General features: G+C 67.1%; 72 protein-coding genes, 1 tRNA gene and 3 pseudogenes (1 of these 76 only partly in view). 11 read left to right on the top strand and 65 right to left on the bottom strand.

Going from position 1 to position 53,397, the window contains the following annotated elements:
• A protein-coding gene (locus G4D83_RS36885) for a C40 family peptidase (RefSeq protein WP_163869601.1) crosses the window boundary here: on the bottom strand, window positions 1-303 show its 5' portion. 429 nt of this gene lie to the left of the window's left edge; the window shows 303 of its 732 coding nt (coding positions 1-303); it begins with the start codon at window positions 301-303; its stop codon lies off the left edge, out of view.
• A gap of 208 nt (window positions 304-511) precedes the next feature.
• Between G4D83_RS36885 and G4D83_RS36880 the strand changes: the two genes are divergently transcribed.
• From G4D83_RS36880 to G4D83_RS36865, 4 genes are all read left to right on the top strand, one after another.
• Window positions 512-1,717, top strand: coding sequence for an AAA family ATPase (locus G4D83_RS36880; RefSeq protein ID WP_205522810.1), 1,206 nt, complete (start codon window positions 512-514; stop codon window positions 1,715-1,717).
• Window positions 1,701-4,076, top strand: coding sequence for a S8 family peptidase (locus G4D83_RS36875; protein ID WP_163869600.1), 2,376 nt, complete (start codon window positions 1,701-1,703; stop codon window positions 4,074-4,076). Before G4D83_RS36880 ends, G4D83_RS36875 begins: the two co-directional genes overlap by 17 nt.
• 95 nt (window positions 4,077-4,171) lie before the next feature.
• On the top strand, window positions 4,172-4,345 hold the full coding sequence (locus G4D83_RS36870; protein WP_163869599.1) for a hypothetical protein: 174 nt from the start codon (window positions 4,172-4,174) through the stop codon (window positions 4,343-4,345).
• On the top strand, window positions 4,345-4,926 hold the full coding sequence (locus tag G4D83_RS36865) for a hypothetical protein (protein ID WP_163869598.1): 582 nt from the start codon (window positions 4,345-4,347) through the stop codon (window positions 4,924-4,926). Before G4D83_RS36870 ends, G4D83_RS36865 begins: the two co-directional genes overlap by 1 nt.
• A 94-nt stretch (window positions 4,927-5,020) precedes the next feature.
• Here the strand turns inward: G4D83_RS36865 and G4D83_RS36860 are convergent, their stop codons facing one another.
• On the bottom strand, window positions 5,021-5,716 hold the full coding sequence (locus G4D83_RS36860; protein WP_205522809.1) for a phage minor tail protein L: 696 nt from the start codon (window positions 5,714-5,716) through the stop codon (window positions 5,021-5,023).
• A 384-nt stretch (window positions 5,717-6,100) separates the two neighbouring features.
• Here G4D83_RS36860 and G4D83_RS36855 point away from each other — a divergent pair, with 384 nt between their 5' ends.
• Complete coding sequence (locus tag G4D83_RS36855) at window positions 6,101-7,135, top strand: SMEK domain-containing protein (RefSeq protein WP_163869596.1); 1,035 nt, start codon at window positions 6,101-6,103, stop codon at window positions 7,133-7,135.
• Between the two features lie 119 nt (window positions 7,136-7,254).
• Here G4D83_RS36855 and G4D83_RS36850 read toward each other — a convergent pair whose 3' ends face one another.
• Complete coding sequence (locus tag G4D83_RS36850; protein WP_163869595.1) at window positions 7,255-7,863, bottom strand: phage tail protein; 609 nt, start codon at window positions 7,861-7,863, stop codon at window positions 7,255-7,257.
• 143 nt (window positions 7,864-8,006) lie between these two features.
• Here G4D83_RS36850 and G4D83_RS36845 point away from each other — a divergent pair, with 143 nt between their 5' ends.
• The gene (locus G4D83_RS36845; RefSeq protein ID WP_163869594.1) at window positions 8,007-8,216 is read left to right on the top strand and encodes a hypothetical protein; all 210 of its coding nucleotides are present in this window, start codon (window positions 8,007-8,009) and stop codon (window positions 8,214-8,216) included.
• Here G4D83_RS36845 and G4D83_RS46555 read toward each other — a convergent pair.
• Complete coding sequence (locus tag G4D83_RS46555) at window positions 8,213-8,413, bottom strand: hypothetical protein (protein ID WP_240357038.1); 201 nt, start codon at window positions 8,411-8,413, stop codon at window positions 8,213-8,215. The genes G4D83_RS36845 and G4D83_RS46555 overlap by 4 nt on opposite strands.
• Before the next feature lie 1,312 nt (window positions 8,414-9,725).
• Window positions 9,726-10,004, bottom strand: coding sequence for a hypothetical protein (locus tag G4D83_RS36835; protein ID WP_163869593.1), 279 nt, complete (start codon window positions 10,002-10,004; stop codon window positions 9,726-9,728).
• Window positions 10,005-10,209: 205 nt separating this feature from the next.
• Here G4D83_RS36835 and G4D83_RS36830 point away from each other — a divergent pair, with 205 nt between their 5' ends.
• The gene (locus tag G4D83_RS36830; RefSeq protein WP_163869592.1) at window positions 10,210-11,067 is read left to right on the top strand and encodes a caspase family protein; all 858 of its coding nucleotides are present in this window, start codon (window positions 10,210-10,212) and stop codon (window positions 11,065-11,067) included.
• 933 nt (window positions 11,068-12,000) lie between these two features.
• Here G4D83_RS36830 and G4D83_RS36825 read toward each other — a convergent pair.
• Window positions 12,001-12,174, bottom strand: a complete 174-nt coding sequence (locus G4D83_RS36825) for a hypothetical protein (protein WP_163869591.1) — start codon at window positions 12,172-12,174, stop codon at window positions 12,001-12,003.
• 216 nt (window positions 12,175-12,390) lie between these two features.
• Between G4D83_RS36825 and G4D83_RS36820 the strand changes: the two are divergent.
• From G4D83_RS36820 to G4D83_RS36810, 3 genes and pseudogenes are all read left to right on the top strand, one after another.
• A pseudogene (locus G4D83_RS36820) lies at window positions 12,391-12,768 on the top strand (phage antirepressor KilAC domain-containing protein); the annotation flags it as partial.
• Window positions 12,769-12,809: 41 nt separating this feature from the next.
• Complete coding sequence (locus G4D83_RS36815; protein ID WP_163869589.1) at window positions 12,810-13,478, top strand: hypothetical protein; 669 nt, start codon at window positions 12,810-12,812, stop codon at window positions 13,476-13,478.
• 225 nt (window positions 13,479-13,703) lie between these two features.
• Window positions 13,704-14,276: a hypothetical protein gene (locus tag G4D83_RS36810; RefSeq protein WP_163869588.1), complete on the top strand. Its 573-nt coding sequence runs from the start codon at window positions 13,704-13,706 to the stop codon at window positions 14,274-14,276.
• 31 nt (window positions 14,277-14,307) lie between these two features.
• Here G4D83_RS36810 and G4D83_RS36805 read toward each other — a convergent pair whose 3' ends face one another.
• Window positions 14,308-18,201, bottom strand: coding sequence for a phage tail tape measure protein (locus tag G4D83_RS36805; protein WP_163869587.1), 3,894 nt, complete (start codon window positions 18,199-18,201; stop codon window positions 14,308-14,310).
• 91 nt (window positions 18,202-18,292) lie between these two features.
• Between G4D83_RS36805 and G4D83_RS36800 the strand changes: the two genes are divergently transcribed.
• Window positions 18,293-18,733, top strand: coding sequence for a hypothetical protein (locus tag G4D83_RS36800; RefSeq protein ID WP_163869586.1), 441 nt, complete (start codon window positions 18,293-18,295; stop codon window positions 18,731-18,733).
• 25 nt (window positions 18,734-18,758) lie between these two features.
• Here the strand turns inward: G4D83_RS36800 and G4D83_RS36795 are convergent, their stop codons facing one another.
• The 58 genes and pseudogenes from G4D83_RS36795 to G4D83_RS36535 form a co-directional block, all read right to left on the bottom strand.
• Window positions 18,759-19,013 (bottom strand): phage tail assembly chaperone, encoded by a 255-nt coding sequence (locus G4D83_RS36795; protein WP_163869585.1) that lies wholly within the window; start codon window positions 19,011-19,013, stop codon window positions 18,759-18,761.
• Between the two features lie 50 nt (window positions 19,014-19,063).
• On the bottom strand, window positions 19,064-19,504 hold the full coding sequence (locus G4D83_RS36790) for a hypothetical protein (RefSeq protein WP_163869584.1): 441 nt from the start codon (window positions 19,502-19,504) through the stop codon (window positions 19,064-19,066).
• Window positions 19,505-19,567: 63 nt separating this feature from the next.
• Window positions 19,568-20,719, bottom strand: coding sequence for a phage tail tube protein (locus G4D83_RS36785; protein WP_163869583.1), 1,152 nt, complete (start codon window positions 20,717-20,719; stop codon window positions 19,568-19,570).
• Window positions 20,720-20,747: 28 nt separating this feature from the next.
• Entirely contained in the window at window positions 20,748-21,173 is a 426-nt protein-coding gene (locus G4D83_RS36780; protein WP_163869582.1) for a phage tail terminator-like protein, read from the bottom strand.
• On the bottom strand, window positions 21,170-21,637 hold the full coding sequence (locus G4D83_RS36775) for an HK97 gp10 family phage protein (protein ID WP_163869581.1): 468 nt from the start codon (window positions 21,635-21,637) through the stop codon (window positions 21,170-21,172). Before G4D83_RS36775 ends, G4D83_RS36780 begins: the two co-directional genes overlap by 4 nt.
• A complete protein-coding gene (locus tag G4D83_RS36770; protein ID WP_163869580.1) occupies window positions 21,634-22,023 on the bottom strand; it encodes a hypothetical protein in 390 nt (129 codons plus the stop codon). Before G4D83_RS36770 ends, G4D83_RS36775 begins: the two co-directional genes overlap by 4 nt.
• Window positions 22,020-22,511, bottom strand: coding sequence for a DnaT-like ssDNA-binding protein (locus G4D83_RS36765; protein ID WP_163869579.1), 492 nt, complete (start codon window positions 22,509-22,511; stop codon window positions 22,020-22,022). The genes G4D83_RS36770 and G4D83_RS36765 overlap by 4 nt, the downstream gene beginning before the upstream one ends.
• Window positions 22,512-22,529: 18 nt before the next feature.
• Complete coding sequence (locus G4D83_RS36760; protein WP_163869578.1) at window positions 22,530-22,997, bottom strand: hypothetical protein; 468 nt, start codon at window positions 22,995-22,997, stop codon at window positions 22,530-22,532.
• A gap of 109 nt (window positions 22,998-23,106) precedes the next feature.
• Window positions 23,107-24,027 (bottom strand): major capsid protein, encoded by a 921-nt coding sequence (locus tag G4D83_RS36755; RefSeq protein ID WP_163869577.1) that lies wholly within the window; start codon window positions 24,025-24,027, stop codon window positions 23,107-23,109.
• 168 nt (window positions 24,028-24,195) lie between these two features.
• Window positions 24,196-24,951 (bottom strand): hypothetical protein, encoded by a 756-nt coding sequence (locus G4D83_RS36750; protein ID WP_163869576.1) that lies wholly within the window; start codon window positions 24,949-24,951, stop codon window positions 24,196-24,198.
• Between the two features lie 35 nt (window positions 24,952-24,986).
• Window positions 24,987-26,204, bottom strand: coding sequence for a minor capsid protein (locus G4D83_RS36745; RefSeq protein WP_163869575.1), 1,218 nt, complete (start codon window positions 26,202-26,204; stop codon window positions 24,987-24,989).
• Window positions 26,201-26,542, bottom strand: coding sequence for a hypothetical protein (locus G4D83_RS36740; protein WP_163869574.1), 342 nt, complete (start codon window positions 26,540-26,542; stop codon window positions 26,201-26,203). Before G4D83_RS36740 ends, G4D83_RS36745 begins: the two co-directional genes overlap by 4 nt.
• Window positions 26,539-26,790, bottom strand: coding sequence for a hypothetical protein (locus tag G4D83_RS36735; protein WP_163869573.1), 252 nt, complete (start codon window positions 26,788-26,790; stop codon window positions 26,539-26,541). The genes G4D83_RS36740 and G4D83_RS36735 overlap by 4 nt, the downstream gene beginning before the upstream one ends.
• Window positions 26,787-26,993 carry a hypothetical protein gene (locus G4D83_RS36730; RefSeq protein WP_163869572.1) on the bottom strand — a complete coding sequence of 69 codons (207 nt, stop codon included), beginning with the start codon at window positions 26,991-26,993 and terminating at the stop codon, window positions 26,787-26,789. The genes G4D83_RS36735 and G4D83_RS36730 overlap by 4 nt, the downstream gene beginning before the upstream one ends.
• Window positions 26,994-27,522: 529 nt before the next feature.
• Window positions 27,523-27,651: a hypothetical protein gene (locus G4D83_RS47010; RefSeq protein WP_275902414.1), complete on the bottom strand. Its 129-nt coding sequence runs from the start codon at window positions 27,649-27,651 to the stop codon at window positions 27,523-27,525.
• Between the two features lie 197 nt (window positions 27,652-27,848).
• Window positions 27,849-28,685, bottom strand: coding sequence for a Mom family adenine methylcarbamoylation protein (locus G4D83_RS36725; protein WP_163869571.1), 837 nt, complete (start codon window positions 28,683-28,685; stop codon window positions 27,849-27,851).
• Window positions 28,679-29,020, bottom strand: coding sequence for a hypothetical protein (locus G4D83_RS36720; protein ID WP_163869570.1), 342 nt, complete (start codon window positions 29,018-29,020; stop codon window positions 28,679-28,681). Before G4D83_RS36720 ends, G4D83_RS36725 begins: the two co-directional genes overlap by 7 nt.
• A 368-nt stretch (window positions 29,021-29,388) precedes the next feature.
• Window positions 29,389-29,685: a hypothetical protein gene (locus G4D83_RS36715; protein ID WP_163869569.1), complete on the bottom strand. Its 297-nt coding sequence runs from the start codon at window positions 29,683-29,685 to the stop codon at window positions 29,389-29,391.
• Entirely contained in the window at window positions 29,682-31,238 is a 1,557-nt protein-coding gene (locus G4D83_RS36710; protein WP_163869568.1) for a DUF4055 domain-containing protein, read from the bottom strand. Before G4D83_RS36710 ends, G4D83_RS36715 begins: the two co-directional genes overlap by 4 nt.
• Window positions 31,235-31,471 (bottom strand): hypothetical protein, encoded by a 237-nt coding sequence (locus G4D83_RS45690; RefSeq protein WP_205522808.1) that lies wholly within the window; start codon window positions 31,469-31,471, stop codon window positions 31,235-31,237. Before G4D83_RS45690 ends, G4D83_RS36710 begins: the two co-directional genes overlap by 4 nt.
• A complete protein-coding gene (locus G4D83_RS36705) occupies window positions 31,468-31,983 on the bottom strand; it encodes a hypothetical protein (RefSeq protein ID WP_205522807.1) in 516 nt (171 codons plus the stop codon). Before G4D83_RS36705 ends, G4D83_RS45690 begins: the two co-directional genes overlap by 4 nt.
• Before the next feature lie 17 nt (window positions 31,984-32,000).
• Window positions 32,001-32,504 (bottom strand): Mov34/MPN/PAD-1 family protein, encoded by a 504-nt coding sequence (locus G4D83_RS36700; protein ID WP_163869566.1) that lies wholly within the window; start codon window positions 32,502-32,504, stop codon window positions 32,001-32,003.
• Complete coding sequence (locus G4D83_RS36695; RefSeq protein WP_163869565.1) at window positions 32,501-34,087, bottom strand: phage terminase large subunit family protein; 1,587 nt, start codon at window positions 34,085-34,087, stop codon at window positions 32,501-32,503. Before G4D83_RS36695 ends, G4D83_RS36700 begins: the two co-directional genes overlap by 4 nt.
• Window positions 34,084-34,680 (bottom strand): terminase small subunit, encoded by a 597-nt coding sequence (locus G4D83_RS36690; RefSeq protein WP_163869564.1) that lies wholly within the window; start codon window positions 34,678-34,680, stop codon window positions 34,084-34,086. The genes G4D83_RS36695 and G4D83_RS36690 overlap by 4 nt, the downstream gene beginning before the upstream one ends.
• 42 nt (window positions 34,681-34,722) lie before the next feature.
• The gene (locus G4D83_RS36685; RefSeq protein WP_163869563.1) at window positions 34,723-35,409 is read right to left on the bottom strand and encodes a hypothetical protein; all 687 of its coding nucleotides are present in this window, start codon (window positions 35,407-35,409) and stop codon (window positions 34,723-34,725) included.
• Between the two features lie 44 nt (window positions 35,410-35,453).
• Complete coding sequence (locus tag G4D83_RS36680) at window positions 35,454-35,639, bottom strand: hypothetical protein (RefSeq protein WP_163869562.1); 186 nt, start codon at window positions 35,637-35,639, stop codon at window positions 35,454-35,456.
• Between the two features lie 407 nt (window positions 35,640-36,046).
• Complete coding sequence (locus tag G4D83_RS36675; protein ID WP_163869561.1) at window positions 36,047-36,400, bottom strand: hypothetical protein; 354 nt, start codon at window positions 36,398-36,400, stop codon at window positions 36,047-36,049.
• Between the two features lie 33 nt (window positions 36,401-36,433).
• Window positions 36,434-36,892 (bottom strand): dUTP diphosphatase, encoded by a 459-nt coding sequence (locus tag G4D83_RS36670; protein WP_163869560.1) that lies wholly within the window; start codon window positions 36,890-36,892, stop codon window positions 36,434-36,436.
• A 39-nt stretch (window positions 36,893-36,931) separates the two neighbouring features.
• A complete protein-coding gene (locus G4D83_RS36665; protein ID WP_163869559.1) occupies window positions 36,932-37,078 on the bottom strand; it encodes a hypothetical protein in 147 nt (48 codons plus the stop codon).
• 261 nt (window positions 37,079-37,339) lie between these two features.
• Entirely contained in the window at window positions 37,340-37,546 is a 207-nt protein-coding gene (locus G4D83_RS36660) for a hypothetical protein (RefSeq protein ID WP_163869558.1), read from the bottom strand.
• Window positions 37,547-37,667: 121 nt separating this feature from the next.
• A complete protein-coding gene (locus tag G4D83_RS36655; protein WP_163869557.1) occupies window positions 37,668-38,129 on the bottom strand; it encodes a hypothetical protein in 462 nt (153 codons plus the stop codon).
• A 2-nt stretch (window positions 38,130-38,131) separates the two neighbouring features.
• A complete protein-coding gene (locus tag G4D83_RS45685) occupies window positions 38,132-38,317 on the bottom strand; it encodes a hypothetical protein (protein WP_205522806.1) in 186 nt (61 codons plus the stop codon).
• Between the two features lie 209 nt (window positions 38,318-38,526).
• Window positions 38,527-38,745 (bottom strand): hypothetical protein, encoded by a 219-nt coding sequence (locus tag G4D83_RS36650; protein WP_163869556.1) that lies wholly within the window; start codon window positions 38,743-38,745, stop codon window positions 38,527-38,529.
• Window positions 38,742-39,023, bottom strand: coding sequence for a hypothetical protein (locus G4D83_RS36645; protein ID WP_163869555.1), 282 nt, complete (start codon window positions 39,021-39,023; stop codon window positions 38,742-38,744). The genes G4D83_RS36650 and G4D83_RS36645 overlap by 4 nt, the downstream gene beginning before the upstream one ends.
• Window positions 39,024-39,106: 83 nt before the next feature.
• Window positions 39,107-39,487: a hypothetical protein gene (locus G4D83_RS36640; protein ID WP_163869554.1), complete on the bottom strand. Its 381-nt coding sequence runs from the start codon at window positions 39,485-39,487 to the stop codon at window positions 39,107-39,109.
• Entirely contained in the window at window positions 39,484-39,675 is a 192-nt protein-coding gene (locus tag G4D83_RS36635) for a hypothetical protein (RefSeq protein ID WP_163869553.1), read from the bottom strand. Before G4D83_RS36635 ends, G4D83_RS36640 begins: the two co-directional genes overlap by 4 nt.
• Window positions 39,672-40,196, bottom strand: coding sequence for a RusA family crossover junction endodeoxyribonuclease (locus tag G4D83_RS36630; RefSeq protein ID WP_275902413.1), 525 nt, complete (start codon window positions 40,194-40,196; stop codon window positions 39,672-39,674). Before G4D83_RS36630 ends, G4D83_RS36635 begins: the two co-directional genes overlap by 4 nt.
• 17 nt (window positions 40,197-40,213) lie before the next feature.
• Window positions 40,214-40,561 carry a helix-turn-helix transcriptional regulator gene (locus G4D83_RS46550; protein WP_240357036.1) on the bottom strand — a complete coding sequence of 116 codons (348 nt, stop codon included), beginning with the start codon at window positions 40,559-40,561 and terminating at the stop codon, window positions 40,214-40,216.
• A 459-nt stretch (window positions 40,562-41,020) separates the two neighbouring features.
• Window positions 41,021-41,209 (bottom strand): annotated as a pseudogene (locus tag G4D83_RS47340) (helix-turn-helix domain-containing protein); the annotation flags it as partial.
• 205 nt (window positions 41,210-41,414) lie between these two features.
• Window positions 41,415-41,939, bottom strand: coding sequence for a helix-turn-helix domain-containing protein (locus G4D83_RS36620; protein ID WP_163869550.1), 525 nt, complete (start codon window positions 41,937-41,939; stop codon window positions 41,415-41,417).
• The gene (locus G4D83_RS36615; RefSeq protein ID WP_163869549.1) at window positions 41,936-42,421 is read right to left on the bottom strand and encodes a hypothetical protein; all 486 of its coding nucleotides are present in this window, start codon (window positions 42,419-42,421) and stop codon (window positions 41,936-41,938) included. The genes G4D83_RS36620 and G4D83_RS36615 overlap by 4 nt, the downstream gene beginning before the upstream one ends.
• Window positions 42,418-42,705 carry a hypothetical protein gene (locus tag G4D83_RS36610; RefSeq protein ID WP_163869548.1) on the bottom strand — a complete coding sequence of 96 codons (288 nt, stop codon included), beginning with the start codon at window positions 42,703-42,705 and terminating at the stop codon, window positions 42,418-42,420. The genes G4D83_RS36615 and G4D83_RS36610 overlap by 4 nt, the downstream gene beginning before the upstream one ends.
• Entirely contained in the window at window positions 42,702-43,883 is a 1,182-nt protein-coding gene (locus G4D83_RS36605) for a FliH/SctL family protein (RefSeq protein ID WP_163869547.1), read from the bottom strand. The genes G4D83_RS36610 and G4D83_RS36605 overlap by 4 nt, the downstream gene beginning before the upstream one ends.
• A 3-nt stretch (window positions 43,884-43,886) precedes the next feature.
• Window positions 43,887-44,156 (bottom strand): hypothetical protein, encoded by a 270-nt coding sequence (locus G4D83_RS36600; protein WP_163869546.1) that lies wholly within the window; start codon window positions 44,154-44,156, stop codon window positions 43,887-43,889.
• On the bottom strand, window positions 44,153-44,341 hold the full coding sequence (locus G4D83_RS36595; protein WP_163869545.1) for a hypothetical protein: 189 nt from the start codon (window positions 44,339-44,341) through the stop codon (window positions 44,153-44,155). The genes G4D83_RS36600 and G4D83_RS36595 overlap by 4 nt, the downstream gene beginning before the upstream one ends.
• Window positions 44,338-45,018, bottom strand: coding sequence for a hypothetical protein (locus tag G4D83_RS36590; RefSeq protein WP_163869544.1), 681 nt, complete (start codon window positions 45,016-45,018; stop codon window positions 44,338-44,340). Before G4D83_RS36590 ends, G4D83_RS36595 begins: the two co-directional genes overlap by 4 nt.
• The gene (locus G4D83_RS36585) at window positions 45,015-46,256 is read right to left on the bottom strand and encodes a DNA adenine methylase (protein WP_163869543.1); all 1,242 of its coding nucleotides are present in this window, start codon (window positions 46,254-46,256) and stop codon (window positions 45,015-45,017) included. Before G4D83_RS36585 ends, G4D83_RS36590 begins: the two co-directional genes overlap by 4 nt.
• Window positions 46,253-47,881 (bottom strand): DNA cytosine methyltransferase, encoded by a 1,629-nt coding sequence (locus G4D83_RS36580; RefSeq protein ID WP_163869542.1) that lies wholly within the window; start codon window positions 47,879-47,881, stop codon window positions 46,253-46,255. Before G4D83_RS36580 ends, G4D83_RS36585 begins: the two co-directional genes overlap by 4 nt.
• Before the next feature lie 178 nt (window positions 47,882-48,059).
• The gene (locus G4D83_RS36575) at window positions 48,060-48,701 is read right to left on the bottom strand and encodes an ASCH domain-containing protein (protein ID WP_163869541.1); all 642 of its coding nucleotides are present in this window, start codon (window positions 48,699-48,701) and stop codon (window positions 48,060-48,062) included.
• On the bottom strand, window positions 48,694-49,692 hold the full coding sequence (locus G4D83_RS36570) for a phage Gp37/Gp68 family protein (RefSeq protein ID WP_163869540.1): 999 nt from the start codon (window positions 49,690-49,692) through the stop codon (window positions 48,694-48,696). The genes G4D83_RS36575 and G4D83_RS36570 overlap by 8 nt, the downstream gene beginning before the upstream one ends.
• Complete coding sequence (locus G4D83_RS36565) at window positions 49,685-50,269, bottom strand: HNH endonuclease signature motif containing protein (protein ID WP_205522805.1); 585 nt, start codon at window positions 50,267-50,269, stop codon at window positions 49,685-49,687. The genes G4D83_RS36570 and G4D83_RS36565 overlap by 8 nt, the downstream gene beginning before the upstream one ends.
• A complete protein-coding gene (locus G4D83_RS45680) occupies window positions 50,262-50,480 on the bottom strand; it encodes a hypothetical protein (RefSeq protein ID WP_205522804.1) in 219 nt (72 codons plus the stop codon). The genes G4D83_RS36565 and G4D83_RS45680 overlap by 8 nt, the downstream gene beginning before the upstream one ends.
• The gene (locus tag G4D83_RS36560) at window positions 50,477-50,779 is read right to left on the bottom strand and encodes a hypothetical protein (protein ID WP_163869538.1); all 303 of its coding nucleotides are present in this window, start codon (window positions 50,777-50,779) and stop codon (window positions 50,477-50,479) included. The genes G4D83_RS45680 and G4D83_RS36560 overlap by 4 nt, the downstream gene beginning before the upstream one ends.
• A 62-nt stretch (window positions 50,780-50,841) precedes the next feature.
• A pseudogene (locus G4D83_RS46545) lies at window positions 50,842-51,045 on the bottom strand (LexA family protein); the annotation flags it as partial.
• An 80-nt stretch (window positions 51,046-51,125) separates the two neighbouring features.
• The gene (locus tag G4D83_RS36550; RefSeq protein ID WP_163869536.1) at window positions 51,126-51,374 is read right to left on the bottom strand and encodes a hypothetical protein; all 249 of its coding nucleotides are present in this window, start codon (window positions 51,372-51,374) and stop codon (window positions 51,126-51,128) included.
• Window positions 51,371-51,919 carry a DUF1643 domain-containing protein gene (locus tag G4D83_RS36545; protein ID WP_163869535.1) on the bottom strand — a complete coding sequence of 183 codons (549 nt, stop codon included), beginning with the start codon at window positions 51,917-51,919 and terminating at the stop codon, window positions 51,371-51,373. Before G4D83_RS36545 ends, G4D83_RS36550 begins: the two co-directional genes overlap by 4 nt.
• The gene (locus G4D83_RS36540; RefSeq protein WP_163869534.1) at window positions 51,916-52,581 is read right to left on the bottom strand and encodes a hypothetical protein; all 666 of its coding nucleotides are present in this window, start codon (window positions 52,579-52,581) and stop codon (window positions 51,916-51,918) included. The genes G4D83_RS36545 and G4D83_RS36540 overlap by 4 nt, the downstream gene beginning before the upstream one ends.
• A 691-nt stretch (window positions 52,582-53,272) precedes the next feature.
• Window positions 53,273-53,346 (bottom strand) — tRNA-Arg (locus tag G4D83_RS36535).
• Window positions 53,347-53,397: the final 51 nt, after the last annotated feature.

Here is a 53,397-nt window from a genome sequence, read left to right as displayed (position 1 = left end):
GAGCCAGGGTAGGCCCCAGCGCTCGCACATCACGCGGTCCGCCTCGCTCGGCTCCGGGGAGGCGTTAGGGTGGGAGTGCACCACCGCCACCACCTCGCCTGCTGATTCGGCGCTCGCGAAGTCCTCTGGCGCAAGGTGGAAGTGGGCTTGGCCCGCAGCGAGGTTCCGGCAGGGCCGATAGACCAGCTCTCCCGCGACGCGCACCACCAACCCGCAGGACTCGCGAGGAAAATCCGCGCGGGCATGCGCAACAGCGGAGGCGACAGCGGCCGAGGAGAACTCGGGCGTGACTACGGGGGACATTCACACGCTCCGGAATCGATGCGCACCTAGCCACTCCAATAGTCGAGCACCCGGTAGACCGTGTCCGCGCGCCACTAGAGTGCCCGCTTAGAGCGGCAGGAGAACCATCATCCCTGGTAAGTAGGAAGACCGACGGTTACCACCGCCGTCATTGCGTCTTCATGCTCACGATGTGAACATTGGTAATAGGACTTACCAAGGGTTACCAATGACGGACTTCATTCAGATGATCGCCGACCTCGTTCGGCTCGGACTCCTAGGCGACCAAGCATCCATCCGCCGCCTCGCCTCCCGGCTCACCAAGGCTTCCGACAAACAGTCCCCAGATGAGGTCAGGCTCCGTGAACTTCTAGTCCCTCTGCTGAGCGAGTCGGAGCCGTCCAGGAGTCTTCGACGCTCAAATGATGGCCGCACACATCACATCAGTCGGGAATCGCCCCCCGTCGATGACTCCTCCTTCTTCCCCCTAGTCCATGTCGACGAAGCAGATGAGGCTCCGTCACCGTTCCTTCCGAACGACGTCGAGCGAGTGGTCCAGCAGGTGGTAGCCGAGAGAAAGCGCCCACAAGTCCTCCAAGCCGCCGGGCTAGAGCCAACTCGAACACTTCTACTCACGGGCGCCCCCGGGGTCGGAAAGACGATGACGGCGAGATACCTTGCTGCCCAGATCGGATGGCCACTTTTCACCGTAGACTTGGCGGCCCTAGTCTCTTCCCTGTTAGGGAAAACTGGGCAGAACTTGCGGCAAGCCCTGAACTTCGGCCAGCGAAACAGGTCAGTCCTCTTTCTCGACGAGTTCGACGCCCTCGCCAAGCGCCGAGACGATGACAGCGATGTTGGCGAGCTAAAGAGGATCGTCAACGTCCTGCTGCAGGAAATCGACCGGTGGCCTCCAACGGGGCTACTCGTTGCCGCGACAAACCATCCTGAACTTCTCGACCGAGCAGTGTGGCGACGTTTCGAACGGACTCTCAGCTTGCCCCTCCCAGACCTCGCTCTTCGCCACGCAATTCTCATACGGACGCTAGCAACTCACAACCAGTCGCTAGCTGACGGAGACGTCACCACACTTGCAATTGCGACCACCGGAATGTCAGGCTCCGACATAGGAAGACTAACCTCTGAAGCCATTCGAGATTTCGTAGTCGGAAATGACCCACACCTGACACCGATTCTCACAGCACGCGCGCTGAACTATTTGAAGCGCGGGTCGGAGGCACAACGCATTTCCTATGCTGGCTTGGCCAACGCCATGCTCGGCATGACGCAGCGCGAGATCGCGCAGCATCTAGACGTATCCCACGTCACTGTAGGAAAATACATACGGCACTGGGCAACCACCAACTCAACCAGCGGGCAAGACCTCAGGCCAAAGAGAAAAGCGGGGGCACAGTCGAATGGAAAAAAGCAATGATGGAAAGGGAAGTGGTGGTCGCGGCGGCCCAGAAGTTCGGCGCCCACTATTGGGTGGAGGGGAACATCTAAGGGAGGTTGTCACGATCGCGCAGGGCGGTCGCCCCAAGTTCCATCCACACACTTTAGCCGAAGCTCATGCACTGCTGGCACCACAGGCAGGGTCACTAGCAAAAGCAGTAACGAAAATGCCACAAGCATTAAGAGCGCGCCATATTGTCTTCGAAGCAACCCTGCTTCCAAACTACTTGGCGCCCTCATATTTTCCAACTGCATTGCTTGAGGCACATAGCCTCTATCCGGTCGGAACTCGCCAAGCAACGGGCGTCCTCAAAACAAAGAAGAAACAAAAAGACGACGCTCCAACCAAGACAATCCTAATTGCAGGCGACCCCGCTCACGTCCTCAGCTTCGCGAACGCAGCAATGCGCAGGCCCGTTGGAGAGAAGGACCCCGAATGGAGCAAGCTACGCGAACTCTCGGAAATCCGCTTGGCCACTCCAGACGACATCGTCAAAGCCCCTAAGGTGGCTCTTGGAGATGGCGAAGTCATCACGTGGGAGACCGTCCTCAATCCGATCGGGCGCAACAAGAATGAGCGGTCAGACCTGGAACCAGAGGCATTCCTACGCTGGGTCAAGCACATACGGGACCTCGATGGAGATGTTGACATCGAATTCCGTAGAGAACTAGGCGGCGTCATATTTGTCCCCATCGCACTTCACGCGGAAGCAATACATGAGGCCGCGCGATTCAACCTCGTGCGAGCCATTCGACCGATGCCGTCGATTCGACCGTATCGGCCGACGTTCCGACGAACTGCAAGCTCCTCTAAGAGACCAACTCCTCCAGCCGCAGATGCACGGCCTCTTACAAATGAGCGAGTGGCGATCTTCGACGGAGGCATTAATCAGCTGAGTCCTTACCTCCAACCATTCGTGACGGCCGAAGACCTAACTACGGCCGCTCCGACAAGTGAGGATATGAGACATGGCTCGATGGTAACAAGTGCTTTCCTCTTTGGCCACATTGCGCCTACCGACACAGTCCTCCAAACGCCTGTAGCCTATGTTGATCATTTTCGCGTCCTTCCCCTTGCCCCGTCGACCAAATTCGACCACGGCCTGTATCAATGCCTCGACTCCATCAAGAACACAGTCCGCGAGCGCAAATACAAGTTTGTAAACCTAAGTCTCGGTCCCGATGAAGTTGTTGACGACGGCGACCCTCATTACTGGACTTCGCAGCTCGACACTCTAGCCGAAGAATTGGGCGTTACGTTTTTCCTTGCTGCGGGAAACAATGGCAACGAAGACGGCAAGCTCGGCTTCAATAGAGTCCAAGTCCCTGGCGACATGGTAAACGGACTGGCCATTGGTGCGACAAGCACGCACGCAGGCAAAAAAGCCGTTCGAGCCAGCTACAGCGCCATTGGTCCAGGGCGTGCTGGCCAGCGTGTTCAACCTATTTGCGTTGCCTTTGGCGGATGTGACGAACTGCCTTTTGGTGGACTTGATCAGCGCGGCCGCTACGTCGAATCCGCAGGGACAAGCCTTGCGTCGCCACTAGCGATGCGCGGAGCGGTTCAACTTGGCACAATTCTAGGGAAGAAACGAACAACCCCTTCAGCCATTCGTTCCTTCAGTGCCCACTTTTCCGAGCGCGCACAGCGCGGGCACAATTCCATCGAACTAGGCTTCGGCCGCATACCTAGCTCATACAACGAAATCTTCGCATGCGCACCACATGAGGTGAGCGTCATCTACCAAGACACGCTCGCACGGGACGAAGTCGTTGCAATGCGGCTGCCCGTACCACGCACCGGCATTGACGAGTTCACAACCATCGAAATCGATTGGACGATAGCATTCACATCCAAAATCGACCCGTCGGATGCGACGGACTACACACTGAGCAGTATCGAAGAAATCTTTCGACCTCACGACCTGATTCGCTCTGCAACACGAAAAGACGAATCCATGGACGTGAGGCTCGACAAGATCGACACCGAACAACTAGTCCTCGATGGATGGACAATCAGCTACGCTCCGAAAGCCCATTCAAATCGGCTGAAATCTGGCCATGAGAGCTCCCGCCGAGCAGCAGGCAAATGGGAAACAATCCTCCGGGGTCGCGTTCGCTTCAGCGCCTCTGACCTCTACCTGCCGCGGCTAGACCTCATACATACAAGCCGTGACGACGGAGGACTCACCAGGAAAGTACCTCCCCTAAATATGACCATGGTGGCAACCATACGCGCGGACGCGAACGTTCCACTTTACGACCTAGTCCGACAGCAGTTCCGGATTCTATCCCCAATTGCGACCCACCTGCCTGTTCGTATCATAACAAGCGCATAGTCGGCGCGGCATCAACAGGCCAGCCCCGCATGACTTCCCTGCAATAAAGCAACGCTGCATCCTTCCAGCCAAACAGCACCCAAAGGAGAAATTGCGTGGCGACCAAGAAGAAGTCAGCACCTACGAAGACAGTCAAAAAAAGAGGAACCTCGAAGAAACCTGCGCTGAAGAAAAGAGCTCTCGGCAAGAGAACCACCGGTAAGTCGGCCGAAAAAGTCAAGGTTCGAACTGGTGGGCCCAAGAAGAAACTGCCGCGAAGGAGCACCTGATGAGCACGCCCTCATCTGGGCAACCATCTACTCCCAGCACTAGCGCAACCCCACACGCTAGCGAAGAAATGGATGTCGACCTACTTGCCAAGGAGTACGACGCATATACAGGTCGGGCTAGCGAGAACGTTCGGACGCTAGCTCTTGGAGCGGTCGCAATCATTTGGGTCGTGGCAGACCAGAGCCTCGGAGGACTACGGGGCGGGTTGCTCTTTTCTTGTTTTCTCGTCGTCGTCGCCCTGGCGCTGGATTTTCTTCAGTACGTAGTTGCTGCCAAGATTTATGGCTATCACCTAAACCAAGCAGAAAAGAAGGACTTGCAGGTCATCCCAATTGGAAATGCACGCCTGCTGATCAAAATTCCCTACCACGGGAAGATCTACTTCTTGTTCGCTGCCTACCTCTTGCTTGGAATCGTTGTGCTCGGGCGTGTAGGCAAGCCACCAATTCCACCTCTAAACACACCAGTAGAAGCATCTCCAAAGACACCAGCGAACCTTCTTCCCTCCACACCTATAGAGTCCCGTCCTCCGCCCACTCCTGAGTCGCTCGCTCAGCATGGCGGCCCGTGTCAACATTGAAGTCCGCGTACAGCGGCCGCTTTCGATCCGACGCATTGCGAAACAACCAAGCGTACATCTGCTCGGCGTTAGTTTGGAACGACATGGGCAGTCGTCACCGGAGCAATCCCACGCCCGGAAAGCCCCCGTACGGAAGAACGGCCGTAGCCCCGAAGCGCGCCTTGCAGCTTGAGAGGCGCTTCCCGCACCTGTCCTCGATGTGGCTGGACGTCGGCGAGTCATCGGCCCGAGCCACTGGAGGCCCAGCATAGCCACACCCCTCCCCTCGGTACTGCCACCCGCACATCTGGGTGATGACGCGGAGGGGGATGCGGACACCCTCCAGGTCACACCGCGCCGCGAGGGTGAACTCGATGAGGTGCTTGTTCTCCGTCGTCTTCGCATCCACGACGAACTCGTCGTCCGGGAAGCCCTCGGACGGGCTCGCGGTGGGGTTGACGCCACCGGGGAAGTTCACCGCGTCCAGGTAGCGGACGAAGGTGCGCTTGCGGATGACGCGAGCACCGAGCAGGTCGTTGCAGTCCCGAGCGAGGGCCCCCAGCGTGCCCTGGAGGTTGGCCATGGTGAGCGTGGGCCGGGGAAAGCGCCCGGTGCCCGACTTCTCGAAGCCGCGGGCCTGCACGGGCCAGGGCTGGTACGAGGCGCCCTGCCACACCACGGGCCCGCCCAGACCGTTAGTGCCCGCGTGGAAGTGGCTGATGCCGCCTCCGGGGATGGACGACGCGTCAAGGACGAAGAGCTCCACCAGGGCGCCTGGCTCCAACTTCTGGATGTCCTCGGCGATGCTCACAAGGCGCCCCTTGCCCGCGCGGTAGCGGCGCCGAAGGCAGAAGCAGCGAAAAGCGCGGCGACAAGAGCGTGGTGGTCCATCCTTCCCTCTTCGCCCGGGCGGTGGACGCCGTCCGTTGGAGCGCGGTTCGCTACCAACTCGCATCACCCGAAAGATTCGCGCGGCCTCGACTTAGGAATAACCGTCGCTATCTCCAGCGAACGGCGCCCAATGAATGATCACCTCGATCAACATGGACCAACCCATTCGGATGACGGTAGCGCAAGAGCGGTGGACACCTTGTCATCCCGAGACCAAGAGAACATATACTGTCCCATCGCAACGATCATAGAGTAGGCGATTCCATGCAGGCCTGGAGGACCAATGTCAAGCAGGGGTTTCTTTGTGGGCCAAGTCATCGACGACCTAGACGCCATTGCCAGCCAAGTCAGAGCGCGGTGTGCGCTGGGTCAAACTGACTTAAACGGAGTACTTGAGAACTTCTTCCGAGATGTCCTGAACCTTGTTCGTGGGATCAATCTCACGAACCTAAATGCAGATCGGAGCAACGAGCCAGGGCTCGATCTTGGCGACGAAACAGAAAAGATAGCATTTCAAATCACCTCACGCTCGGACGCCACAAAGATCAACTCCACACTAAAGAAGATAACAGACGAGCAGCGCACCAAGTTCAAGACGGTTTTCGTGCTCATCATTGGGGAAAAGAAAGCAAAGTACGATCTTGACCCGGACGCCGCCTCAGCTCTGAACTTCACAAGCAAAAATGTGGTCGACATGACCGACCTGGGCCGCGAGATCCTGGGCCTAGACATTACAACGCTTCAGTCCGTTCATAGAAAGGTAGCAAACGAGCAGGCTCGAATTCGCATTGAACTCGAACCACGACTGCCAGGAGGCGGATACGCGACCACAATCGCTGATTTCGTCGAACCCATGCCAACAGTAATCCGATCGGATGCAACCATCTTCTTCAGTGATGAAACGACCGAAAGTCTCTTCACAAGCGTGGATGACGCCCGCGACAGACTGGACGAATTCATTACAAAGCTAAGTTTCCTGCCTCGTCTAACCAGAGAACTCTATGGCTGGCTTATAGACCAGACATCAGCCACACTCGAGCCTGGCCGTTCGGCTCGCGTGAACTACGACCTCGTAAACCGCAAGGTCCAACTGGCAGACACAGAAGGAGACTTGCGACTCCTTTCCGAAATGGATTTCATCGAGCGCGATGAGCCTACCGAATACGGCCGTTCCGCCCACTGGCGCATCTTGTTTCCTGTCACCCGTCGCTCAAATTTCAGCGATGCCTTCATGCCCTTCCTGTTCGCCAAACGCCTCAAAGCAGCAACACTGATGTCGACAATGAACTTTGAACCCTTTGGCCCAACCCCCACCAAAGCACTCAAATCTGGACTCTGAGCTACGCGCGTGGCCGTGATGCCCTTAGTGGCTACGCGCCCCGGCGAGGGCAAATGCTATATATTTACATTACCCATTGAAATAGTGAGGCGGCTAGCGATCCCAGGTAAGAACACGCCTTACCCCACCGCCTCCTGGAACTCGGCGCTGACGTCGTGCGAGTTGAAGCCCTTCGCCGTGGACGACCAGCTCTCGCAGACGACGCGCGCTACACGCTCGCCCTTGGCCGTGAAGGTGAGCGCCGCACCAAGCACTGGGGCAGCGGCGAAGGTGACAAGTCCGGAGCTGGAGAGCACGTAGTCCACGCCCGCGGATAGGAGCACCCCGTTCCGGTACACCTGCGGAGGTGCCGTCCAGCCAGTCGCCGGCACCCGCTCGTCGGGCACCTCCGGAGACACGGGCCGCTCGAGGAGGTACTGCGTGCGCACCCCGTCCCCGGTGCCCACCGGGAAGCCGGTGACGTCCCAGGCGCTGGACGGCACGACGAACTCGAAGGGCTCCACGCCCCTCCGGGCCTGGAGAAAGGCCTCGATGGCGTCGGCATCCACCTTCCGGCGGGCGTTGAACTGGAGAGCCCAGCGCGGGAGGACAGTACGCATGCCGTCCTCCGAGCGCTGGGCATAGCCGTCACCGAACTGAGCCTTCAGGACACGCGGCTGAGTCTGCTGCTGGGCGCCGTAGTCCGGCACGTGGGGGAAGCGCTCCATGCCCAACAGCGTCGCCGGCATGGTGGACGGGGTCCGGCAGCACTTCGAAGCGAGGCCTCGTTGCAGCCCATCTGACCAAGCCAAAAACAAGAGACAGAGGCGCTTAGGTCCCTCGGAACGACTCCTAACAAGATCTAGGTGAGCCCCAGTGGAGGGGCTCGTGCATGACCAATAAAACAGGAATTACAAATCACTATATCCTTCTTGAAACAGCAACCGCCGACACAGGCGATGGCTTTCTCCGTGGAGTCGAGCGCTGGAGCAATCCAATAACGTTCGACTGGATCGAGTTCGACCTGAGCAAGCCCCGCTTCAGACGAATCGTCGCGGATGCCAGTTCACCTGGGCCATGGGAGGGCATTTCCCATGACTAGTTGAACGGCACATCGAAGCCCTGAACCTGATGCCCCGCATGCTCCTCGTTCGGGACTCCGGGCAGCCACGCAGCGCAGGTGGCGCACCAGTGGACGGTGCATCCACCCGCGAGGACCTGGGCGGCCAGCTCCGGGTGGACGAGGAGCAGGTCCAGCGCACCGGAGCGGTGAGCCCGGGGAATACCGGCCCGGTTCATCTGCTCGACGAGAGCCTCCACGCGCGCCCACGCGGCGCGGGAGACGTGGAGGCCGTCAATCCGGACAGTAGAGCCAGCAGGGGCCTTCCGCCGCTCAGGGCGCGTCTTGCTTCTATCGTGTGGCACGGCGGCCTTCTACCCCACCCCGCCTTCAGCGCCATGGGGCGAGTCCGTCAGCACGGTAGCGCGGAGGACGGCAACGGCTTCCCGTGTCGTCCACTCGTGCGCCGCACGGGCCCGCGCGTACCGCATCCTCGCAGCCGGACTCCCGTCCCGCTCCGCCACCGCCCGCTGCAGCTCCCTCTCCACTTCCCCGAGACGCTGAACGAGCGCCTCCCGCCGAGCCCTGTCGTCCATGGCCCAGGGGAAAAGCAGGAGGTGTGCCGACCTCCGAAAGGAGCATTCTGAGCGCAGCGTCTTGGCCTCCTACTTCTTCGGAGGAGGGGGCTTTGGCCGTCGCCAAACGACCGTCTTCTCCGGTTCCTCTTCTGCGTATGCCTGGAGCTGCGCCGGACTGGGGCCCAGACCAGCAGGGCGGGCTGGAGGCGCCGGCTCGGGCGCAACACGGGAAGGCTGTTGCTGACGCGCGCGGCGTCTCTCGTGCCGTTGGCGTAGGGCCTGTAGACTCTCAGGATGCGCACGGCCTTGTGCAATCCCGGACATCATGCTGATGCCCCCATGAACAGCACCGGCTGCAGCCCCTCCGAGAACGGCTCCAATCAGCAGCCCCATCACGGTCCCAGCAAGCCCGGCAGAACTCCCGAGGAATCCTACGAACAGGGTTATGCCGAAGAACGTCACCGAGCGAGGGTGGACCAAGAACAGCAGAAGGCCCCCGCCAAGAGCGGCAAGGATGAACAGGTGTCCCACGAAGGCCATCTCGGCACATCCCCCGTTGTTCAACGTAGGTAGCCTAGCGCATCAGGTGTTTCCGCGCTTCGGCACCGACGCGATCCCTTGCGTCTTCAGGCCGCCATCGCTGCGCGACACGACCTCCGTTCTGGTGTCGGCATAGCCCCCAACCGAGCAACTTGGTCCAACGGACGCCGTCCTCTCGGTGCAGGAGGCTTCCTCCCAGGCCCCACCACAAGACGCCCACGACGTTCCCCCCAGTCGTGTGGCGCCGCCCCCTTCCCGGTGTGTACGGCTCCGGGGAGGGGATGCCTTTCCTGGAGGTGCCATGCCCGTCTGCAACCCACCCTCCCCCGTCGAGCCGCTCTCATTCCTCTTCGAGCAGCACCCGGTGCGCGTCGTCGTCGAGTCCGGCGAGCCGTGGTTCGTCGCGGGCGACATCGCCGTGGCCCTCGGCTCGTTACCGCATTGCCAGCGACATGACGCGCTCGCTGGCCGCAGACGAGAAGGGATACGCGGAAGTGCGTACCCCTGGCGGCACCCTGCGAATGGCCGTGGTGAACGAGTCCGGCATGTACCGGGCCACCTTCGGCTCACGAGTGTAGCGCGCGGAGAAGTTCAAGCGCCGGCTGGCCCACGACGTCGTCCCCTCCATCCGGAAGACGGGGAAATACTCCGTCGTCCCGGAGCCCCAGCCGCCCGACCCGGTGGCCGCCTTGCTCGCCCAGCCGAAGTCCACCCTCCTCCAAACATTGCACATTTGGAGCCCGAGAGAGAGGGAATGCCCCACGCAGCCAAGACTCCCTACAACCAGTGCTTTGCACATCAACAATCAGGACACAATGGGATCACCTCGAACCAGGGCAAAATCTACCCATGATGCCATCAGTTCAACGCTATGATATAAGTGACCACGACACGCAAGGACGCCGGGGGGCCTGACCATGCGAATCGCGCTCATTGCAGCATTGCTCTTTTGGATGCACCCAACCGTAGCGAGTGCCCAGACAGACAAGAATATATTCCCATCGGGATGTAAGCCTTCTAAAACTAGCTCGCCCCGGAAGGCGCTTTTGATCGGGAACACCAACTACGCGGCGCTGCCCGCCTTGAGCAACCCTGCTCGCGATGTCGACTCAATGGCCGAAGCACTTGAGCGCCGAGGCTTTGCAGTCACCATCTGCAAAGACCTTCGCGGCGGCAACATCGGCGTCGCCGTCGAAACCTTCGTCGACATACTCTCCAACGACGACACAGCACTATTCCATTACGCGGGGCATGGAGCCGAGTCAAACGGCATAAACTATTTACTTGGCATTGATCACACCCCGAACAGGCCCCGCCGAACAAGCCTGCAGTCACTCTTGTCTCAGTTCAGCCAAAGAAACTACTCCGGCCTCAACATCATGATATTCGATGCTTGCCGCACGGACCCGAGCCGCCAAGGCGAAGGAGTCGGCTTTGTTCCTGAAGCCGGAGTGGACGGGGCATACATCGTCTTCTCCACCCAACCAGGCAACGCCGCCTCCGACGGATTGCCAAACACCAATAGTCCTTTCGCCTCAGCGATACTGGCAACTCTCGACAAATTCGACGGCGACGACATTGACATGATGTTCAGGCGAGTCACGACATTGGTCCTCACAGCCAGCCAAAAGACGCAACGCCCCTGGGTGCAACACTCACTCACGGAAGGCTCATTCTCCTTCCGTAAGTCTGAACCTCAACCTCAGCCACAGCCTCAAACACGACCCCAACCTCAACCACTCAGCACCAACACCCAACGCGCGCCCGGGACCTAGTCAACATGCCAAGTCCATTTCGAATCAATGTGACTCACCGACTCCTAATGACTGGCTTACTCTCGATCGGATTTTCCTCCTACGCGCAGCAGGCAATCTCGCTTCGAAGGCCTCAGGAGATCAATCCTGCCAATGGACCACTGCGCGGCGAGGTTCGAAAACTAAAGCCGCTTGTCCTCGCTCCCAACATTACATTCAACTTTGACGGAGACGGAGCAAGCCCACTTCCCCGGGTTCAAGCACAGTCCGAGCGCTATCTTATGGGCGATACCAATTCGCCAAGATCGCTACTCCTTCAGCTTCGCCTGGACATAAACCCAAAACCAAATACCGGCTCTCCTGAAACAGTAGCCAAGCGCATTCGGTCGGTCGCAGGAGTTGGGAATGCAAACGCTGGACTACGCTTTTCATGGTTCCCAGAGGCCGTCAACTCGGACCCGAACGACGGATCGATTGGACTCGACTTTCGAGTGGCAGGACAAGGAGGCTACCAGGCCGCCGACACTGTGCAGCCAGAGCAGTCATCTACCCAAGGCAAGCTGGAAAAATCGAGCTTCGCAATCGGAACAGTCGAGGCCACTCTTGCAGTATGGCTAGCCTCCTTTTATCTAGGAGTGCAGTACAATCACTACTGGGTCTCTAAGGGCGCAGACAGCGCACTTCATCAAGAGCTAAACAAAAGCAGTGGCTTATCGGCCACTCTCACTGTCCCAGTAAGACTCGGCTCACAAAACAGCCAGCCGAACGCAACAACCCCCCGAGAGCTGTATTTCCAGCTCGGGGCGACTGGCAAAGCGGACTTGTCCGACATCGTCTTCTCGACTTCGCTGGCAGCGACATTTGAGCCCCTGTAGGCATTTGCCTCACCCCATTCAACTGATTGCACAAGTTCCTTCCTAGTCTTTACGACTTCCCGCAACTCCAGGCACAGCTCTACCCTCTGCGCCCTCTGAAATTGTAGAGATATCCCCCGGGCTGCATCTCCCGGACGATGACGCGCGTGACGATGGCCTCCATCCCGCGCGCGAGATTCTCCGCGTCCCCCTTCCCGCCTGACGACTGCACCTCCGACGTCACCGAGCCGTCCTGCCCGAAGTGGTTGACCACCGAGACGGTGACGTCGCCCCCACCCTCCCCGCCGGCGGGAGGATGTCAGCCTTGCTCGGCACTGACAGCCTCAGCGCCCATGGTTGCTCGGCCCCCAGGCCAGATTATTGACGCCTCCGCCCAGCCGAAGTCCGCCCTCGACCAACTCACTGCGGACATGGCGGAGGAGAACGAGCGCCGGCCGCCCAGTTCGGCGAGCAGCAGCGCCAGCTCGAGGCCCAGGCGCCCGCGGTGAAGCTGGCCGACGACTTCCTCTCTACCACGCGGCTGATGAGTCTCATGGATACGGCCAGGCACCTGCGCCTGCCCATCCGCGACTTCTTCCAGTGGCTGGAGCGGGACGCGGTGTGCTTCAAGAAGGACAAGGACAGTCCGTGGGTGCCCTTCGCGTCCTTCATCCGGGACGGCCGTCTCGTGTACCAGGTGCGTGTGCTGCGCCGGCAGAAGCCCGGCCAGGACGAGCCCCACACCCGCCCCCAGACGCTGGTGACGCCCGCTGGGGTGGCGTGGTTCGCGAAGAAGTACGGGCACCTCTCCGTGCCGAAGGAGCCCGAGCAGGTGCCGCTGCTGCTCGCGTCCACCGGGCAAGCCTGACGGAGCGCTTCGGGCACGTGGTATGCAGCCACGCGGACTCCATGAATCAGACCTCCGTGCCGTCGAGCCGCGTCCCCTCCTCCTACCTCGCGTTGCTCCACTCCCTCGCACTCCTGTCGCTCACGGGCTGCGGCCCAGACAACGCGCCCTTCGGAGTGCTGGGCACGATTGATGGGGAGTACGGCGGCGAGTGGCGGCACTTCAGCGACAACCAGGGTGGCTCCGCTGTTTCACCTGTACGCGACGCCCGACCCAATGCCAGCAGAATCCAAGTCTGCGGAGCCGACGATGACGGCTCTCGCAAGAACATGTACGACGATACCGGGCTCTGCTTCCTCATCGACGTCGACACGGCGCTGCTCGGAACAGGACCCACAACCCTCGTGATTGATGGACTGGCAAAAGCGCCTGAGGGGTGGGCCGCACACGAGACCGCCTTCGCGCCTCGCCAGGGACACAGCCCAGCCGTCCAGTCCGCATTCGCCAGCTCCTTCTGTTACGAGGGCCCGTATCAATCAGGCGACATGCACCTTGAGGTGACTGGGACCATGGATCTGTGGGTGAACGACGCCACGCGCGTCGCGGGCCATCTCGTCCTGGAGACTGTGGGCGAGACCAATGGACGGTGCCCGACCCGCAAGGCACGAGCGAACGTCGAGTTCGACCTCGAGCCTCGCCCTGCTCGGACGGGTCTCCCAGTCATTGAATGACCCACGCGTCCGCCTCGGGCGAGCGGAGCCGGGCCTCCCAGGCCCGGACGGCACGCCCCGAACGCCTTCGCTTCCAGTTGCAGGCACCGCCACCGCCTGACCATCCCGCGGTCACGGAACCGGACGTCAAGCCACTGTGCGCACAGATTGACCGGCTCTCTCTCGTAGCGGAAGCTCATGGCCCCGTGCGACGCGCCTACCGGGGCGGACGAGAGAGGTTGAGCGATGAGCATCGAGTGGGGCGTCATCGCAGCAGTCATCGGCTGGATGTTCTGGAAAATGAACCAGGGGCTCCGTGCCGAAACTTCCTTGGCCCTTCGCCGAGTCGAACACTGGAGGCGCCACGACGTCTTCGTGGACACCTGGATGTTCGACTTCGTCGAAATGACGATGCTCTACAGCTACCACGTCAACGATTGGCCCCCTACGGAGTCACACAGCCTCCACCATCTCCGGAGGAGCGGCGTCGGGCGCTGGGAGACTCGCATCACCCCAGAGAGCGCCAAGTACGAGCTTGCCGAAATCGAAAACGAGCTGTCGTCGCAATCACAAGAGCCTGCTCAGAATGCGATGTCTATTCGCCAAGCGGAAGAGCGGCGCGACGGGCTACGCCGAGCCCAACAGGAGTGGCGAATTCTAGAGGAGCCGCTCGCTGCGCAACTTGAGTCGGAGTTCCACGTCTTCTCCTCGGGATACGCGCCAGTCGACCCCGCCGTATCGCTCCAAGAAATGTGGCGCAACCTCACCCGGCAGCAGCACGAGAAAGCTTTGCGGCGCGCATCACGCGCCTCTGAGTGAGCGTCGTCGCACCTCCTGGAGTCCCCTCTGCTCACCGCCGCCGCGCCGTGAAATTGTAGATGGAGCCGCCGGGCTGCATTTCCTCGAGGAGCGCCTTGCGGATGGCCACGCTCAGTCCGCGGGCCATGCGCTCGGCGTCGGCCCTCCCGCCCGACGACTGCACCTCCGACGTCACCGAGCCGTCCTGGCCGAAGTGGTTGACCACCGAGACGGTGACCTGCTCCCCACCCTCCCCAGCCGGCGGAAGGATGTCCGCCTTGCTGGGCACGTAGAGCTTCGGAGCCTGGGGTGCCCCACTTCCCAGGCTCAGCTTCCCAGCCCCACCCAGCGCGGCCCCGCCCGAGGTGCCGGCCGGTGACGCCGTCGCGCCGACGAGCGCCGTGGTGGCCGTGTCCACCAGCGCGACGAAGGCCTTGTGGGCCAGCAGGCGCGCCAGGTCCTTCAGCATGCCGTCGACCATGGACCGGAAGCTGAACTGCCCGGTGGTGGCGAAGGTGACGAAGGCGTCCTCCATGTGCTGGGCCGCGATGGAGACGGACTCCTGGGCCGTCGCGAACCCCGCGGAGAGCTGCTCCTGGAGCTTCGCCACCTCCTTCCGGTACGCCGCCGCGCTGATGCGCTGGCTGTCGAAGAGCTTCTGCACGGCCTCCATCCGCTTCTGCGCGTCGGCCAGCGGGTTGAGCTGCTTCTCCAACTGCTCCAGCTCCTTCGCAAGCTGGGCCTCCGCGCGCCCCTCCGGCGTCCACAGTGCCCGCGCCTTGGAGAGCAACTCGGCATACTGCTCCAACGGGAGGCGGTGGGCTTCCACCTCCGCGCGCAGGGCCTGCTGAGCTTCGATGTACTTCGAGCTCGCCGGGTCCCCGAGCTCTCGGTTCAGCTCCTGGAGCACCTGGACGCGCTTCTCCTCGGCCTTGGCGAGTTCCTTCGCGACCTCCGCCTCGCGCAGCTTCGCGATGGCCACGTCCGCCTGCTTCTTCTGCGCGGCGGAGAGCGCCTTGTACTCGTCGGTGAGATTGAGCGCCTCCGCCTTCGCCTTTCCGACGGCACGCGCCTCTTCCTCGATGCGCTGCAGCCAGTTCACGGACTTCTTCGCCAGCTCGTCCCGCGCCTGGGCCTGCTTCTTCGTGGCCTCAGCGTCCTGGAGCTTCGCAATGGCCGCGTCGGCGAGCTTCTTCTGCTCCTCCGTGAGCGCCTTGTACTCGTCCGACTGGTTGAGGGCGCCCGCCTTCGTCTTCCCGATACCCCGGACGTCCTCCTCCAGCTTCTCCAGCCACGCCGTGGCCTTCTTCGCCTCCGCATCCTTAGCCTTGGCCGCGTCAATCATCTCGGTAGCCGACTTCGTGGCTGCGGCTCCCACGCGGCCATGGGCGCCGGCAACCTTGTCGGCCAGCTTGGCCTCCTCCCTCGCCGCCTCCTCTATCGAAAGGAGGGCCTTCTGGACTTCAGCGGCGCGCTGCTGGTGAACAGCGAGTTCCTTCTCCAAGGGAACGAGCTTTTCTTCGATCTGCTCGGCGAACCGCGAGTCTTTCCGAACCTCGGAGAACGGCTTCCCTCGACCAGCCCACCTCCAATTCACAGAGACGATGAGGTTCTGCTTCTCCTTCACTGCGGCAGACAGTCGCGCAACCTCTGACTGGGCGACCCTCAAGTCCTCATCTGCGACCGCCCGAACGACGGATCTAAGTTCTCCAACTGTGTCGACCTCGCTCGTCAGAAGGTCTTGGTACTTCCCGCCAAGAGCGCCGACCTCTTCCTTTGCAATGACGAGCAGTTCCAATGCCTTTCGCTGGTCGTCAACTGCCTTCGTCTGGCCCTCCATAGCCTTTGTCTGCTTCATGAGGTCCACTACGATTTGTGCGCCACGCCCAACCGCAGCGGCTGACTCCTGGGCGTGCTGCATTGCCTTTTCCCGGGCCTCCTCCGCGGCCCGCCCGAACTCGGCGAAAGCGGTGACCGCCGCGCCAAGCGCGATGACGACCACTCCGATGGGGCCGCCCATGGCTGCCAGCGCGGCAGACCCCGCCCGGGTGGCGAACGTCGCCCCCTCGATGGCAATCGCCTCGCGCACCTTCGCCTGCGCCAACAGATTGGACTCAATGGCCGCCTTGCGGGAGGCAGTCATTGAGAGTTCGAGCGCCGCCGCCGTCTGTAGCGTGGCCTGCCGCTTTTCAAGCTGGGCCATCGCGTTCTTCAACGACTCGGCCCGGCTCTCCCCCTGGACGCGTTTGTAGAGCGACTCAGTCAGTGCGGCCTCGACGACCGCCTCCCTCGCCTTCTTCGCCGCAGCGGCCTTTTCATACAGCGCCTTCGTCCACTCCTGGCCCCAGGAGACCACGCGCGCCGCGGCGATCACCGCCACCGCTTGGCCGAGATAGCGCGCGGCCGTCGTCACCTCGTCGAAGTTGCGCAGCAGTCCGTCCATGGCGGGCGAGATGGTTCCGAGCAGGTCCTCGCCCACCTCGATGCGCAGCGCGGCGAAGCGCGCTCGGAGTTGGTCCACCTTCATCTGCGGCGTCTCCGCCATCTTCCGGAAGGCGGTCTCCGTCTTTCCCGCCGACGTCTCCATGTGCCGGAGCGACGCGGCGAAGTCCGCCGAGGCCGTCCCCGAGAGGGTCATCGCGGGGAGTAGCGCCTCGACGCCGCCGACGAGAGCGGCGAGCAACTCGGTGCTACCACCCGTCTTGTCTTTCATGTCCTGGAGGAAGCCCGAAAGCCCCTTGGACTTCAGCCCCGCGGTGTCGAACTGGATGCCCAGCTCCTTCGCGAGGATGGCCGCCTCGCCGGAGGGCTTGGCAACCTGGGCGAGGATGCTCCGGACGCCCTCCATGGCCGTTTCCGTCTTGATACCGGCCTTCGTGAGCGCCGCATTCGCCGCGAGCAACTCCTGAAGGGACACGCCCGTCTGCGACGCGATGGGCGCCACCTTGCCGATGTGCCGGGCGATGGTCTCGATGGACGTCTTCCCGTCAGCAGCGGAGATGAACATGGCGTCGGCGGCCTGGGTGGCGTTACGGAGCTGATTTCCGTAGCTCGCCATGATGCTGGTGAGTCCGTCCGCCGCGACGCTCACATCCGTCACGCCGCCGATGGCGAGCTTGTTGGCGACAGCGAGCATCTCCGTGGCCTTCGCCGCGTCCGCCGCACCAGCGCTCATGATTTCGTACAACGCCTTGGCCTGGTCGGTGGGCCCTCGACCGAACTCCGCCCCCAGGCGCTTCGCGCTGTCCGCGAGCTGCCCCATCATTCCGAGCTGGTCGTCCTCCAGCAGAGTGCTCACCTGCGCCATGGCCGTGGAGAACCCCATGGCCTCCGTGGTGACGCTGCGGAACGTCGCCCCCACTGCCACCATGCCCATGACGTTGCCGGCGAGTCCCCCGAGCCCCTTCGTAAGCTGTTCCACGGGCGACTTCGCCAGGTCCGCTGCCTTCGCCACCTCCTGGATGGACTTCGCGGCGCGCATGTCGTCCTGCATCTTCGACATGGCAGACGAGGCCTTGTTCAGCTCGTTCATGAACCGGTGGATGGTGCCCGTGTCCCCGAACGCGGACGTGAGGCGGCCCGCCGAGCCCTCCAACTGCTTCAGCTTCTCGTTGAAGGCGTCCAACACCTTCGTGTCTTCCATCGACTTCTGAAACCGCTTCGCGGCCTCCGCCGCGGCGTCGAAGGTCTTCGCGAGCGCAGTCACTCGTTCCAAATCTTTCAACTTGTTGCGCATCTCCTCGAAGGCCCTGACGTTGGCCTCCACTTCCTTGTGCATCCGCGCCATCTCGCGCTGGAACTGCTCACTGGCCGTCTCCACCTTTTTGGTGGCCGTCTCCGTCTTCTCGGATGCCTTCGTCAGGTCGTTGAGTCCCTGCACTCCGGCGGCGGACTCCGAGGTGTCGATGCGAATCGACAACTCCGCCAGGTCGACCCCCTCAGACATGGGCGCCTCCCGTCAGCGAGGGGCTGTAGCCGCCCGACTGAACGCGCGACCAGTGGACCACCTGGCCCGGGCTGTGTTCGCCTCCTGCCCCATGCGTGCGCCCTACGCCCTCCTGGCCGTGTCTCTTCTCGTCGCTGCTTGTGACCTCCGCACGGAGGAAGCAAAACGGCTCGAAGCAAAACGGATCCAGATGATCCAGCAGAGCAACGACACTGCGGGTACCCCACAGCTTCGCTGGGCCACCGCGGGGAAGCACCACACAACAATCCTCCGCATCCAGCCATTCGGCTCGACGAACCCGAACGAGATTCGAGCCGCGATGATGAAGGAGATGCCGAACTACGACGGTGGCAAGGAGGAAATGGAGAAAGAGGGATGGACACACGTCGGGTTCCGGGACCGAGACACGGGCATCGAGATGACGAAGCCCGTGTCCGAGCTCCGCGGCATCGACGCCGTCATGGCGGACCTCGCAGCCAAGGAGCGAGCCGAGGAGGAGAAGAAGAAGGCCGAGCAACCACTTCAGAACTAGGAGTTGCAGCAGCACCGCCACCTCGTCACTTCGGGTTCAGCTCCTCGCGGAAGACGTCATCGAGCTGACGAAGCAGCCCCACCTCCGCGGGTGAGGGTCGGTGCCCGGTGAGCCGGGCCCATGCCGCGATGTCCTGGAAGGTGATGGGGGCGAGCGAGTACATGCCCGCCCCACGCGCGCCACTCAGCTCGCAGAACCACTCCCAGACGTGGGCGAGCGCCGCCGGAAGCTCGTACTCGTTCACCAGCTCCGCCGGCACCTGCCCCGTCGCCTTCGCCACCTGCTCCAGGTGGGCCCGGAGGGAGACGTCACTGCCCTCCGGGGCCCGGCTCAGTCCGAATTCGTGGCGAGCGAAGCCGAGGAGCTGCTCACCGAGTCCACGAAAAAACGGGCGCGGTCCGCGCACGCCTCGTCCACCTGGCGGCGCAGCCACGGGAGGGAGGTGTACAGGCGCCGGGCGTTGTCCGGGGTGTAGGCCAGAGGCTTGCCACCCTCCAGCACGCCGCTCCAGGAGACGGTGCGGCGCACCAGCAACTCCAGCGCGTCGGACTCCATCTCCTTCGCCGTCAGCGCGGCACCGCGGTTGAGCTGGTAGCGCGCCAGGGACTGCTCCCGCAGCTCCCGCTCCGCCTCGCGGACGAGGGAGGAGTCGGCGCTGGCCACCTCCACCTGGACGCCGACGGGCTTGGCGGTGACGGGGTGGCGGATTTCCACCACCGAGGTGTCACGGTGCTGGATGGAGGAAAGGTCGAAACCGGTGGGTCCGTTCATGGAGGTGCTCCTTCGGGAACAACGAGGGTGTGTGCCCGCGGCGAGCGCCACGAGCGGGAGGGGCTACGCGTTGCTGCGCTGGTAGACGAGGGTGGCGCCGGACACGGAGTCGAGGAGCGCGGTGAAGGGCAGCGAGACGACGACGGGGCCCTCCTTCGGGTTGTCCAAGTCACCGCCCGTGTACTTGAGGCGGGGGATGTACAGCCGGTGGAAGTCCACGCCGTTGACGTCCCGCAGCAGTACCTCGAGGGAGGACTCCTCCTCGTCGATGAAGCGGTTGAGGAGGGTGCCGTCCTGGAAGTAGGCGCTGAGGGTGCCGGACACCCCGAAGCCGCCCTCATGCACCTCGGTGGGCGACGCCTGGCCGACGACGCCTTTGGTGGTGCGGCCGTTGCTGATGTCCAGCTCCACGCCGGTGACGTTGGCCACCACCACCCCACCCTCCAGCAACGCGCCGGTGAAGGCGTCGAAGGGGCTGCCGGTGCCGGGCGGGGTGAGGGTGGTGGCATGCGAGGCCGTGGCCTGCACCATGTCCTTGCCCAACCACGTGACGCTGCCGGTGACGATTTCCCCGGGCTGGATGGAGAGCTTCAGCCCGTTGACCGCGCAGCCCCGGTACAGGAGGTACTGGCCGATGTCGGTGAAGGCGCGCTCGATGCTGTACGTCTTCAGCAGCGTCCCATTCTTCAACCGCCGCCCCACCAGGGCCACGGTGCGCGCCGCCGCTGCGGCGTCCGCGGCGAGCGCCTTGTCCACGGTGAGGGACAGCGGGGTGACGGACACCACCTTGGCCCGGCCGTTGTTGCCCGCCGTCGCGAAGCCGGTTGCGGACACCTCGTCGCCCGGGAGGAAGCCTTCGGCGAGGAAGCTGCCGGTGGTGCGGACGAAGGACTCGTCATCCGCGTCCGCCTCCAGCGACACCGCGCCCGTCGTCACCGCCTCCCAGGTGCCGCCCAACGCCCCCGCGAGCAGCTCGTCGAAGGTGAGGCGGGAGAGTTCGAAGGAGACGTCCCCGGCCACGCTCCGCATGCCGTGGCGGAGGTCCGCCACCTGCCTGTCCGCCCGAATCTCGTTGGACTGGAACGTCTCCTTGCCGAGGTTGAGGCTGGTGCCGGTGAAGCGGAGCGCCTGGTACGTGGTGCTGGCGGGGACGCCGTAGTCGCCCTCCGCGACGAAGCGCACGGCGGTGCGCTGCCCTGAAGCCGAAGAAGCCATGTGAGTACCTCCTGCCGCTCGTGGCGGCTCAGTCGATTGAGTGCACCAACCACCAGACGGAGACAGGCACCGCCCACCACGGCTCGTCGCGGAAACCCGGGGCGACGGAGGCGGACTGGACGCGGACGGTGGTGTCCCCGCGCGCCAGCGTGGTGCCCCGCTTGAAGCCGTCACACACCGCCTGGGCGGCAATGAGGGAAGGAGCTGTCCCCGCGCCCAGGGGGAAGAAGAGGGACACCTGGAGGACGCCGGGGCGGCGCGTGTACGCGTCCACGCCCGCGCTGCCCGCCGCGGTGCGCGCCGGCAGGTGGTCCACCTTCGCCCAAGGGGTGCCCGCCACCGGGGTGAAGGGCACGTTGGGGAAGGCCAGGTGGCCGGGGCCCAGCACGGGCTCCAGCACCTCCACCACTCGCGCCTCCAGCGCCTGGGTGATGTCCAGCAGGACGGTGCTCACGTGCCACCGCCCCCTCCACCCCCACCCTGTTTCGCGTCCTCCACCGCCCCCTCGAGGATTTCTCGCAGGCGGGCGACGGTGATGCGCACCATGCCGCGTGGAGCCTGGGCCGAGTGGCCGAACTCCAGCCGGCGGGCGTACGGCAGGTTGTTGGTGACGTACACCGTGTTGCCCAGCGTCGCGGCCTCGAGCTGGGACGCCGCGGCGGTGACGACGCCGCTGCCGTCCTTGTCTGAGTCCTCCGTGGTGCCCGAGGGCCGCGCGCCGATGCCCACCTGCCAGTTGCCCCGGAAGCGCCCGGTGTCCACCGGCGACGCCTCCACGACGTTGGCGAGCAAGCCGAGGGCTGTCTTCCGCACCACGACGTTGGCGCGCTCCTTCGCCATGCCGACGAAGGCCTCCACCTGCCGGGAGAAGCTGGCACCCTTGCGGACCTTGGCGTCCGTGCGCTTGACGGTGCTCATGTCGAGGCCACCCGCAGCGTGAAGAGGATGGGCGTCCCGCCGAGTTGGACGGGCGGGTCCGTCGCGAGGACTGTCCAGGTGCGGACCTCCAGCGGGCCCACCTCGTCACCTGGCACCGGCACTACGGCCAGGCCGCCGGCCGCCACCAGCAGTTTGCGGCGAGCGGCCTTCACCGTGCTGCCCTTCGCCAGCGAGTCGCCCTCCTTGTCCTGCCCGCTGTCGGCCAGCACCAGCACCTTCACTTCATGGCTGGCCACCGTCACTGCCGGCGCCGAGGTGGCGACGTCGTACTCCCCCGTCGTGCGTCGGGTGAGGAAGGCCTCCTCCCCGTACTTCTCCAGCAGCGCGAGAGCCTTGCGCGCCAGCCTGTCCGCCTGGGCACTCACCCTCGCACCACCTGCAGGGAGCCAATGCCCGCCGGCCGCGGGCGCACCAGCGGCGCCAGCATCTGCGCCACCTGGGCCGGAATGGGCACGTGCGTCTCCGCCGTCGTCTTCAGCGGTCCCACCTGGACGCCCTGGTCCACCACGGGCCCCAGCCCCGCCGTCCAGTCCTCGGGCATGAGGCGGAAGGCGAACTCCGCCACCGCGCCGCGCAAGCGCAGCGGCACGGTGAGGGGCGACACGTCCACGCCGTCCAGACGCACGCCACGCCGGGGCCACGCCAGCGCTTGGGCGTCGCTGACGCGCGCGCCCAGGTACTGGAAGTGGGTGTCCAAGAGGCTCGTGGCCCACTTCAGGTGGCGCTCCTTCTGCTCAACGGTGGCGGACTCCCACGCCGCGTTGTGCGCGCGCGCGGAGTGGTAGGCGTCCGCCTCCACCAGGGTGCAGTACGAGTCGGCGGCAGGGCCGCCCGGCGTCGCGTCAATGGGCATGGGCGGTTGCTCCTCGGCCTATTCGCCCTTCGGCGCCTTGGGGGCCTTCGGCGCCTTGGGGCCCTTCGCGTCGGCCGGGGCGGGCTCTTCCGGGGCCTTCGTCAGCTCCGTCGTCGCCTGGGCCTTCGCGGCGCTCGGCACCAGCCCCTGCGTTTCACGCAGCAGCGCTCGCAGCCGCTCCATCTCCGCGTTCTGCGCATCGATGTGCGACTGGGCGTCCTCCAGCGCGGACACCAGCTTCGGGTCCGCAGCGCCGGCGGACTCCGCGCTCGCCTTCTCCTTCGCCCACTTCGCCTGGGCCTCCTCATACTCGCGCGAGTCCACCTGGAAGGCGTTGTGGTACTTGCCGAGAATGTGAAGGGCCGTCGCCGCGTGTCTCGGCACCTCGGCCACTCCGTCCTTGAAGTCGAAGCCCGCGAGGCTGCACGTATCCCCCTCGCGCGGCCCCACCAACGCCACGTCCACCGTCAGTCGGTTTCCAGCCATGTCCTGCTCCACAGGGAATGCGCCCAGCACACGCCGGGCGCGAGGTTGAGGGCCGGGCCCACCCAGGCAGGAAGTCCCCGCGGGCAGGCCCGGCCGAGAAGCGCGTCGCTCAGTCCGTCACGCCCTGGAGCACCGCCAGCCCCAGGTCGCTGAACACGGCCAGGCCGCAGTAGAACTTCACGCGGGTGATGGACTCGTCCTTCAGCTCCGCCTCGCCGATGTCAGCGACGTGGATGCCCATCTGCTTCTTCGCGTGCAGGCCAGCGATGCCCACCTTGCGGGTGCCGTCGTCCAGGCACCCGGCGATGATGGAGGTGCAGGTGGTGCTGGTGCCCTGCGTCTGGTTGGTGGGAATCCAGTCGTTCCTGAAGATGGGGACGCCCTCGTACACGAGGACCTCCTCCACGCCGTCCGCCAGCTCCACCGTCTCGATGATGCCGGCACCGCCCTGCGCACGCAGCAGCTTCTTGAAGGAGCGAATGGTGCGGCCCGACATCATGTAGAAGTCGAGCTTCCCGTCCTTCGCGGTGACCTTCTGCCGGAGCTGGTCCAGCAAGTCGAACGAGAGGACGGCGCCGTTCGGCCCGGCCACCAGCGTCTGGCCCGCGCTCACCAGCCCCAGCAGGCCCTCGAACTCGTCATTGGCACCGGTGCCGTTGACGAGCAGGTTGGCGTACTTGCGGCCCACCGCCTTGGCCTTCCCGGCCACCTGGAGCGCCTTCTGGTCGGTGGTGTCCGAGTGCGTCGCCTCGATGAAGTTGTCCACCTCGGCGTCGCCGATAATGCGCTTCAGGGCGCTCGTCACCTGGACGAAGGTGGTGGGCGACTTGGCGGTGATGGTGCCGCCGACGCCCAGCATCTGCACGTCGCCCAGCGAGGACTCGCGGTTGTAGACGATGGCCGGCCCTTCCACGGACTCCCAGCGGAGGCGCTGGTAGAAGGCGTCGACGGTGACGATGTTGTCGATGATTCCACCGACCAGGTCGTCCTGGCTGAGCTTGGCGGCTTCGACAAGGGTGATTGAAGGCATAGGAAGGCGCTCCTCCTCGGAGCGAGGGAAAGAAAGACAGGCGGTGGGTGCGCCAAGGGCGGGGCTGTCAGAAGCCCTCGGTCATGTCTGGCTTTGAGGAAGAGTGACTGCCGCCGGGAATCCCTCCCGGTTTGTCGCGGGCCGCATCACGCGCACCTGCGACGGGTGCTACTTCTTCAACCCCTTGGAGATGCGATCCAGCGGGGTCATCTTCGTACTCCCGGGAATCCCTCCCGAGTTCGCCCCCGGGGGCGTCCCACCGCCCGAGGAACCCGTGCCCTTGAAGGCACGAGCGAAGCGCGGATCCTTCTTGAGCTCCAGGACGTACTCTTCGACCGTCATGGGGCTGCCCGACTTGCTGTCGCGAGGGTTGCCCTTCTCGTCAGTAATCCGGACCAAAAAATCACCGTCTTCCTCCACCAAAGTCACGTTGGGCGCGACGATTGGTAAGAGAAGATCGACAGCCCCTTCATTTTTCACGAGCGCGTCTCGGACAGCGGACTCGGCGATGCGCTTGTGGATGACGGACGTCAGCCGCTTCACCTCGGCATCCTTCTCGCCCAGGGTCTTGGTGTGGTTCGCCTCCAGCGTGGCGCGCTGCTTGTCCCACGCGTCCGCGCCCTCCTTCCCCTTCCGCGCCTCGGCCAGCTCCGCGCGCAAGTCGGCCACCAGTCTCTCGACTTCCTCTGGCGCCTTCCCCAGCTTCGTGAATCCGGCGAGCTGGCTCTTCAGCTCCTTGCCGATGTCGCGCTCCTTCTTCAGTGTGTTGGCGAGGGCGGAGGTGTCCATCCGCTTCGCCAGGTCGGCGTCGAGGGTGAACTTCGGGGCCTCGCCCTCCGCGCCGTCCTTCTTCGCGTACAACCCGCGGTACGTCTCGGGCACCTCATCCAGCTTCTCCAGCTCCGGCTGCCACTCGAACGGCATGTGCGTCCTCTCCTCTCGTCCTGCGCGCGGGCCCGTTACAACTTCGCCCGCTTGAAAGACGCGGCCTCCGCCGCGTGCAGTTGCTCCAGCGTCAGCGTCTTCCCGCTGGCGTCGGTGAAGCGCCCCAACGGCAAGCGGCCGTCGCGCCACAACCGGGCGCGCGTGGGCCCGAGCACCTCGTCCTGGAATGGCGTGGGCTGCTTCCGGAGCCACTCCTCGTAGGACAGGCCCTTCGGCACCTGGCCGACGTTCTCCCGCGTCCACTTCTGGCGCTGACGGGAGATGGCGGCCGCGCGCTCCTTCTCGGACATGGCCGTCCAGCGCGCCTCGCCCGCCTTGGCCTTGGCCTCGGCGCGGAAGTCGATGTCCCGCTGACGCCTTGTGCGTGTGTCCGTGACAGAGGGCCGGTCTCCCACCATTTTCACGCCGTCAATGACGGGCGACGTGGTTGTGCGACAGCCTCGGTGGAAGGGAGGACGGCGTCCGTCGCGCACGGGGAACACCTTCCCGTCCAGCGCCATGCACCCCAGCGTGGTGCGGCCATCGAGGGTGGCCACCATGCGGACGGACTGGACGATGTCCGCGTTCGCCTTGAACACCTCCTCCCGGGCCTGGGTGGCGACGTGGCTGGTGGCGGTGCGAATCACCGACTCCGCGTTGCGCCGGCTCGTCTCCAGAATCCCGTTGGAGTAGCCCTCCGCGCGGGTGCCCATGACTTCGCGCACCATCTGCTGCGTCGTCTTGCCCTCCACCACGCCCTGGCGCACTACGCGCCCCAGCCTGTCCACGTCGGCGGGGGCGAGCGAGTCCGCCCAGTCCTTCAGCACGTGCCCCTCGAAGGGCCGAGAGAAGGCGGCCGCGCGCAGCACCTCCGCGGAGGGCGTGGCCACGGACAGCTCGACGATGAGCGTCTCCTGCAGCACCGCCGCCTGCCACCTGGCTTCGTGCAGCGCGAAGGCGCCCAGCTCCTCCGTCATGAGCCCCATCGCCGTGCCGTACGCCTCGGCGCGCACGCCGCCCACCCGGGCCAGCATCTCCTCCAGGCGCTTCGTCACCTGGGGCCCGGCGTCGTACCCGCCCGCCGCCTCGATGCGGGACAGGCGCTTCGTCAGCTCGGCTTCCAGGTCCTCCTCGGATTCGTTGAGCACCTCCACCACGCGCCGAACGAGGCCCGCCTTGTAGCGCTCAACCTGCACCCCGTGGGCGATGGAGCGCTCCAGCAGCTCCTCGTTCATCGTCGGGCCGGTGCTCACCGTCCGGCGCCGTCCTCTGTCTCTGGCGACGGCCCCTGACGCGGCGCGAACTCCAGGCTCGCGCTCCACATGTCGTGAGGGTCGGCCATGTACCGAATGCGCCGGACGAGGTAGCGCGTGGATCCAGCCCCGTTCCGGAGAAGCAGGAAGTGGCCTTCCTCGATGCCGCAGCCCCACCCCATGGCAGTGAGGCTCCGGCCATCGTCGCGGACCTCCTGAATGGAGTAGTCGTGCCCCCAGTACCGCTCCGTGTAGTCGTGCGTCTTCGGGGAGTTGAAGAGTGCGCGAAGAGCGGCCCCCGGCGCCTTCAGCAACACATCCAGGACGAGAGGCCTCACGCCTCGCCCCCTCGCATGCACTGGCACTCCGCAGCGTCCGTCCAGGTCGGGCACCCTTCCGGCTCCGCGTGCCAGCTCGCATCCAGCGACGACGCCAGCGGCGTGCGGCACATCATGAGCGGCTCCGGCGGCAGCGCGGCGAAGGGGAACGCCGTCAGAATCGGGCTCTGCTGCTCCAGCCACTCAATCATCGCGAACTGCCGCTGGACCTCCGCCGCGGCGTGCTCCTCCCCGGTTCCGGGACTCACGCGGCACCAGCCTTCCCAGCAACGGCAAGGACGTGCTTCAGCGACAGGTACGCCGCCGCGCCGTACTCGTCCGCGCGCAGTTCCTCCCTCCACGCGTTGCGCCGGGAGCGCAGCTGCTTGCCCGAGACGTGCCCCACCTCGTGCCCGAGGATGTAGGCGAGGTGGAGCGGGGAGACGCTGGGTGCCGCCCAGTAGTGAACCACGGACCCCTTCGGCCGCCGTCCAGCGAAGGCCCATGCACCCATGGCAAGGATGCCCCGACGCATGGCGGGCCACTCAGCAACGTCACGAGGCCGCAGCCCCATGGGGCGGAAGTAGACGCGCGCCAGGGCGTGGGGGCTGCGGTGGCGAACGAAGCGGACGCGAGGAAGCGCCCGGGGCAGCCCACCGATGGTGACGGCGGGCGGCCTACTCTGGCGCGATAGGACACGGCTTGCGTCTGCACGGGAACGCATGGGCCCGAGCGTCATCGCAGGTGAGGACGCGGTCCGCGCCACCTGTGCGATGGGCATCGGAGCCCCGGGCGCTACCGACCCATGCGGCGGCGCGAATTGCGGCTGTCGCATGAATTGCCGAAGATGCCACCAGCCCGGTCGTCCTCTCGCTCGCACACCCTCACGACAGGGGATTCACCATGAAGAGCTTGAAGCTGTTGGTGTTGGCGTGCGCCGCCGCGTTCGCTGTGGGGTGCGGAGGAGTGACCACCGAGAGCGAGGAGATGAACGCCTCGTCTCAGGAGTTGACGGCCTGCACCGCCACCTGTGCACAGGGCTCGGTGAGTTGCCCGGCGACGACGGTCAACTGCACCGCGACGAACGGAGTGGGAGTGACGTGCGATGGCACCTCAATCGCGTGCCCCACGCCGTCCCCCACGTGCGACGCTGAACCGTGTTCCAATTTTCAGGACAGGACCTGCAGACGCCAGGGAGTTAGCCTGATCTGCTGCGACTCTGGCGGGTATGAGTGGCGTTGCGAGTGCACAGAAGTACGGACGTGGTCTTGCGGTCCTTGATGCTTCGCGAAGCAGGCACTACCCCACGTCACCAGCGCATTTCTAATCACACGTTTCCCGGGCTGCGGCCGCTCAGCGCAGCTCGTTCCGACACCAACCGCACTTCCCACTTCGGGTACGGCAGCGACGGTGGCAGGTGCCGGCGGACTGCTGGACGCAGCCCCCACAGGTAGCGGTGATTGCCCCGGTGGCGCTGTCGGCGCGTCACCCGGGGCAGCCACTCCCGGAGCCACCCGCGCAGGTCCTCGCCGGGCGCGGGCTGCTGGGCGCCGGACTCCACCAGCTGCGCCACGGCGTACCGCCAGCCCTGCTCCCGCGCCCTCACCTTCTGCGCCGCGCGGGCGCTGAACACCGTCCCGTCGGGCAGCAGGTGTAGCGTACGCGGCGTCGCCCGTCCCCGGTACACCGCGTTGTGCGCTTGGTAGATGGTGCCCACGTGCCCGGGGAACACCACCTCGCCGCTCGCGGTGGTGCGCGGCTCCGGGTCCGCGAACGACTGGACGCCCACCACCCCGTCGCGCGCCAGCACCTCGAAGGCCCGCGCGAGGAACCACGTCTCCCCGTTGGCGGGCACGTCGTCCAGCAGCACGAAGCGCCCGAGCTCCACCGCGGAGGCCGCCCCACCAGGGAAGACGGCCAGGGACTTGTCGTTGACGGGCTGGGAGAACACCGCGACGCCCACGAGCTGACCCCGGCGATGGAGTCCGAAGCGCCACCGGGCAGCCGGGTAGGAGCCGCTGTAGTGATGCTCCTCGACGAAGGCCCGCGCCTCGGTGTCGCGCGCCAGGGGTGCCACCTCGTAGTCGCTGGCGCGGATCGGCTCGCCGGCAGGCCGGTAGCTGGCCCGCCGCCCGCTCCACCGCTGCACGCACGACGTCAGCACCCGCCACCCCTCCCCTCACGCAGGCGGCGCATCTCGGCGAGCAGGGCCAGGGCCACGCGGGGCTGGAAGGCGAGGATGTGGCGCGCCCGGTCCGGCACGGCGGTGACGTTGCCCACCACCTCCAGCAGGACGCTCCATGGTGCTCGGGTGACGATGGTGGCCGTCCACCTCACGTCGAGCGGCAGGTGGACGGAGGATGCCGGATCCTCGGCCAGGTGGGGCGACGTCTCCGCGGTCTCCAGAGTCCAGCCGTCGTCGTGCCGTGCGGCCGCGCGGGCCACGCGCTCGAGCTCTTCCAGGTCCAGTTCGGCGGCGGGCTGTTCAGCGGTGCGCACCGACTGCCCGGGTTCCGAGGAGTTTCCGCCCGGGTCCCCTGTCGTTTCGGGCGCCTCACCGTGCGCACCAACCAGGCGCGCCAACGCCTCCCGCACCGCGCGCTGCTCAAGCGCGGCCGCACAATGGACGCAGGCCGTGAGGCGGCTGGCGTCCATCGGCTCCGAGCAGCAGGAGCAGCGAGGCCAGCGGCGCGCCCTCACCCCGGCGTCCTCCCATCGAGGTGGCGAGGCTCCGCACCGAGTGCAGGTGGCGCAGGCCTCCCTGAGCCACTCCCCGCACTCGCACCGGGCTGCCGACGCCCCCTCCACGTCGGCGAGCACGGACGCCACCTTCAACGCCAGCTCGGCCCCCATGACACGGAGCCGCTTCACGCGGCACCTCCGCCCTTCGTGAGCACCTGCCGCGCCGCGAGCGCCGTGACGAACGCCTCCCGCGTCAGCACCAGGTCGCCCTCCAGCACCAGCGCCTTGCAGCCCCCGTGGATGAGCCGGAGCAGCAGCGTCCGGTGCCAGTCGCGCAGGACACGGCGCACCTTCCGCGTGCCCTTCCGGTTGCACTGGAAGTTGAAACCCCACGTACCAGGAAGAGGGACAAGGCACGGCAGTGCCTCGACGCGGTTCATTCCGCCGAGTACCTCCCGGATGAAGCAGGCGTCGAGGGTCACGCTGCACCTCCAGCAGCGACAGGGGGACCGCCACCAGCGGCGGGCGGCTGCGGGGGCACCGTCTGGCCGGGAAGCTGGGGCTTGTCCTTCGGCTCGGAGCGAAGCGTGCCCAACGCAGGCCCCTCCGCATCCAGTTCCTCCTGGTTCACCGCCACGTCGAAGTCCGCGGAGAGAGTGCCCCGCCGCTTGAGTTCCTTCAGGTAGGCCGGGCGGGAGAGGTCCCGCGCCTGGCGCGTCTTGAGGAGTACCTCCAGCCCCTGCGAGTCGCCCTCCTCCACGCCGAAGTCCGTGTGGACGGACACCTTCAGCTGGTCGTCCGGCACTTCCAGGGACACCCACCGGGCCGCGAAGTGGAAGGCCAGCGCAAGCGCATCTCCGAAGCGGCGGGCCATGGACTGGAGCTTCGAGTAGCTCTGCCCGGTGTTGATGTCCTTCTCCGTCGCCGTGGTGTTGCCCTTCCTCCGGACGACCAGTTCGATGCTGAGCGCCGCCATCTGGTCCTCCAGGCGCTCCAGGTCCTTCGCACCGGCGTCGATGGCCGCCCCGGTGTGCTCGACGTAGTAGAACTTCCCCTGGGGGTTGGTGGTGGTGAGCAGCGAGTGGGGGCCGATGGTGATTCCCGCCCGCGCACCGGGACGCCCGAGGAACTCCACATCCTCGGCGCTCATCCCTTCCGTGCTGGTGCGCTCTTCCCGCGGCGACGCCTCCGTCACGCCCGAGGCCGCCAAGATGGGGAACCGCGCCACCGTGAGGATGTTTCGCTGGTCACTGGCGGACTGCCAGTGCTCCAGGTTCTTCTCCGCCAGGGACAGCAACGGCGGGCGGATGAGCATGAAGCCCTTCGGCTTGCCCGCGTACCAGGTGACGAGAGAGATGAAGCCCAGCGTGTTCTCCCCGCTGTCTACCTGCGCCCAGGCGCCGTTCCCGTCCTTTTCGTACACCGCCCAGGCCTTCCGCTCGAGGACACGGACGCGCTCCACGGCCACCTCCTCGAAGCCGGACGCCCGCGTCACCGTCTCGCGGAAGCGAATGTGCGTCAGCACCTGGGCGCCGCCCTCCACGGTGGCGTAGGCAGCCAGGAGCGAGTCGGCAGGCACGTGGACGAAGTAGGGGCGGACGTCCGCCTCCACCTCATCCGCCCGTGTCTGCACCCGGGCCCTGTCCACCTTGGGGAAGTCGACGAGGATGTGCGTCAGCCCGTTGGCCAGCCCGTCCGTGAAGACGTTGCGGGCCCAGGACGTCAAGTCGTTGCCCTGCCTGTCGACGTCGCCCACGAGGTTGTGCAGCTCCTCGGGCGCGGAGTCCGCCAGCACCACCGGCTTGGTGAAGGGCATCTCCGCCAGCGTGGAGAGGGACGTCTCGAAGTAGTTGAAGAGGAAGCTGCGCTGGAGGCGCTCGCTGTAGGCCTCGTCGGACTCTCGCGCGTGCCGAGGCAGGTACGTCGTCGCAGCGGCGCGCATGGCCTCCGTGCCACCCTGGAGGGCCTTCACCATGGCCCAGTGCGGCTCCATCGCCTTGTAGGCGCTGCTCTTGTTGCTCACGTCGGACGTCATGGGCGGGCCCTCTCTGCATGGCCGGGGCGGCGGAGGTGGACGTACTGCCATGCCCGGAGGGACAGCCGGGACAAGCGCGTGGACGTCCGGTGTTCGAGGTAGGCGAAGAAGCGCAGCACCAGCACGGTGGAGTCGCGCCGGGCGGCACGGGGCAGCCCGCGCCCGCGCAGGCGCCAGGTGGAGGCGGCACGGCGGCGTCCGGCCACCGGCGGCGTGGGTGCGCGGCAGCTCACCCCGACACCACCCGGAAGGGGCCGCGCACGCCCGCGCTGAGGCGCTCCGCGGCACGCAACGCCATGCGCACTCGGGACTCGGGCTTGAGGTGCCAGGACGCGAAGAGCGCCCCACGCGCGGCCTCGCTGCCACACCCCACGGCGTCGAAGCCGTCTCGGGCCTCGCCCACCTGGTAGTCGGCCTCGAGGCGGAAGAGGTGTCCCGCCACGCCGACGAGGAAGGTGCCTCCCAGCTCCTGCTCGCTCTGCTTCGTCGCCCAGCCCTTGTCCTTCAGCGCCGCGCGCACGGCGTCGACGAAGTCCACCACCATGTACCGGCCCAGCGCCCCGGGCTTCCTCGGCGGCGGTGGCGGGCTGAAGGCATGCTGGAGCAACTGCCCCATGCGGTAGGACGAGGTGAAGCCAATGAGGAAGGGGCCGTTGGAGAACACCTTCACGTCCGAGCGGACGGTGAGCTCGTACCCACCGACGCCCGCGCTATCCCCTCCCAGGTACACACGGCCCTTCGCCACCACTCCAGCTATGCACGTCACGCTGCCACCTCGGGCGTCATGCGGCGGGCGGCGGACTCGCCGCACACCAGGGTGAAGAGAGAGGCCACGGCGTCACCCATGTCGGCCGGGCCCGCCAGCAGCAGGTGCAGCACCTCGGGCCGGGAGGGCGACAGCGCCCCCCGAATGGAGGCCACGTCCGTCGCGGACAGCACCGCGGGGCCGCCCGGGTGGGTGTGCCAGTCGCCCAGGTAGTGCAGCTGCGGGTAGACGCGCGCCACCAGCCGGGTGTCCCGCGCCCCGTCCGACTCGTAGCCCAGGCGGCTGCGACGCGCGCGCCGCCCCGGGCCCGTCAGCGCCAGCACGTGGGCCTCGCCGTCCACCACCTGCCCCAGCAGCAGCCCGCCCGTCTCCAGCGGGGCACGCACGCGGGCCAGGCGCTGGGCCTTCGCCAGCACGGTGCGCCGCACCCAGACGCGGTACGGGCCGGACACGTACAGGACGGCACCCGGTGCCGGCGCGGTGGCGCACGCGACGCTCACCGGTAGCTCCCCACCTTGAAGGTGTCGGCGCCCTTGCCCAGCATCAGCTCCGTCAGTGCCCACACTGCGGCGTCCATGCGGTTGGGGCTCCACTTCGTCTCGCCCGGCACCCACGTCGTCTGCTCGTCTTCCAGGGCAATGAGGCGGCCCACGTGGTGCACGAGGCCACGCTCGTAGAGGGCCGCCACGGGGGCCGCGCGCTTCGCCTTGCCACGCGAGGCCGTCACCACCTTCACGTTGACGTGCTTGCGCGACTCACGGGCCTTGCTGCGGATGGTGGTCTCCACCATGTCGCCGCCGTAGTTCTTCTCGCCCACGAGGACGTCGGCCATCTCCTTCTCGTAGACGGCCAGGGCCTTGGAGGCCCAGCCCTCCGCCGTGTACTTCGCCGAGTCGTCCCGCCACACGTAGGCGTGCCCGTTGGAGGCGACGCCCGCGCAGACAATGCCCACCTCGTCGTTGTCCGGCCCATCGCCGCCGGCAGGGTCCACCGCCACGGCCACGCGCACCATCGGCAGCGGCTTGCCCTCGGCATCCCTGGGGCGCTCCGCCACGCGGTGCAGGTCCAGAAGCTCCTGCGTCCACAGCGCGCCCACCGCAGCGGCCTTGAAGGCCTCCTCCACCGTCGCCGGGTACTCGCGCCGGAAGTGGTGCACGCCGCCCAGCTCCACCACCTTGGCCCGGCGCCAGGCCATCTGCCCGTCATCGAGGCCGTGCGCCTCCTTGTAGCGCTCCTCCTCCGAGGTGAGGGCGAGGCCCGCCGGCACCTTCTTCCGGTACTCGGAGCTCCAAAACCAGGGGATGAAGATGAGCTGGTAGTCGCCCTCCCCCCGCTGCGCCGCCATGCACAGGTCGTAGAAGAGTCCCTCGGGCCCGTTGCTGGTGGACTCGAGGATGACTTCGGTCCCGTCCTCGTCTGGCACCGCCTGGAGGACACCGGCCACGTGGGTGTCGGCGTTGGGCCAGTACGCCACCTCGCTGCCGTGGAAGTACTGCACCGTGGAGGAGCGCCCCGTCCCCTTGCTGCCCGCGGTGCCCACCTTGTACCCGGACGAGAGCTTGTCGAAGACGAGCTCCTTCGCGTTCGCGGCGCCCTTGCTGGGCCTGACGAGAGCGGGGCAGTTCTCGTAGTACCGCTTCGTCATCTCGAAGACGTTGTTGGTGGCCGCGTCCTCGTGCGTGAGGATGTAGGCCCGGACGCCCTCGCGGTGAGACAGGGCCTGGAAGAAACGCCCCTGCACGTAGGTGGTGCAGCCCTGCTGGCGCCCCTTCACGATGAGGGCACGCACCCGTCCCGTCACCCGGAGCTGCTCCGCCAGGCGCTTGTGCAGGTACGTCTGGGCCGCGTTGAGGACGAAGGGCTCGACGCCCCCCTTCTTCGTCCGGATGAAGAGGCACCGCGACGAGTAGTGTGGGAAGTCGTCCTTCAACCGCTGGCGAATGGCCTTTTCGCGCGGCGACAGCAGGGCCTTCTTCTCGGGCCGCTGCCGCCCGAGCCGCTTCCGGAGGATGCGAGGCTCCCGCCCCCGGGCCACCTGCGTCCGGACGGACGGGCTCCGCCGGGCCTGGCGCGCCACGCTCACTCCAGCTCTCCCAGCGCGTCCTCGTGGCTCTTCTTGAGAGTGGCTTCGAGGTCCACCTTGTCGGTGAACATCTTCAGGAACCTGCCGAGCAGCTCCAGCGCCTTGTCCTTCGGCCAGAGCTTCACCTTCGTGACGATGCCGACCTGCTCCCGCTCCTCGCCCTTCCCTTCGAACAGCTCCTCCACCTCGATGCTGGAGATCGCCCGGCGGAAGCCCTCGGGCATGTCCTTCAGGTTGCGCACCCCGCCCAGCTCGCCGACGCCCTGGCCGATGTCGGAGAAGGCCAGGTACCGCAGCTCGCGGATGACCTCCGCCACCTCGACGGTGACTTCGTCCCCCACCGCCTCGGCGAGCGCCGCCTCCATCTCCTCCAGCGCAGCCTGAACCTTGACATTCCTCAACAACCGCGAGCCCGCCGAGTCCGCCGTCTTCGCGGAGTAGCCGGCGCGAATGGCGGCCTGAGCCGCGCAGGAGTCCTTCAGGTACTCCCGGACGAAGGCGCGCTGCTTGGGCGTCAGCTCGCGCGAGGCATCGCCCGTGCCGTCATCCGGCTCCGGGGCGTCAGGCTGGGTGCTGGGGGGCTTTCGTGCCACGGCGACAAGTCTTGGCGCGGGCGTGGACGGCTTCCGGGGCAACTACACGCCGGGCCGGAGCGGTGCCGTCCTCTGCCTCCGTGGCGCCTCCCCTCGCACCACCCGTCCCCACGCCTCAACGACGCGCTGGACGCGGGCCAGCCGCATCGCCACGGCCTGCGGGGAGACTCCGCGCTCGCGGGCCACCTCGGCGCCGGAGCGGCCCTCCATCGCGCACCCCCACCAAATCTCGAAGGCCTCGTGTGCCTGACGGCGGGCCACATCCCCGTCCCGCCCTTGGACCAGCCGGGCGACAATCTCCGCCTCCGCCCGCTGCGCCAGCTCCCGGGCATCACTGGCGGCACCCTCCTCCTCGCGCCCAGCCGCGAGCCGGCTGGCGAAGGTGTCCAGGTCGCTGCCAGGGAGCAATTCGTCCAGGCTCGTCGTCTCGGGGTGTCGGTGGATGAAACGCGACATCACCGCCTGGACACGCATCCGGAGGTACCAGGGGAATCGACTCTCGGAGGGCACCCACCGCTGGGCGGCACTCACCAGCGCATCGGCAGCCAGCCCCGCGGCCTCGTCCTCGTGGTGCCCGAGCCCAGCCCCGTGCAGGCGCTTCAGCGTCAGCCCCACGGCCAGCGGGCGCCACATCTCACAGAGACGCTGCTGGTCCACCGTCAGGGGGCGGGCAGCCCCTTCTTCACCATCCGCCGACTCGCCCCGGGCACGGGCATCAACACCTGCCATGCAGACCAGCGTCGGGGCGCTCGTGGACGGCGTCCGTCAGCGGACTAGAGGTTGAGCTCTCTCATGAGCCTCGTCACGCGCATCTCGGCCTCATCAACCAGCTTATCTGCGGCAATCCATGCCGGGCTTCCGTCCGCCGTAGCAAGCCGCAGATCCTTCCGTCGCTCCAGTTCCTCGCGCCAATAGACGTACTGCATTCGGCGCACCCAATCCTTGAGCTCGTTCAACACGCGCACCCCGGCCCCTGGTGGCACGTGTTCGCCTTCGGGATGCAGGAGTCACCACAGGGCTTGCTCGTGGTCCCGCAGCGCTTGCAGCACGTGCCTCCACCGCCGCCCGAGGTGGACTCGCAGGCGAAGGAGTCGAGGTCGCAGTCGGAGCCCCTGGGACAGTTCTCGAGGAGTTCCCACGAACCACCGGCCGACGAGGGAACACAGTGAAGAACATCCCCGTCGCCGCACGTTCTGGACCCCACGCCTTCGGCCTTGCAGGAGTCTCCGGCCTTCGTCTCCATGTCGCACCCCTGCAGTGTCAGCGCAGCCACGAGCAACACCATCAACCTGGTCATGGTCCCCCCGTCAGATGAATGAGCAGGGGTGTATGCTTTCAGCGTCGGGGGATACCTCGCAAGCCAGCGCTAGCCCTTGGACTCGGGCCACAGCTCGAGCTGCCCGGCCCCGCTCTCCTTCCGCGCCCGAGGGGCCAGGGGTGCCGGAGGCTGAAGGAGCAGGCTACGGGCATAGGACTGGGCAGCCTTCCGGAGCCGGTCCTTCGCCCTCGCGAACTCCTCCTCGTCGTCGCCAGCGTCCGCGTAGGCCAGGGCGGCCGCGACGAGCCTCTCCCACGGCGTGGCGTACGTCTCCGCCACGGGCGTGGACAGGGACTGGCCCCGCGTCGCCCTCTTCTGATGCGCGTGGCACTGCCTCCGACCTGGCGCGGCGGTGCGGGTGCAGTCGCCGATTGTGCACCTCTCCTGGGCACACGCCGTCACTTTCCCCTCCTCTCCTGGATTCGCATGGCTACCTCACCGGGGACCAGCGGGCATGCAGCCGGACCCAGGCGCCGAATCCGGAAAGTCATCCGTCTCGACAAGCTCTGCACGCACAACGGGAGCAATGACGAATAGGGCAATGCGCTCCCCGTGCCGGAACTGCACGTCGGAGTTGCCCGCCGTCACCACCATAAAAACTTCGCCGCCATACCCGCTGTTGATGGTTTCGAGGTGAACGTTCAGCCCTCGCAAATTGGAGCTTCCTCGCGGCCGGACTTGTCCCTCGTGGCCTGAAGGGATGGAGAAGGCGAAGCCGCTATGTAGCCGGACGGTAGCTCCCGCCTTGACGTGGATGCCGTCCCACCCCTCGCCGCCTGCCGGGTTCCGACTCTGGACGCAGACCCGCAGGTCCATGCCGGCGGCACCGTCATTCTCGTATGCCGGCAGCGGCAGGTCATGCGTCCCGATTCGCTTCACGTGAACCTTCACCATGCGTCCTCCTTTCGATGGTCCCGCAGACAAGTGGGATGACTACCCGCCGTCCTGTCCCGGCTTCTCCCGCCGCAAGTACTGCGCGACGGCTTCCCGGTACAGCACCGCCTCATCGAGGTCCCTCGCCTTCGCCAGCGCCGCGATGGCTTCGGCGTCGGACTTCGGGTACCGCACCGCCTTGTGCACCGACTCCTCAGCTGGGGCGCCGTGCTCCCCCTTGAGTGGTGCCAGCGGCTTCTTCCGGAAAACCTGTTGGTAGTGGCCCGAGCAAAACCCCTTGGTCTTGGCCTCCCTCTCGCACACCCACCCATCCCCACGCGCTATGCAAACCGTCATCCTTCCTCCTCCCGCCCTCAAACATAGCCCAGGGCGTCCTGGGGGCCTGTGCCTGGCCCGGCGGCCCCCAGAGGGGCGGGGCCACCCCGTGCTGGCGGCGGCCCCGGTACTTCAGACTCCGGCGGGCTTCCAGGCCTCGGACAGCTCCCCCTGGGTCACCGTGGCGTAGCTGTCATCCGAGGTGCTGGGGCGGGGGAAGTTCACCGATGCCTTCCCCTCGCTCAAAACCGTGGCCAGCGAGAACGGGCGGTACTTCACTCCGTTGTGCTTGATGTGCTTCCCCTGCCCGTCCACTTCAATCTGCTTCGTCGTCTGCATGGCGTGCTCCCCGTGTGTCGACCGCCGTCAGTGGCGCGTCGATGGGAGATATATACAGATAGAACACGTCTGTCAAATCAATAGGGCCGGACTCGCCATTCTCGCAATTTTCCACATATGGTCATAGATATCCGACAGGCGGAACACATTCGTCGGCATACCAGTCACCCCGCGCGCGCTCGAACATCTCCCACAGGCGCCGCGTGGACTCTTCCACCCTGCGCCGGGCCTCCCGGAGCTCCGCCACGGCATCGGCCACCCACTCAGGGACGGGCGGTGGCACGTAGCCCTGGCTCGCCGCGAACACGCTGAGGGCCTCACGCAGGACGTCGTTGCGTGAGCCTCCCCGGGCGTCGGCGAGGCCATTGAAGAAGGTGAGCATCTCTGGCGAGGCGAGCCGGGCGGTGATGACGGGCCAGCCTTCCGTCTCCGCGTCCGCATCCTTCGAGCGGTGGCGTCGCGCGTCGAGTGGGCGCCCGCGTGCCTTTCGCTTCCGGTGGGTGTCACACAGCCCCTTCACACGGACAGGCCGAACGCACCCGTCGACGATGCACCCCTTCTTCGGCTGCGCGCAGTCGGCCATGACTACCTCACCGGGGGCCCAGCGGGCAGGTGGCCACCAGAGCCGGGCGGGGCGGCTGGGATTCCGAAGCGCCGGCGGATGTCGGAGATGGTCGGCTCGAAGCCAGCGAACCGCTCGAGGACCGCCTCGGCTGGCCAGCCCTCCCTCAGCATGTCGGCGGCGATGGCGTCCCGTCGCTCCCGTGCCATGGCCAGCGTCCACCCGTTGAGCGGCGCGTCGGGGCCCTCGTCCTGCCCGTTGCGCGGGGCCGTTGCGAGGCTCCTCCGCAATGCCTGCTTCCGGGCACGGGCGTACAGCCGCCCGCACTTCTCGCTGCACCAGTCGCTGGGGGCGCCCCTGCTCTTCCTGCCTGCCGGGTTCTCGCACCCGGGCCGGGAGCACTTCCTCTCCGGGCACGTCATGACAGCGTCCCTTCGGCACGCACCGCGGCCCTGTCCCCGGCCACCACCAGCACGAGGCCTGCGACGTCGAGCACCAGCGCGCGGCCCAGTTCGCCCTCCATCCAGAAGCTGGCGCTCGCGCACCACAGCGCGCCACCTGCCAGCCCCAGGGCCGCACCCCGAGCACGGAGCCACCTGCGGCGCCTCTTCTCTTCCAGCGGCGTCAGGAGCGTCATGGGGCGACCCCTCCGCGCACCTGTTCAAGCTCGAGCGTGAGACGCGCCACCTCGGCTTTGAGGTCCACGTTCTCTTTCGCGAGGAGGACCCACGCGTCCGTTGCCTCGCGCCACTCAGGGCACTGAGCGTCCATCTCACCCCAGTAAAATCCACCGCGCTCGGCCATCCGCTCGACGCTCTGCTGGGTACCGTACTGCTGCGCATAGGCCGCCCAGGAGCGCTCGGCGACGGCCCACGGGACGCTCAGCGGGCCCGGCTTCGAGCGGCGGTCCATCATGAGGGGGAACTGCGGGAAGCGAGCTCGGACGGCCGCCACGCACCCGTCGCACTTGTACTGCGCATCCCGGTGTCCGCACGCTTTCATGGGGCATCCCCTCCGAAGAAGTACGAGGGCGGCTTGCCCTCCAGGGGGTCAGAACCGTTCTGACCCTTCGCCTCAGGGGACTGGACGGAACAGACCCCCTCCGGAACGGACGGGCCCGAAACGGTGTGAATCGGATTCACACCCTTGCCGTCCCACTCCGTGCCATGCAGGTGCCCGGGCGTCAGCGCCAGGAGGCTCTCGCGAAGCTCGCGGATGTGCCGCACCAGCTTCCGGTCCGCGCTGCGCACGAACGACGGCAGGTCCGCGTCATCTCCCCCGGGGGCCTGCTGGGGCTCTATGGCCGCCACCCACGGCCCCGGAGTCGCCGCCTTCGCCTTGGCCTCCAGGTCGTCCAGCACGGTCGTGGTCAGCTTCACGGCACACCACCCTCCGGCTGCGTCTGCTCCGACGCCAGCGTCCTGCACCCCCTCATCCCGTGGGCGAGTCCGCCCAGAACGAGCAGCACAGCCATCGTCCAAACGAATAGCTCCCGCGTCAGGCGCAGCTTCGTCAGCTTCGTCTTCAGCTTCGCCAGCTTCAGTTTCAGCGTCGTCAGCTTCTTCATCGCGTCTTCTCCTTGCGGTAGGTGGCAGGCGTGGCCAGCGCCCTGACGTCGGCCAACTTCTTGGGTGGGGCTGCGGCAGCGCGCTTCTTCTCCAGCCGGTTCCGGTTGCGCGTCTCACGGGCCTTCCGCGCGCGTTCGGCGCGGGCGGCGGCGTGGGCTGCTGCCTCCGCAGGGGTGGCGTGCCGCTGGCCGGTCGCCACCAACTCGACGCGCGGCGCCTTGGCGTCGTCCTCGCGCGAGGCCTCGATGCGGATGACCTGGTCATCGTCCAGCCACGCGACGCCGTTGAGGCTGTCCCCCAGCACCTTGAGGGTGTTGTCGAGGTCACCCGTTCGGCGCGGGCGGAACACCGTGAGGACGAGGTGCACAGGCCCAGCGAGCGGTTGCGTACGGGCGAGCGCTGCAGCGTGGGCGACCTGGGCCTTGTACGCCTTGGCCTCGTCCGACGGCACCATGCCGCGCCCCTTGCTGGCCCTCCAATACGTGTTGGCACTGGGCGGGTACGGCAGAACCAGACGCACTTCAGCTTGCGCGCACGTCACAGCCCCACCGCCTTCGCGATGTTCTCCACCGCCTCTTGAGTCAGCGAGTCCCACACCGCAGAGAGCGCCGCGGCGACGTAGTCCCGGCGCTCCTCACCCGTCCGGTACAGCGGCACGTCCTCCCGCCGCCGAGCCCACAGGCTGAGCATGAGGGCCGGGCTCACGTCGAGGAGCGCCGCCGCCCGGAGGGATTGGGCATGGGTGAGACGCGCCCGGTGGCCGCGTTCGACGTCGCTGACGCGTTGGACAGACGCGCCGATGTGGCGCGCCACCTCCGGTTGGGACAACCCAGCCCGCATGCGCGCGTCGCGGAGCGTATCCCCGAGTGACCGGTCGTACTTCACACCGCGACTCCGCAGGGGCGCAAAGGCGGCAGGCGCATCTGTCGGGCACCGGGGGAGCGTCGGCGACTGCCCATGGACTGGGGGCACATGTTGCTTTGGTTCTGGGGCCACGACGCCCACAGTTAGGCTGCGCTCCCTCGCCACTCGGAGGATGGTGCCCCTCTCGCAGCCGAACCGCTCGCACAGCGCGCCGATGCTGACACCTTGGCGAATCGCCTTTGCAATACGGCCGTCGCGAGCGATTTCGCCAGCCCCTCCGTCCAGCGGCAAGCTGTATTCGAACCCTGGGTCATCGCTCACGGCGTCTGCGCGTGGGCGCATGCCGGTCCGCCTCCGGTTCGCGGCCTCGTCCCCACATCGGGGACTGCACCACTTTTGAGTATGCCGGCGCGGAATGAACGCCTTGCCGCATTGGCATTTCGGCGTCTTCGGCGCCGGGAGAACAGACTCTGGCGACATCCCGAGCGCACGCACCCATGCGACCATCCTCTCCCGCGACGAGAACGGCGGCCTCTTGCCCAGTTCAATTTGCCCCATGTACGTGGGTTCAATCCCCACGAGATTTCCAAGCTTGCTCATGGTGAGCCCCTTCTTGAGCCGAGCCTCCCGCAGGAGCCTCCCAACTCGATTCACGTCCTCGCACGTCATGGTTTGAGACCTCCCTCTGCGATTCGCTGATGTAGGAGGCACGTGCAGGCCTCCCGGGCGTTGCTGCGCGAGAAGCGGCACCCGCGCTCGTGCCTGCCGTAGCGGTCCAGCGCGTGGGCCAACTTCCGTTTCGATTCCTCCAGCTCTGCAATGCGCGCAGTCGCCAGGCGCAGCGCCTTGTCCTGGTCGGGGTGCTTGCGGCACGTCATGGCGCGGCCTCGGCCTGTGGCATCTGCGGGCACTTGCCCCTGTGTCGCCTGCGCGGCCTGCCCCAGCCGCTGTACTCCGGGAGCGGTCCACCGCAGAGGTCACAGTCCTCCCGCGCGCCACTGGGGCGGGTACGTGGCGGAACGAGGGCTGGCAGGACAAGGGGAACCGGTAGCGCCCCAACCACGTCCGCGAGGCGGTCCATGACATCCGTCGGCAACGCCGCCCACCGGGCCGACAGGATGGCCGCGACCTCATCGTGGCGCCCATGCCCAGTCACCGGCAGCACGAACTCGCCGCGGCGCTGGGCGACCGCTCCGAGGATGGACTCGGGGGCCAATCCAAGGGCCCGCGCCCACTCAATCAACCGCTCGCGCGGCGGCGACGTCCGCCCCGTCTCGACGAGCGAGACGTAGGAGCCAGAGACGGAGAGGAGTTTCCCCAACTGGCGGACGCTGAACCGTGCCTTCTTCCTCGCAGCCAATAACGTCTTCCCGACTGCGTTCATCTCGTTGCAATTCACGGCGATGCCTCCTCGGGGCGCAGCGCCCCGGTGTACGGGTCCATCAGCAGCACGCGCCCCTTCCAGCCCTCGTCCCGGCACAGGGCGGTCATCCCCTTCGTCCCCTTGCCCAGGCCCGGGTCCGTGTGGGCGGCAGCCCAGCGCACCACCCAGCCCCGGCGCGCGTATCCGCGGAGGGCGCGGTGCATCTGCTCGTTGCGCACGCGGCTGGCGCGCTTTCCGAGGTCCCAGTCCGCGGGGAACCTGTCGACGTCCTCGACCCGGAACCACGGCCACTCCAGGTGGCACGCCGTCTCCCAGAGCTTGTCCGCGCCGTGGGCCCCGGGCGGGTCGCCCCTCCGCGGGCTGCCGGCGCCGTGCATGAGGCGCGCGCCAGGGCACCGCGCGAACTGGGCCACGTAGCGGCGCAGCTCCGGCAGGTGCGCCAGCGTCAGTCCCGAGGCGCCGGTGCCCAAGAGGATGAGCTTCGTTGCGCAGGTCATGCCTCACCTGCCACGCCCAGGAGGATGAGCGACGTCGGTTGGAGGTCCCGGAGGAGTGCTCGCGGTACCAGCGCCAGGGCCCTCACCAGCGCCTCCCGGCTCGGCGCCGCCCTCTTGCGGTTGGCCCAGTCCACATCCGGGTGGCCGTCCATGAATTGCTCGGCGTGTTCGATGAGCGCTGAGACGTCGTCGCTCGGTCCGCGCTGGGAGGACTGCACGGCACCGATGACGGCGAGCACGGCCTGGAGGTGCACGCGCGGCGAGTCGAGCTTCCGGTGCGTCACGGTGCCACCCCCTGGGCCTGCGCGCGACGGGATTCCACCCAGGCAGCGACGCCGGGCGCGGAGAGCTCGTGCACGCCCGCGTCGGCGGCATGCCAGCACGGCGTGCACAGCCGGTGGCCCCACATCTCCGACACAGCCTCCCGTCCGCACCCGGTGGCGCACGGGCCGCCGACTGCCTCCTGGCGCCCCACGTTGAGGTCGGCACGGCGACGGGCGTCGGCAGGGGCCACCGGGGTGGTGAGCACCGCGCCGTCGTGCTGGCCGGGCACGTGCTTCGGCCAGACCCTGTCCGAGATGAGCACCGATGCCGGGCACGGCCGCTCGAGCCTCTGGGCCCACGCGTCGTCCAGGTAGCTCCGGCACGTCGTGCGGAGCTTCTCCTCGTCGCCGCCACACGCAGCGAGAGCCGTCGCATGCCACTCTGGCCACCGGGCCGGGGCCCTGCGTTCGACAACGGCGCCCGGGAAGCGCCGGTGCCGTTCGTCGGTGAACCACGCGAAGAAGGCCTTGTCCGGACTCGGGGTGGCGTCCTCCATCCACTTCGGCTTCCGGCGGATGGCGGGTGCCACCGGGGCGGCGACAGGCCCCATCGTGTCCACCGGGTGGACATGTCCGAGGTGGACATCCGAGGTGGACAAGGTGGACGTGTCCGAGGTGGACATCTCGCGCGCGCCTTCAGCAGCAGCCTTCTTCTCAGCTCTCTGTCGCTTCTTGTCGTCTCGCCACTTAGCTCTCTGCAGCTCAGCCTTCGGCTTCGCTGTTGCTTCCCCCCTACCCCCCTTCATGTCCACCGAGGGCTGGTGGACTTCGGTGGACATGTCCACCTCCGTGGCGCGGACATCGCGGTGGACAGGCTGGTGGACATCCACACGCGGCGAAGCGGGGACAGTCACCGGGGACAGCGTGGCGCGGGACTCCAGCACCTGGGCCATGGCCTGCCGGTAGCCCTCGGCGATGCCCTCAGCGTGGGCCGCCCGGGTCGCCAGTTCCAGCGCCGCCTCGCGCTCGGACTCCAGCTCCGCGCGTAGCGCCTCCATCTCTTCGTAGGCGCGGGCCAGGTCGGCCGCGATGGCCTCCACCTGGGCCGTGGCGGGCCCGGCGACGGCGCGCGCGCGGGTGCCACTCCCCGGCTGGGGGAGGACGCTGTCCTGGGCGCTGGGCGTGGGGCAGTCGGGCATGGGCTACGGCTCCGGAGTGGCGACAGGTGCGGAAGGAAGAAGGGGCGTCGGCGCGCAGCAGCAGGCCGGGAGGACGGGCTGGCTGCGGCACCCCGCGCGGTAGGCGGTGCCGTGCTGGCAGGTGGGCCACTCGCCCTGGTGGGCGGCCCGGACGCGCTCCGTCGCAGGGAGAGGCGCGTGCGGCGTCAGCACACCCTCGTCGGTGTATTCGCCGCCCAGCATCATCGCGCCGCAGACGGAGCACTGGGTGGCGCGGAGGAGGCACTTGCTCATCGCCCACCTCCGACGAGGGGCCAGCAGGAGCGCCACCAGCCGATGTGCTCGACCTGGGCCGCGGCGCGTACGGCGTGGTTCCCCAGGGGGATGCCCAGCTGCTGCCGGTTGGCCATCATCCGGCAGACGTGGGCCAGCTCCTGGTGCCAGCGGTGCTCCACGAGTGCGAAGAGCAGAGGACTCATGGGCGTGCCTCCGTGGAGCAGACGTGCGGCGTGCAACTGCACTTCCACGCCTTGCAGGTGGAGCACCTCACCGTCGCGAGGGTGCAGCCGGGCTGCTTGCACTTGACGATGCACTTCTCACGGAGCCCCTCGCGGGCGATGGGCACGGAGCACCCCGTGGCCTTCGACTGGTACTGCGCCCACCGCTCCTCGTCCTCGCGCACCACCTGGCCGTACCCGGCGCGGACCTGGGCCTGGACGTCGGGCGGCAGTTCCCATAGCTCTCCCTCACCGCGCAGCTCGCACGGCACGGACGCGGGCAGCGTGACGACGTCCTCCAGCCACAGCGTCACCGGGCCCCCGTACCAGGGGCTGCTGGCGAAGTGCCGCCAGCGGTGGTGCTGCGCAGCGGCCGGGTACTCGGACACCGCCGCGAGGCGCCCCACGGCCACCACCACGCGCGTCGGGAGCTCGTCCTCGGGCGGGGTGCAGATGGCCACCTCGCGGCGGAACCACTCCACGAGGGCATCGTCCCGGCCCTCGCCGGCGCAGACGGCCACGTATGCGCCCGGGCCGACACCCGCGGGCAGGCCAGGCACGTTGAGGACGCTGTTGCAGCGCCTGGCCACGGCGCGGGCCCATGCGGGTGCCACGGTGACGGCAACGAGAGGTGCGCGCTCGGTGGCGCAGGCGCTCACGGGGCACCTCCAAGCAGACCCGCCATGGGCAGGCCTCGCATGGGCTCATCCGCGGGCGAGAGGCAGAAGGGGCTGAACCAGATGCGCTCGCGCAGGGCGTTCTCGTGGTTGCCGCGCGCGGCCGCATAGCCGCCGGGCGCCTTCCACGCGACGCAGCGCCAGCTCGAGGGCATCTCGTGTTCCCCCTCGTAGCCGCACAGGGCGATGCGCAACCGGGGGTTGTCGCCATTCTCCAGGGCCCACTCGCGGACTAGGTGGGCCACCTGCAGGTCCTCTTCCGCGTAGATGCTCGGGTCCCGGTCCGCCGCGTCGGAGTACGGCGGGTCCAGCATCACGCCCGTCACACCGATGCGCTCGGTGACGTTGGGCGAGAGGATGCGGCTCCAGTCGCCGCAGCAGACGCGGACGTGCCGCAGCCGCTCCGCCAGGGCCTGCATCCAGTCGTAGACGCCCCCCCGCTTCCCGCTCGCGAGGACTCCGCGCCCGGTGGCTCCGCTGTCCCCCGCCAGCATGGGAATCTGGTTCGACAGGCGGAGCACGCCCTTCCCTCCACGGGCGAGGCTTGGGCGTTTCTCCCAGCCGGCCGAGCCGGAGAGGTCCTGCACCCGGCGGGCGTGGATGCCATTCCCGTGGCTCAGGTGCGGACGCCGCGCCCATTCGGTGTTGCTCCAAAGGTCTCGCAGGCGTGCGTCCTGGGTCTCGCGCACCGAGAGCTGGTGGACGCCACGCCCCGGCTTGTCGAGCATCGGCCGCTTCGAGTACTCGCTGGTGGCGATGCCGCACGTCTTCTCGGCGCCGGCCGCTTCCTGGGCCTCCCATGAAGGCTGGGCGCACCAGCCGCTGCCAATCCACTGGCAAAGTCCCCACACCCACCAGCCGGCCACCCGCGCGTCGAAGTACTCGGGGTCCGCGCGCATCCGCTGCCGGAAGTCCCCCTGGGCCACGAGCCACCGGTGGCGTGCATGGAGGTCCGCCTCGTTGACGGGCCAGTCCGTGTGGCTCGCCACCTCGTCCGGCGCGGCGCGGAGCGCCCGCCAGAAGTTGGCCAGGTACGTGTCGCGGTCGTTCACCGTCTCCACGCCCGGGGGCGTGGGGCGGGCCAGCAACACCGCGAGGCTGCCGGCGAAGGGCTCCACGTAGTTGGCGACGTCGCCGAACGCCTCCCACACCAGGTGGGCGGCCCGTGACTTCCCGCCGAACCACGGGAACGGAGCTCGGAGGCGAGTGCCGGTGCTCATGCCGCCCTCCGGCCCGCGAAGGCGTCGCCCAGGTTGGCGCGCACGACTGCTTCGGCAGCCTCGGGGCAGACGCTGTTTCCGATGAGCCTGACCTTCCCCGCCTTGCTGGGGACGGCGCTCAGGTCGTAGCCCTCGGCGTACTTCCCGAACTGGGCGCGGAGGAGCTCGTGGGGCTCCAGCATCCGGAGGCCGATGTCGACAATCTGGTGTTCGACGCCCTCCACGAGCACCAAACCCATGCGCCTGACGGCGGTGATGGTCCGCATGGGGTCGTCGAGCCGCTGCCCCTCGCTCCCGGACCCGTAGTAGGCGGTGAGGAAGGCGCGGACCTCGGCCACGTGGATGCCGCCCGCGGTGATGGTGCCGAGTGGCTCCTCCACGGAGGCGGCGCCCGGCTGGTTCGCCGCGGTGCCGCGGAACGTCGCCAGCGTCACCGCAGCCAGCGCGTGGTGGTCCTGGGTGGTGATGGTGTCCAACGGCCCATCCGCCCGGATGCCGGGCGTCACGTGACCGCCGTAGCCCTTGGCGATGAACGGGGCCACCAGGTGGTGCTCCTGGAGGAACGTCTGGACGAGGGCGTGCTTGCGCCCCTGCGCGACGACGGTGCCCAGCGGCGCGTGCAGGTTGAGCGTCCGAGCCTCCTGCCCAAGCCGCTCGCCATACCCCGCCTGGATGAGCGTGGGCGCTACCAGGGCATGGCCTCTGCGCGTCGCCGTCACCGTGGACAGCGGTGCGTCGATGGATTCACTCCTGTCCACCAGCCCGCCGTGATTCACCTTGATGATGAAGGGGCGCGGATTCTCGAACACGTACTTCCGGATGCCCTGCGCGACCCGCCACAGCGTCTTCTTCACGAGCGGCTTCTTGCGCCCGAAGATGGAGCGAACCGGCAGGCTCCAGTCGATGCACTCCGCCGCGGTGTGCATGGGCAGGAGGCCGGGGCCGTGCGTGGGCTCAGGCCAGACGATGGGCTGGCCGTCACGGCGTGCGACGAGGAAGAGGCGCTTGCGGTTCGTCGGTGCGCCGTACTTGCTCGCGGTGAGCAGGCGCCACTCGACGCGGTAGCCCAGCAGCTCGAGCTGGCCGCGCCACATGTCGAAGTACTCGCCCTTCCGCTCCGGGATGGGCATGTCGATGAGCTTGTCCCCCTCCTGCAGGACGCGCCCATCCGGCATGACGTGGCCCACCTCGTAGAGGGGGCCCCAGCCGACGAATTCCTCCACGTTCTCCAGGAAGATGATTTCCGGCGAGACGTCGCGCGCCCAGCGCACGACGACGTGCGCCAGGGAGCGGATGTTCTTCTGTCGGGGCTTCGAGCCGCGCGCCTTCGCGAAGTGGGTGCAGTCGGGCGAGGCCCAGAGAGCCCACACCTTCCAGGACTTCAACGGGCGTCCAGACCTGGCACGGTGCTTTCTCAGAAGCTTCACCACCTCGCGAGGCGGCGTCTTCCAGATGTCCTCGGCAAGGCACAGCGTGTTGGGGTGGTTGGCCTTGTAGACGCGAATGGCCGGTGGGTCGTGGTTGAGGGCCACGTCAGGGTCCCGCCCGACAGCAGCGGCAACGCCGGTGGACGCGCCGCCACCGCCCGCGAACAGGTCCACGATGATGCCCTGACTGCAGCTCATGAACGGCTCCGACGGCAGGCGGCGCCGGCCAGGACAGCGGCACCGAGAAGGAGGACGACAGACACGCCGGCCTTGAGCGCGGCGTGCCACTGGTGGATGTCCGCGCGCGCGGAGTGGGCGCCAGCGCAGGAAAACGCGAGGGCGAGCCCGGCGAGGACGACCGTGCGGGCGCGAGGGCTCACGTCGAGGCCCCCACGCGCGCGAACTCGACGCGCCACACCCAGGGGTTGACGGCCCACGACTCCTCGCCGTTGATGGAGCGCCAGAGCGACGCGAACGACTCACGCGCCGTCGGGTGGTAGGTGACGTGCTCGAAGGCCGGCTCGGGCTCGTAGTTGCGCCAGCCGCACGCCTCCGGGTGCCGCTCGACGCCCTCCGCCACCGCGTCGTCCTCGGTGATGTCGTGCAGGCGGTCGACGCGGACCGCCGTCACCTCCAGCGTGAGGCGCGAGGCCCAGCGCGGCATGTGGATGGAGGGGCGCCAGCGCTCGGGCTCGTAGTCCGACGCGAGGTAGTAGATGTCGCCGAGCTTCTCTCTCCATGCGGCGGCACGGTCCGCGCGCCACACGACTTGCTCGCCGTCTGCGCCGCAGTCATCGAGCGCCCACGTCTCGCGCACCCAGAGCCGGTCCCCGGGCTGGCCGTAGGGGCAAGGGGGTGAGAACTCGCGCAGCGACTGAGCGACACCCACAGCAGGGCACCGCGCGTGGAACTCGGGCGAGAAGTGTCGCTCCTTCACAAGCCGACGAGTCACCGTCTTCCGGCCGTCCAGCAGCGCTTGGACCATCGGCCCAGAGAAGAGGAGCGGACGCTCACGCATGGCGCGCCTCCGCCGGGTACTCGTCCCAGGTGCGCCCATCGAGCATCCGGCCCGCGTGCTTCTTCCCCAACTCGAACAGGGTGTGGACCTCGCCTCCAACAGGAAGGGGTTCGGTGGGGAACGTCGCGGACGCCACCGTGCAGCGGCGCGGCGCGTCGTCTGGGACGCCCTCCGGGAGCGCCTCATAGAGCGCGTCGGCCTCGGACTCCGTCATGGTGCAGTAGGGCTTCCACGCCCCCCACTGCTTGAAGAAGAAGGCGACCCCGGCCTTCACACACTGGTCACGCAGGCGCCTCGCCCACACCGGGTGCATGGGACGAGCGCCTGGCCCAGACTCACCGCCGACGATTGCCCAGTGAATGCCGGCCAGGTCCACTGTCCCGACATCCTCGAGCAATGGCTCGAAGGAGATGAAGCGAACCGCCGCCGGCGTCGCGCGGAGATGAGCGATTCGCTCGACGCGCATCCGGTCCTCGACGGACACCCCCAGCCACACGTTGGGGTGAGCGCGCTCCCACGTGATGGGGCTCCCGGGGACGACCTCGATGCCGTCGACGACAGAGCGCCTGCGCGCCCACTCCACATACTCACGCATCCGGTCCGCCCGCTTCGTCAAGACCTGGAAGGTGTGTCGCTCCGCGAGGCGCATGGTCGCGAAGACGCGGTCGATGTCCTCAAACGAGAGCGCCTCGTGGAAGAGGTCGCTCATGGAGTTGACGAAGACGCGCCGGGGCTTTTTCCAGCGGAGCGGCTCGTCAAGCTTCGCGGGGTCCAGCACCACCTTGCCCGTCCACCGCGGGCCAGCCGGAGTGGACTCCACGAGCCCCTCATACGGCTGGCCCAACCCTGACATGCGGATGGCCATTCGCTCTGCGTAGCAGCCGCCCTTCCGGCTTCCGGGAGTGCCACCACCGCACCCGGGAGACTTCCGGCTGCAGCCCTTCGTGACGTTCCAGACGACGTCCGTCCACTCGATGCTCGTCTCAGCCATGGCGCACCCACTCTCCGTGCCGCACGCGGCGGACCTTGTTCAACTTCGCGAGTCGCGAGAGCGTCGCCTTGACGGCGCGCACCGTTATCCCGGCGTGCTCCGCCACCAGCGCCACGCGCATTACGCCAGCGTCGAGGGCCGCCAGAACCTTGCGCTGGACAGGGGAGTCCGACGGGTTGTGCCCGCTCACGTAGCGGCGCGGGCGGTTGCAGCCGTCGTACTTGGGGAACGTCGAGCCGCAGCCGCATGCGCACTGGACCAGCGGGTTGGGGCCGCCGGGCACGCGCAGTCCGCGCTCGTGCTTCCGGTGCTCGGCGCGGTGCTCGTGCTGGGTGAGCACCTCGAGGTTCGCCGGCGCGTTGTTCTGCTTGTCGCCGTCCTTGTGGTGGACCTGCTCGCCCTCAAGCAGCGGACGCCCCAGCACCTGCTCGGCGACGAGGCGGTGCTCGTAGGCGTAGCCGCGGACGTCGGCCGCCGGGTGCCCCACGCCCACCCGGATGAGCACGTAGCCGTTGGAGGCGAGGGAGCGTCCGCCCTTCCAGTTGGGGTTCCGAGCGCCGCAGTGAGTCTCACCCACGGGGAGCCTCCTTCGCGTTGAGGTCTGGGCCCGCGCACTCGGCGCCGGAGTCAGTCGAATGGGCCGGGCGGATGATGAGAAAGAAGGCGTCCTTTCCGAGCGGCTCGAAGCGCGCCACGGAGCGGTCGATGACATTGCCGCACGTACAGACGACGGGGCCCGAGCGGATGACCTTCCCCTTCAACGTGAGACCCTGCGGTACGGTGCTCACGCGTCGCTCCGGCGCTTCCGCTCGGTGGGCGTCGCCAGCCCCTCGCCCGCGTCCGCGTCCTCATCCGCCTCGAACATGGAGCGCTGCCGGTCGCGGAACTCCCCCTTCTGGCGGATGACCTTCGCCAGCGTCCGCGCCTGCATGGACAGGTCCGACTCCTCCTTCTTGAAGTCCTTCATCGCCGTCGACTTCGCCTCGCGGCAGGTGTCGAGCTTGTCGAGGATGGCGGCCAGCTCCGTGGACTTCTCCAGCAGCTGCTCGCGGGTGTACTGCACGAACTCCTGGGTGGACTCGCTCATGACTCGACTCCTTCGGTGGTAGTGGCAGTGACTGGGTGGCGGGAGGCCTCGCGGAGCCCGGACTCGGTAGGCACCAGGGAGCGCGCAGTCATCGCGTCGCGGTCCAGGCAGCCCTTGCGCACCAACGCCTTGAGGTGGTCGTTGACGCCGTTGGTGGACGTGATGCGGAACGTCTTGCCGATGTCGCGAATGCTCGGCGAGAACCCGCGCCGCTCCCGGACGTCGACGATGAAACGGAGAATCTCCCGCTGCCGGGCGGTGAGGTCATTCTTCGCGGCGGCGGTGGGTTCGCCAGGGTCAGCAGCCGGACGGCGACGACCAGGAGCACAGTACGGGCACGGCATGGCTAGACCTCCTCAGCGAGTTGCAGTTCGACGGCGTAGTCGTTCAGGTTGAGCGGATGGCCCGAGCGGGCGGCGGCACAGGCCTGGCGGGCCATGACGTCGCGGGCCGTGTCGTCGGCGTCTCGGCGCGTCCGTGCGTCCACCTCAACGGACTCGAGTCCGTCGCCACGGATGACGGTGCGCCAGCCGAGCGGCCCGGGCACCGAAGTGAATGCGATGTGCCCACGAATGGGCGGAGGGCACGTGCTCATGCGCCACCTGCCTTGGGGCGGTAGAGGACGGGCTCGGTGTCGTTGGGCAGGTACAGCGGGTGCTGCGGGTGGCCGTCCTTCGTCGTCTTGAACGCGTAGACGTCCGCATGGGCGGTGAGCACACGGAGCACCTGGCGCGGGCGCTCGCGCACCACCTGCGCCTTGCTCTCGGCGTGCAGCGTCCCCCATGCCGCCATCACTCGCCCAACGGCGCCGGCCGTGCCGGTGCCGAAGTCAGCGCCCGACACCAGCAGCGCCAGCCACGCGTCATTGTCCGGGCCCACCGCGCCCGGCACGAGGGTGAGCGCGTCCGGGTCAGTGGCCCGCCACGCACAGACGTTGCCCTTCACGAGCGCGCCGAAGCCCCAGCGCTTCGCGAAGCCCACCTCCTTGCGGATGGTGTTGTCGTCCAGCTTCTCGTCGGCGGTGCTCGGGTTGTGGCCAACAACGACGAGAGCGGGAGCATCGCTCCACCGGCGGCCCAGGACGTACCGGTAGCATCGGTCGTCGCTCAGCACGGCCCATGTGCTCGGACACGTGCTCATGACGCCACCGCCTGAGCCTGCTGCTCGGCGGCCAGCTCCGCGCGAAGGGCAGCAACCAGCGCCGGCCACACCTGCTCGGCGAACGGGAGGCTCGTCTTCTCCGCGATGTAGTCGGGCGTGAGGCGCGACAGCCACGAGCGGAAGCATGCGGAGCCCGTCGCGTTCCACCGGTACACGTACCCGCCCCAGTCAGAGAGCGCGAAGAGAGAACCGTCGGACCGAAGGATGATGTCGGCGAGCCAGTGGCCCGCGTCATTGCGGAGGGCGTACTGCCAGACGACGGGAGTAGCCGGCGCGGGCGGCGCGGCAACCTGCGCCTCCAACTCGTCAACGCGGGTGAGCAGGGCACGGACATCCTCCCAGGACGCGGCGATGAACCGGGCGTCCGGGTGGTTGATGTCCGTGACGCGCCCCCGCCCCGTGGCGGTGTCGGGGACGACGAGCTCCGGCAGGTCGGTGAGGATGCCCTCCACCGAGAACAGGGGCTGCGCACCTTGCGTCCCCCAGCGGCTGAATTCGATGACCGACGTGGCGCCGCGCACGTGCAGACCGACCGAGCGGGAGCGGAGGTACCCGAACCAGAACCACGGGCCCTTCGTCGCAGCGGCATGGCGCGCGCGGATGACAGCCAGCTTCTCCGTCCAGGTTGCGGAGGTGCTCACGATGCACCCCCATCCCGCGCCGGCTCCTGGAGGGCGGCGTGCTCGGCGCGGGCGTCAGCGAGCTTGGCCCTGGTGGCGCGCGCGGACACGGCAGGGCCAGTCCCGGTGCAATCCGGGATGAGCTCGCGGTCCTTTCGGCGCCAGTGGCCACCCTCCTTCCGCTGCCACGCGCGGAAGCCCTTCGCAACGCGGACGCTGCAGCCCACGTTGTTGCGGGCCCGGACCCCGCCAGTGTCTGGGTTGCCCCTGAGGTGCGGTTTGGCGGTGGCGCTCATCGGCCACCGCCCGTCTTGGTGGACGTGCCCCCCCGCGCGCGGGACGCACGGGCAAGGTTGACGAGGGCTCGGACGCTCGCCTCCAGCCAGGAGGCAGCTTCGGCAGGCCCAGCGTCGCCATGCTGGACACGCCAGCGGCCGTCCTGGAGGCGCGTGCTGTTGGTGGTGAAGGTGCCCGGGAGGACGTCACCCGACGCCTTGGGCGAGCGTGGCCGGGTGATGCCGCCACCAGTAGTAGGGCGGGTCATCGCACACCGCCAGAACCAGCAAGGGCCAAGCTCCCATCCGCACTGGGCATGCCATCGGCGCTAAGTGCGCGCCGTTCGGGCAGTTTTCGGGCAGAGGGGGCGGCGCAAAGAGAAAGTGCCTGGGACGCTCGGGTAGAAACCCCAAGAATTCCAGGCACTTCCCTCTTGCGCGCGATACAGGATTCGAACCTGTGGCCTTTGGCTCCGGAGGCCAACGCTCTATCCAGCTGAGCTAATCGCGCAGAACCGCTGTAGCGAGGCGACAAGTAGCCGAACTCCCCGGCCGACGCAAG

It is taken from the genome of Myxococcus eversor, from assembly GCF_010894455.1.
In the GTDB taxonomy this organism is placed as follows: Bacteria; Myxococcota; Myxococcia; order Myxococcales; family Myxococcaceae; genus Myxococcus; species Myxococcus eversor.
The sequence above is the reverse complement of the archived record's forward strand: the minus strand, read 5'-3'. Positions and strand labels throughout refer to the sequence as shown.

Bases quoted from the DNA above. Each gene is read 5' to 3' on its own strand.
- G4D83_RS36655 (WP_163869557.1), bottom strand. From the start codon at position 38,129: ATGGCCGACTGCGCGCAGCCGAAGAAGGGGTGCATCGTCGACGGGTGC.
- G4D83_RS36545 (WP_163869535.1), bottom strand. From the start codon at position 51,919: ATGAGCACGTGTCCGAGCACATGGGCCGTGCTGAGCGACGACCGATGC.
- G4D83_RS36760 (WP_163869578.1), bottom strand. From the start codon at position 22,997: ATGGCTGGAAACCGACTGACGGTGGACGTGGCGTTGGTGGGGCCGCGC.
- G4D83_RS36800 (WP_163869586.1), top strand. From the start codon at position 18,293: ATGCGTGCGCCCTACGCCCTCCTGGCCGTGTCTCTTCTCGTCGCTGCT.
- G4D83_RS36635 (WP_163869553.1), bottom strand. From the start codon at position 39,675: ATGAAGAAGCTGACGACGCTGAAACTGAAGCTGGCGAAGCTGAAGACG.
- G4D83_RS36875 (WP_163869600.1), top strand. From the start codon at position 1,701: ATGGAAAAAAGCAATGATGGAAAGGGAAGTGGTGGTCGCGGCGGCCCA.
- G4D83_RS36850 (WP_163869595.1), bottom strand. From the start codon at position 7,863: ATGCCGGCGACGCTGTTGGGCATGGAGCGCTTCCCCCACGTGCCGGAC.
- G4D83_RS36600 (WP_163869546.1), bottom strand. From the start codon at position 44,156: ATGAGCAAGTGCCTCCTCCGCGCCACCCAGTGCTCCGTCTGCGGCGCG.
- G4D83_RS36785 (WP_163869583.1), bottom strand. From the start codon at position 20,719: ATGGCTTCTTCGGCTTCAGGGCAGCGCACCGCCGTGCGCTTCGTCGCG.
- G4D83_RS36580 (WP_163869542.1), bottom strand. From the start codon at position 47,881: ATGAGCTGCAGTCAGGGCATCATCGTGGACCTGTTCGCGGGCGGTGGC.
- G4D83_RS46555 (WP_240357038.1), bottom strand. From the start codon at position 8,413: ATGAACCGGGCCGGTATTCCCCGGGCTCACCGCTCCGGTGCGCTGGAC.
- G4D83_RS36670 (WP_163869560.1), bottom strand. From the start codon at position 36,892: ATGGTGAAGGTTCACGTGAAGCGAATCGGGACGCATGACCTGCCGCTG.
- G4D83_RS36615 (WP_163869549.1), bottom strand. From the start codon at position 42,421: ATGACCTGCGCAACGAAGCTCATCCTCTTGGGCACCGGCGCCTCGGGA.
- G4D83_RS36815 (WP_163869589.1), top strand. From the start codon at position 12,810: ATGAATCAGACCTCCGTGCCGTCGAGCCGCGTCCCCTCCTCCTACCTC.
- G4D83_RS36765 (WP_163869579.1), bottom strand. From the start codon at position 22,511: ATGCCCATTGACGCGACGCCGGGCGGCCCTGCCGCCGACTCGTACTGC.
- G4D83_RS36575 (WP_163869541.1), bottom strand. From the start codon at position 48,701: ATGCGTGAGCGTCCGCTCCTCTTCTCTGGGCCGATGGTCCAAGCGCTG.
- G4D83_RS36805 (WP_163869587.1), bottom strand. From the start codon at position 18,201: ATGTCTGAGGGGGTCGACCTGGCGGAGTTGTCGATTCGCATCGACACC.
- G4D83_RS36845 (WP_163869594.1), top strand. From the start codon at position 8,007: ATGACCAATAAAACAGGAATTACAAATCACTATATCCTTCTTGAAACA.
- G4D83_RS36560 (WP_163869538.1), bottom strand. From the start codon at position 50,779: ATGAGCGAGTCCACCCAGGAGTTCGTGCAGTACACCCGCGAGCAGCTG.
- G4D83_RS36550 (WP_163869536.1), bottom strand. From the start codon at position 51,374: ATGAGCACGTGCCCTCCGCCCATTCGTGGGCACATCGCATTCACTTCG.
- G4D83_RS36755 (WP_163869577.1), bottom strand. From the start codon at position 24,027: ATGCCTTCAATCACCCTTGTCGAAGCCGCCAAGCTCAGCCAGGACGAC.
- G4D83_RS36605 (WP_163869547.1), bottom strand. From the start codon at position 43,883: ATGCCCGACTGCCCCACGCCCAGCGCCCAGGACAGCGTCCTCCCCCAG.
- G4D83_RS36865 (WP_163869598.1), top strand. From the start codon at position 4,345: ATGAGCACGCCCTCATCTGGGCAACCATCTACTCCCAGCACTAGCGCA.
- G4D83_RS36790 (WP_163869584.1), bottom strand. From the start codon at position 19,504: ATGAACGGACCCACCGGTTTCGACCTTTCCTCCATCCAGCACCGTGAC.
- G4D83_RS36685 (WP_163869563.1), bottom strand. From the start codon at position 35,409: ATGGCAGGTGTTGATGCCCGTGCCCGGGGCGAGTCGGCGGATGGTGAA.
- G4D83_RS36710 (WP_163869568.1), bottom strand. From the start codon at position 31,238: ATGACGTCCGACGTGAGCAACAAGAGCAGCGCCTACAAGGCGATGGAG.
- G4D83_RS36880 (WP_205522810.1), top strand. From the start codon at position 512: ATGACGGACTTCATTCAGATGATCGCCGACCTCGTTCGGCTCGGACTC.
- G4D83_RS36650 (WP_163869556.1), bottom strand. From the start codon at position 38,745: ATGACGCTCCTGACGCCGCTGGAAGAGAAGAGGCGCCGCAGGTGGCTC.
- G4D83_RS36810 (WP_163869588.1), top strand. From the start codon at position 13,704: ATGAGCATCGAGTGGGGCGTCATCGCAGCAGTCATCGGCTGGATGTTC.
- G4D83_RS36645 (WP_163869555.1), bottom strand. From the start codon at position 39,023: ATGATGGACCGCCGCTCGAAGCCGGGCCCGCTGAGCGTCCCGTGGGCC.
- G4D83_RS36570 (WP_163869540.1), bottom strand. From the start codon at position 49,692: ATGGCTGAGACGAGCATCGAGTGGACGGACGTCGTCTGGAACGTCACG.
- G4D83_RS36595 (WP_163869545.1), bottom strand. From the start codon at position 44,341: ATGAGTCCTCTGCTCTTCGCACTCGTGGAGCACCGCTGGCACCAGGAG.
- G4D83_RS36660 (WP_163869558.1), bottom strand. From the start codon at position 37,546: ATGCAGACGACGAAGCAGATTGAAGTGGACGGGCAGGGGAAGCACATC.
- G4D83_RS36585 (WP_163869543.1), bottom strand. From the start codon at position 46,256: ATGAGCACCGGCACTCGCCTCCGAGCTCCGTTCCCGTGGTTCGGCGGG.
- G4D83_RS36830 (WP_163869592.1), top strand. From the start codon at position 10,210: ATGCGAATCGCGCTCATTGCAGCATTGCTCTTTTGGATGCACCCAACC.
- G4D83_RS36775 (WP_163869581.1), bottom strand. From the start codon at position 21,637: ATGAGCACCGTCAAGCGCACGGACGCCAAGGTCCGCAAGGGTGCCAGC.
- G4D83_RS45685 (WP_205522806.1), bottom strand. From the start codon at position 38,317: ATGGCACGGGAGCGACGGGACGCCATCGCCGCCGACATGCTGAGGGAG.
- G4D83_RS36750 (WP_163869576.1), bottom strand. From the start codon at position 24,951: ATGCCGTTCGAGTGGCAGCCGGAGCTGGAGAAGCTGGATGAGGTGCCC.